The organism is Paenibacillus sp. FSL E2-0190 (assembly GCF_037992965.1).
Lineage (GTDB): Bacteria > Bacillota > Bacilli > Paenibacillales > Paenibacillaceae > Paenibacillus_AQ > Paenibacillus_AQ odorifer.
This window is the reverse complement of the sequence record NZ_CP150306.1, coordinates 3,690,478-3,748,148: the sequence shown is the minus strand read 5'-3', so window position 1 is coordinate 3,748,148 and position 57,671 is coordinate 3,690,478. Positions and strand designations below refer to the sequence as shown.

Here is a 57,671-nt window from a genome sequence, read left to right as displayed (position 1 = left end):
CAGATTTACAAAAACATCAGGTAATTAGAGAACTGCGATTTCCACGTGCTATTGCTGGCGCCTTAGTCGGTGCTTGCTTCGCAGTAGCAGGGGCTATCATGCAGGGGATGACAAGAAACCCGCTTGCGGATTCAGGGCTGTTAGGCTTGAATGCAGGAGCAGGGGTAGCGCTGGCCATAGTATTTGCTTTTGCACCCTCACTCTCATTCACTTCACTAATGTTGTATTGCTTTATCGGTGCCGCTGTGGCCTCTTTTATCGTATTCGGAATCGGTTCGCTTTCTTTTAATGGCCTGACCCCCTTGCGATTGACATTAGCAGGTTCGGCTGTTAGTGCTTTATTGGTTGCTATTAGTCAGGGAGTAGCTATTCTTTTCAACTTATCTCAGGACATAGCCTTCTGGTTAGCTGGTGGGATGGGTGGAGCTAGCTGGACTCAGATCAAGATTATATTCCCTTGGGTGGCCGTAGCCTTAATTGCAGCAATGATGTTATCACGATCCGTCACATTGCTCAGCTTAGGAAGAGAAGTAGCGGTTGGTCTGGGGCAGCGGACAAGGTTAGTTCAATTGGCATGTATGATTGTTGTGGTTATCTTAGCTGGAAGTGCGGTTTCAACGGTTGGCCCGATTGCTTTTATAGGACTAATTATTCCACATGTTACTCGTTATTTCGTTGGAGTGGACTACCGCTGGATTATCCCTTGCTCCGCAGTTCTAGGGAGCTTATTGATTATCTTTGCAGATATTGCCGCAAGAATGATAAATGCACCGTATGAGACACCGCTAGGAGCTTTAATTGCCATCATCGGCGTACCGTTCTTTATTTATTTAGCGAGTAAGCGGAAGGGGGAGCTGTAATGCCCAAATTAACCCTTACTCCAGATGAAAAAGAACGCCGCACACGCGCCCTAACGGTGTTATCACTCCTTGCTATACTGATCGTCGTTGTGTTTATAGTCAGTATGAATACAGGGTTTATGCGTCTATCCCCACTAGAGGTATTACATACACTCATGGGTGATGGAACACATCAGCAAAAGCTTATTTTATTTGATTTCAGATTACCCCGCATCGTAATTTCATTGTTAGTTGGAGCGGGCTTTGCAGTATCGGGCTGTATTCTACAAAGTCTCGCACGTAATGCACTCGCTGAACCGGCTACGCTGGGCATAAGTGCTGGTGCAGGTTTTGCGGTAATCATTTTTATCTCGTTTTTTCCGGCTACAACAGCAGCTCCGGTATTTGTCTTGCCTCTCCTAGCGCTTGGTGGGGCTGGCCTGACCGCAGCTTTAATCTATATTCTTGCCTACCGGAAGGCAGATGGTCTGTCTCCTACAAGGCTGATCCTTATCGGGATTGCGGTCGCTGCAGGAATCAATGCTTGCCAGCTTGTATTGGCACTTAGGCTTGATCCTAATAATTATCAATTTGTAGCTACTTGGATCGCCGGGAAAATATGGGGTGGGGATTGGAGATTCGTCCTTGCTTTGCTGCCTTGGATCGCGATTCTGTTACCGTTCGCCTTCTATAAAGCCCGGGTTCTAAATGTATTGAATCTAGGGGACCATACTTCATTAGGTCTAGGAATGCGTGTGGAGAAGGAACGTATTCTCCTTCTGGTAACAGCCGTAGCGCTTGCCGGCTCCTGCGTCGCGGTAAGTGGAGGTATTGGCTTCGTCGGCCTGATAGCACCACACCTGGCTCGCAGGCTGGTGGGACCCCGTCATCAGGTGTTATTACCTGCTAGTGCTTTGACAGGGGCGCTTCTTATGATTACCGCTGATACCATTGGTAGATGGGTATTGCAACCTGCCGAAGTTCCTACTGGCATTGTGGTTGCGATTATTGGCGCACCTTACTTTTTATATTTACTCGCCAAGTCGAAAGCGTAAATTAGTTCATACTTAGGAGCATAGCTCCATAAAACTTTTAAGGGAGTTGTAGATCATGTCAGAACGTTTGAATACAGAAGAATTAAGTATTGGGTATGCTGAGGCTACTATAGTTAAGGGATTGAACTTGTCTATCCCTACGGGGAAAATCACCGCACTAGTGGGCGCTAACGGCTCCGGTAAATCTACAATCCTCAAAACGATGGCCCGGATTATGAAGCCGAAGAGTGGCACCGTAATGCTGGACGGCAAATCGATCCATAACTTTTCAACTAAAGAGGTTGCTCGTCAGCTAGCGATTCTACCGCAGAACCCAACGGCTCCTGACGGTCTGACGGTATCTGAGCTGGTCAGCTATGGTCGTTTCCCTCATCAAAAAGGATTTGGCACGATGACCGCAGAGGATCGCAACATCATCTCCAACGCCATCTCTGTTACGGGCATGGAATCTTTTCATGATCGCCCTATTGACCGTCTCTCTGGTGGACAACGTCAACGCGCTTGGATCGCTATGGCGTTGGCTCAAGAAACAGATATTTTATTCCTTGACGAGCCTACAACGTTCCTAGATATGGCGCATCAGCTCGAAGTTCTTCAACTTTTGCAAAAGCTGAATGAGGAAGAAGGCCGTACCATTATCATGGTCGTGCATGATTTGAATCATGCTACTCGTTATGCGCAGCATATGGTAGCGATTAAGTCCGGTACTGTGGTTAGCGAAGGCTCACCTACTGAGGTTATGACACCAGATGTATTGCGGGAAGTGTTTGGAATTGAAGCGGATATCGTTCCGGATCCACGTACGGGTGTGCCACTGTGTCTTCCTTACGAGCTTGCTGCCTATAAAGCTGTGTAATTATCATCTAAAAACATACAACGAACAGGCTCCCGTCATTGACAAGGGAGCCTGTTCGTTGTTACAGTTGTGGTTGCCTACAATTTCATAATAACTCTTTAAAATAGATCAAGGACCATCATTTATACATGGTTAAAGGAGCATGAAAACATGAATATTGACAAAATTCAAGATGATCTAGAGCAGCTAATGACTGCAGGAATAGTGAAAAGTCATGAGAATTTAAAAGATCACGTGTACACTAAAATGGGCGGCAAAGCTGATATTTTGGCTGCACCAGCTACTTATGATGAAATTCAAAAGATCGTTACATATGCAGAACAAAATGGGATAACCCTTACGGTACTTGGGAATGGCTCCAATGTGATTATCCGTGATGGAGGTGTACGTGGAATCGTTCTGCAAACGGCAGGACTGACCGAAATGGGAATTCGCGACAATCTCTTATATGCGCAATGTGGTGCCAAAATAATTGATGTTTCCAGATATGCGCTTGATAAGGAGCTTACGGGTCTTGAGTTCGCCTGTGGCATTCCAGGAACAGTTGGTGGAGCGCTCTATATGAACGCAGGTGCTTATGGCGGTGAGATCAAAGATGTCCTGCATAGTGCACTAGCTATAAATAAGAACGGGCAATTGGTAACTCTGCAAGGAGATGAGCTGCAATGGGGATACAGAAAAAGTGTATTCGCAAGCGGTGAGTATATTGTACTTGAGGCCAAATTTGCTATGACTTCCGGTGATGTTTTAACGATCAAGGCAAAAATGGATGAACTAACTTATTTACGTGAATCGAAGCAACCGCTTGAGTATCCATCCTGTGGGAGTGTGTTTAAGCGGCCTCCAGGCCGTTTTGCAGGTCAGTTAATTCAAGAGAGCGGCTTACAGGGTACAAGAATCGGCGGTGCTGAGGTATCCAAGAAGCATGCGGGATTTATTGTGAATGCAGATAATGCAACAGCCAGTGATTACATCGGGCTAATCCACCATGTAAGAGCGACTGTGAAGGATAAATTCGGTGTAGAGCTGGAAACTGAAGTGGAGATCATTGGAGAAGAATAAATGATAAGCAAAAAGAGCCCGCAGATCGCTGTGGGCTCTTTTTGCTTATCATAATCATGTTCGTTTAATCTACTGAAAGGATGTAATTAGCTCTGTCCGTAGTTATTTCTGCCTTGCGGTCGGCTAAGTCTACGATTTGAAGACCTTCAACAGCTAAATCATAAGTGGATTGTGGCAGGGATACCAGTTCACCATCGGCGTTAAGTGTGCTGCCGAAACCTCTTAATATCAGTGCACTTCCAAGATATTCATCAATTACGTCGTCTGCACTGCGGAAATCTACGGCCTCTAAATTGAAATGAACTTTATCCAGATCACGAAGTTCTTTCTTTTCAATAGCGATTGTTTCATTTAAATGATTGTTAAGCCAATCCATAAGCTGCTGTATACTTTGTTCCATAAAATGCTCCCACCCTTAGCTCGAAGATTATTATGAATAAGTTACCCTTTTCTTAGGATTTGAATCCTTTTTTTTGCCACATCTTAATTAACTGTATGAATAGTTCATGTAATTAAAAAGAAATCCGCGATCAAATTGCCGTGGTTTTTGAGCTTCCTAATCTCTACATACGCAGGTCTATCCACGTTAATCTGGAGTTATTTGCTGATCTATATAAGGTAACAGTAAAGAGTAGAACTTGTCAGGAGCGGGCTACCCATGGTATAGTTCAAGACGCAATATGCTTTAAGAAGAAGTCTGCGCTAAAGTTGTGCAGGAGAGGTTCGCGAACTCCCTCTATAAAAAACTAAGAATATATTAAACAGTACAAGCGGTTGCTGTCCTTTATCCGGACGTTGCTTCCGTTTCTTCTTAGTGGAGCCAAGTTTTCGAAATCTCGTTCTTCTTTCCATTACCGGCCAAGGCCGAAGGAAAAGAGAGGGGTTTTTTGTCGTGTCAGAAGGAAGATTGAAAGAGGAAATGCAAGAAGTTACTTTGCTTGGTAATCAGGGAACACAGTACAAGTTTGGTTATGATCCAGACATTCTGGAGGTGTTTGATAACAAACATCCCGGGCGTGATTATTTTGTTAAATTCAACTGCCCTGAGTTCACTAGCTTGTGTCCTGTAACGGGTCAGCCGGATTTTGCCACGCTGTATATTTCGTATATTCCTGAACAAAAAATGGTGGAATCCAAATCATTAAAGCTGTATCTGTTTAGCTTCCGCAACCATGGTGATTTCCATGAGGACTGTGTCAACATTATTATGAATGATCTGATCTCACTGATGGATCCGCGTTACATTGAGGTATGGGGCAAGTTCACTCCGCGCGGAGGCATTTCAATTGATCCTTATTGCAACTATGGAAGACCGGGTACGAAGTATGAGGCGATGGCGGAACACCGCTTAATCAATCACGACCTCTATCCAGAAAAAGTGGACAACCGCTAAATTCCAACTTGTGATAAGGAGAGATTCATATGAACAAAAAAGCACTCGTCGTATTCAGCGGCGGACAAGATAGCACCACTTGCCTGGTTTGGGCATTGCAGCAGTATGAGGAAGTGCAGGTAGTTACCTTCAACTATAGTCAACGTCATGCGGCTGAAATCGAAGTTGCAACAGAGATAGCAGCTAAGTTTAATGTAAAACAGCATATTCTTGATCTGGGGCTGCTCAATCAGCTGGCACCCAATGCACTTACCCGTCAGGATATAGATATTCTGGCTGGTGAAGGAGATGAGCTTCCAAGTACTTTCGTCGATGGACGGAATTTGTTGTTTTTATCTTTTGCCGCAATATTAGCTAAACAACTGGGGTACTCCCATATCGTCACTGGGGTTTGCCAAACGGACTTTAGCGGTTATCCGGACTGCCGTGATGTTTTTGTGAAATCATTGAATGTTACGCTGAACTTATCTATGGACTATGAGTTTGCGATCCACACTCCCCTAATGTGGCTGGATAAAAAAGAAACGTGGAAAATGGCCGATGCACTGGGGTATTTTGATTATGTTCGCGAACACACACTGACCTGTTACAACGGTATTATTGGCAGTGGCTGCGGTACTTGTCCAGCCTGTCTATTGCGTCAGCGTGGTCTTGAGCAATATGAGGCGGAGAGAATGGAGGCCGGTTCTTAATGCTTAACGAGGTTTCAGTCTGCAAAATATTTACGTTCGATGCGGCACACCAGTTAGTGGGACACAAAGGGAAATGCAGCAATCTGCACGGACATACTTATAAGCTCGAAGTAGTGCTTAAGGGCAAACCTATGGCCGCGGAAGGCCACTCGGATGAAGGTTTCGTCATTGATTTCAGCGATATCAAAATGACAGTACAACAAAGCCTTGTAGATCGTTTAGATCACGCTTTTCTTGCCATGGGAAATGAACCTGTGTTAGAGACGTTAACGAATACGGGCTCCAAAGTAGCCTTGTTGTCTTTCCGCACCACAGTAGAGAATATGTCTTCATATATTGCCTACAAGCTTAAGCAAGCAGGGTTGCCTTTGTACTCGGTAAAGCTATGGGAGACTCCAACCTCTTGGGCAGAGGTGCTGGCTGAAGATGTTCCGGATGAAGGGCCATCCTACCGTTTGTATGGAGGCTGTGATTGTGAGTAAGATTCCTGTAATTGAAATGTTCGGTCCAACTATTCAAGGCGAAGGTGCGGTAATTGGAGTGAAGACGATGTTTGTCCGCACCTATGGCTGCGATTATCGCTGCGGCTGGTGTGACTCCGCTTTTACTTGGGATGGTACGGCTAAGAATAAGGTTCGCATGATGGAAGCAGAAGAAATCATAAATGAATTATTGGCGTTAGCTGGAGATAATTTCGACTGTGTTACGATTTCAGGCGGTAATCCTGCCTTGATTGGTGAAGGAATGGGTACCTTCATCAACCTGCTTCATGAGCGTGGAATAAAAGCAGCGATAGAAACTCAGGGGAGTAAATGGCAGGATTGGTTCAATGACGTGGATGTGCTGACAATCAGTCCTAAACCTCCAAGCTCAGGAATGACAACGAATTGGGAAATGCTAGATAACATCATGAGTAAGATGGAGAAACTGGGTCGTTCTACGCATAGCTTGAAGGTCGTAGTGTTTGATGATAATGATTTTGATTATGCGAAAAACGTTCACCAGCGATATCCGAATGTGCAGCTCTTTCTGCAGCCTGGTAATGATGATGTCACGGAAGAGGGCAACATTTCTGCTCGACTTCTGGGAAGGCTGGAGTGGTTGTTTAATAAAGTAATCGCGGATTCGGGTATGAACAAGGTTCGTGTACTTCCACAGCTGCATGCATTGATCTGGCATAATAAGCGTGGCAAATAAATGTTTGATGAAATCGTCCGGGTATCTGCTTACAGATACTCGGTTTTTATTTTTAACAGTTGTAACTTCTAGTAGGTAGATAGTCTGTCCCAGTTTCTGGTATGATTTTAAAAAAAGCTCTTGGAGGTTATTCATTTGGAACAATCAACAGCATTATTAATTATCGATGTTCAAGAAGCCATGTTCTCCTATGATCTAAAGCTGTACGATGAAGAGGGTGTGATGGACAGGATTGTCTCCCTTCAGCAAAAAGCTCGATTAGCAGGTACTCCTATTGTGTATATTCAACATACCGAAGATGAGGAGTACACAAAAGGTACACCCACTTGGCAGATCAGTCACCGCATCACACCGCAGGAAGGCGAAGTTATCGTTGAGAAGCCTACTTGGGATGCTTTTCACCGAACGGAACTGCAAGATGAACTCCAGAAGCTCGGGATTACGAATCTGGTGATCTGTGGGATGCAAAGTGAATTCTGTCTGGATACGACGATAAGACGCGCATACAGCATGGGATATAAAAGTGTACTGGTCTCAGACGCTCATAGCACCTTTGATAATGGGGTTCTGAGTAGTAGGGAGATCGTTAAGCATCATAATGCGATAATTGGAGGTAGATTCGCCCAGTTACGAGCTGAAAGCGAGGTTCAGTTCTAGATGAATACACCCCAGGCTGCCATGAAGCCTATTCAGCGTTCTCGCCTTAGATTGTTTGCTGGCAAACGATATTTTATTTGGAAAAGATATTTGAAATGGTGCACTGGACGAAGCAAAATAGCGAAGCAGCGTACGGATGAAACTTTAACTTATGCAGCTATGACTCATGCTACCCCGTTATTAAGAAGTCTTCGGAATGTAGATATGGTGCTTCAATACAATAAAATAACTAACTTACGGCTGGCAATTGCGAAGCTGGATGGACTTGTTGTGCAGCCGGGGGAGACTTTTTCCTACTGGAGAAGTATTGGTAAGCCCACTAAGCGAAAAGGGTATCTGGAGGGTATGGTGCTGCATTATGGTGGTTTTCATTCCGGGGTTGGAGGAGGCTTATGCCAGTTGTCTAATCTGATCTATTGGATGGCACTGCATACGCCACTTACCGTTATGGAACGGCATCGTCACAGTTATGATGTATTTCCAGATGAACAACGTACACAACCTTTTGGAAGCGGGGCGACCTGTTCTTATAACTATTTGGATCTTCAATTAAAAAATAACACCGCTCAAACGTATCAACTAAAGCTCTGGCTGGACGATAGCCATTTACACGGGGAGTGGAGATGCAATGAGCAGGCGTTTTATGATTATGAAGTATACGAAAGTGATCATAGGATTAGTCTAGAGCCTTGGGGCGGATATATACGCAGTAACAAGATCAGTCGAAAAGTATATACACGCTCTGGAGATCTAATTGGAGATGAAGCTGTAACTGATAATTACGCACTAATGATGTATTCTCCGCTTCTTCATGGATAAGAGGGTAGGGCTTAGGGATATAACATAGAAAGGCATGAAAATTATATCTCTAGACCATCTCCAAAGGAGCGGATTAACAGCATGAAAGCACTAACCTACCAAGGGAAGAAAAAAGTGAAAGTTAAAGAAGTAGCTGATCCGACGCTTGAGAAAAAAGATGACATCCTTGTTCGGATTACCACTACGGCGATTTGTGGCTCGGATCTGCACATTTATAACGGGGAAATACCAGGTATGCATGATGATTATGTTATTGGTCATGAGCCGATGGGGATTGTTGAGGAAGTGGGTCCTGACGTAACTAAAGTCAAAAAAGGTGACCGAGTCATCATCCCCTTTAATGTCGCCTGTGGGCAGTGTTTTTTCTGCCAGCATGAGATGGAGAGCCAATGCGACAATGCTAATGACGCCAAGGACACAGGCGGTTATCTTGGTTATTCCGATACTTATGGCGGTTTTGCAGGCGGACAAGCTGAATTGCTACGGGTACCTTATGGTAACTTTGGCCCTTTTGTAGTTCCGGAGGATGCAGAAATGGAAGATGAGAAAATTCTTTTCATATCTGATATTGTGCCTACTGCTTGGTGGGGAGTAGAAAGCGGCGGAGTGAAGCCAGGGGATACAGTCATTGTTCTCGGCTGCGGTCCTGTTGGACTGCTTACTCAGAAGTTTGCCTGGATCAAAGGTGCCTCAAGAGTCATTGCGGTTGATCATATTGGCTATCGTCTGCAGCATGCGAAGCTGACCAATAATGTCGAAATTTACAACTTTGAAGAGATTAAGGATATTGAAGCTCATTTGAAGGAGATAACACATGGGGGCGCAGATGTAGTTATTGACTGTGTAGGTTTAGATGCCAAAATATCTGCTTTGGAGAAAGTGGAAACCACTCTGAAGCTACAGGGAGGCTCACTCAGTGCATTTAGAATGGCCTCGGATATCGTACGTAAATTCGGAACTATTCAGCTTGTGGGAGTTTATGGGCTTAATTACAATATGTTCCCTTTGGGTCATCTATTTGAACGCAACATTACTTTAAAAATGGGACAAGCGCCGGTGATTCACTATATGCCGTTGCTGTATAAGATGATTAAAGAAAATAAATTTGATCCTACAGATATCATTACGCATCGCCTGCCAATTAGTAAAGCGGAGCATGGCTATGACGTTTTTAGTGAGAAAAAAGAGGATTGCATCAAGGTTGTTCTGAAGCCGTAGCCTTTTAAGAAGCATGAGCTTTCGTCAGAAATGACATTGCTTGTGCTTTTTTTAGTGAAATCTTATGAAAATAGATGCATTTTTTCACGGTCTGCGTTAAATTAACATAAGTGACTTAAGATATTGAAAGGACGCGTAACATGTGAAACTTAAAAAACCGCCACTTCCGATTCCACTATTAATGTTGATAGGGATTGTGGCCATCTCCTTTTCCGCCATTTTTATTAAATGGTCTGATGCACCTGCATCTATACAAGGCATGTACAGATTATTATTTACCTCACTGCTGATGCTACCTTTTGCAAGACCCTATAGTGGAGCTGCTTTTGCTCTTCGTAAAAAAGACTGGCTAATGCTCATCCTCTCAGGCGCAATGCTTGCGCTGCACTTTTTGCTATGGATGGGATCATTGAAGTATACTTCGGTAGCTAGTTCAACAATGATCATGGCGCTGGAGCCTGTATTTATTATGCTGGGTGTTTATTTTTTGTATAAGGAAAAGACAGCTCTGTCCGCTATTCTAGGGCTTGGCATTGCGATTGGCGGTGTCGTGTTTATCGGCTGGGGTGATATCGGCATCTCTGCGGATAATCTAAAAGGTGATCTATTATCGGTCGGAGGTACTGTCGCGGTAGCTGTACATATGCTGATCGGTCAAAAGCTAGTGGTGCGCATGCCCTCTTACTTATATAGCTTGATTGTCTTCTTATCAGCCGCTGGCGTGTTTGCCGTATACAATCTGTTCATGGGGATTTCCTTTTTTAATTATCCGGCCAAGGAATGGGGAATCTTTGTATTGTTAGCAGTGGTGCCAACGGTGTTTGGCCATATTTTGTTTAATTGGTTACTACAATATGTATCCGCGACTACGGTTTCAATGAACATTTTAGGAGAACCAGTGGGTGCCAGTATCTTAGCGTATTTACTCTTGGGTGAGCAGCTAACAACCTTACAATGGGCAGGTGGGCTGCTCGTTATGATTGGCCTCGCAGTATATTTGTACGCGGGAAGAAGGAAAACTATCCGGATGGCTGATGCCATTCAGAATGCTTCATAACAGATATTTTACACATAAAGGGGTAGCAATGGATGGAAGAGCAGAATCAATATTCAAATAATCAGGCAGAAAAAAACGCTGTGCCAACAAGCGAAGAGCTTTGGAACGAAGATACTTATACCGCTTGGGTAACTCGGTTTGGTACACCGTCAGAAGCAGCTGCAAAATTAATAAAGGAACCAAGTGCAAAGCTTCACCCGCTCCTTTCTTTTTTTGGAGAGGTGAAGAGTAAGAAAATGATGAATTTAATGGGCTCAAACGGGATGAAGGCCGTGGCACTCTCATTACTAGGTGCGGAAGTAACGGTTGCTGACTTCTCGGAAGCCAATGCGCGATATGCGGCTGATCTTGCCCAAGAAGCAGGGGTACCACTAACCTATATCGTCTCAGATATTCTTAAGCTGCCAGAAGACGTCCTTGATGGTTCATATGACATCGTCTTTGCAGAGTTAGGAATTGTTCATTACTTTACCAACCTTACACTATTCATGGAAACGGCTCGCCGATTGCTATCTCCTGGAGGCGTATTTGTACTCCGCGATTTTCATCCGGTAACGACCAAGCTTATTTCCTCGAAGGGATCTACTGCGAAGGTACGCAAACACAAAGTAAACGGAGATTATTTTGACTCTTCATTGGAAGAGAAGAAGGTATCCTATTCCAAGTATTTGCCTTCCACAGGTAAACCAGCAGGTGAACAAGAGCATAGTGTTGTGTATTGGCGCCGCTGGACACTCGGAGAAATTGTAACCGCAGCAGCTAATAGCGGACTAGTGATCCGCCAATTAGTAGAAGAACCTAATCTATCTTCCGACGTGTATGATAAGGGAATTCCTAAGACCTTCACATTGGTGGCTGGAAATGGCGCAAGCCTTTAGGAGGGTTCGCTGACATGTGATTTTTAGGGTATAACATTTGTGCTGAACTGAGGTGCTCTCGGTTCAGCTTTTTTTGTATGTAAAACATAAAATTTTAAACTTTTTTACGGAGATTATTCCATTACAATGGCAACTTATAGGGAATACAATGATTTTACATTCCGGATTGAAAGCGATTACTTTAAGGGTTAAGGCATTCTCAAAGAATTTGAGGTGGATATCAAAATGAACGAAGTGTTGCTTCGTATGGAGGGAATCAACAAGTTTTTCCCAGGTGTTCATGCTTTGAATGAATGTCAATTTGAGCTGAAGCGTGGGGAAGTTCATGCGTTAGTAGGAGAAAATGGCGCTGGCAAGTCTACCCTTATGAAGATTGCGACAGGTGTCTATTCTAAGGATGCTGGTCAAATGTGGTACAAGGGAAATGAAGTGGAGATTGTTAATACCCGTGAAGCACAGGAGCTTGGAATTAGTATCATCCATCAGGAATTGAATTTAATGACTCATCTTACGGTCGCCCAGAACATTTACATTGGACGAGAGCCGCGAAAAGGTCTGAAATGGTTCGTTGATGATGTGGAGATGAACCGAAAAGTTCAGGTACTGTTTGATCAAATGAATCTGAAGCTGGATCCCAGAGTTTTGGTATCAGACCTGACCGTTGCTAATCAGCAAATGGTTGAAATCGCTAAAGCCTTGTCTTTCCAAGCCGAGGTATTGATCATGGATGAACCAACCGCCGCGTTAACAGATACAGAAATTAACGAGTTATTTCGAATGATTGAGCAGCTACGAGATAAAGGTGTGGGAATTATTTATATCTCTCACCGCATGGATGAATTGAAGCGAATTACAGACCGCATTACAGTTATGCGTGATGGTTGTTATGTAGATACCGTTCGTACCGATTCAATAACGATTGATCAGATCATCAGCATGATGGTTGGACGTGAATTATATCAAACGTCGAAACCAACGATTGCAAAACAGACTCAGCAAGTTGTCTTAGAAGTTCGGAATCTTTCTAGAGGGCATGAGTTCAAGGATATTAGCTTTCATCTGTATAAAGGTGAGATTTTGGGCTTCGCTGGTTTAATGGGAGCTGGACGTACCGAGGTTTTACGTGCCGTATTTGGTGCGGATCCCATCGATGAGGGTGAAATTATGCTCCATGGAAAATCGGTTCGGATACGTCAGCCACATCAAGCGGTACAGCATGGTATTGGGTATTTGTCCGAAGACCGCAAACGTTTCGGATTGCTTGTGGATATGGATATCAGCATGAATAATGCGATTGCCTCCTTTTATAAATTCCGTAATTCATTTGGCTGGATGAAGGAGCGGGAGATGCGAAGCTCAGCGGAGCAGCATGTTGAAGCGCTAGCCACCAAAACTCCAAGTGTAGATCAAAAGGTTAAGTTTCTGTCCGGAGGTAATCAGCAGAAAGTGGTCATCGGCAAGTGGTTGACTAGAGACTGTGATGTACTCATCTTCGATGAGCCTACACGAGGTATTGATGTAGGCGCGAAAAGTGAAATTTATAAGCTGCTGGATCAGCTTGCGAGTCAAGGGAAGGCGATCATTATCATTTCTTCAGATCTTCCTGAGATTCTAAGAATGAGCCACCGGATTATCATTATGTGTGAAGGGCGTATAACAGGAGAACTCCCCGCAGAAGAAGCATCGCAGGAGGCGATTATGAAATATGCGACGAAACGTTCATAACTGTTCAAGAGTTAACCGGAGGTGTCAGGACTATGAAGATCGCGGATAAAGAGATTAGTCAGCCAGCGGGTATGAAGCAATCGGGAGGGCAATCCGGATTCAAACAAAAAATATTGGCATTTGCCAGTCTGATCATATTGGTCATCGTATTCTCTTTATCCTCCAGCAACTTTTTTCAATTCTCAAATCTTGTCGGAATTCTAGTTTCTACAGCTGTAATCGGAGTATTAGCGCTTGGAGCTACCTTTGTTATTATTACGGGCGGCATCGACCTTGCTCTGGGTACTGTAATGACATTCTCATCTGTTATGGTTGGAGTCATTATTACCTTCTGGGGTCTGCCCGTCCCGTTAGGCATTGTAGGTGGGATTCTGGCTGGAGCACTGTGCGGCTTTATCAGCGGTTTGATGGTGGCGAAGATGAACATTCCACCCTTCATCGCCACTCTGGCGATTATGATGGTCACCAAAGGCTTGTCGCTTGTCATCACCGGTGCCAAACCTATATATTTCAACGATGATCCGATCTTCGCCAAGATCGCCATGGGTAAAATGATCCCCGGTATACCCAACACCATCGTTATCTTCTTATTACTCGGTATGATCGCAAGCATAATCTTGTCTAAGACGATTATTGGGCGTTACAACTTCGCGCTTGGCAGTAATGAAGAAGCTACTCGCTTATCAGGTGTGAACACAGTCAAATGGAAGATTATTATCTATTCCATTACAGGGATTTTTAGTGGAATCGCAGGTATCCTGATGGCATCACGTCTGAATTCAGCACAGCCATCACTGGGCACCGGTTATGAACTAGAGGCTATTGCGGCAGTGGTCATTGGCGGAACTTCCTTAAGTGGAGGTGTAGGTTCTATTCTAGGCACGATTATTGGCGCACTGATTATGAGTGTGCTGACGAATGGCTTACAGATTATGTCCGTGGCTCAGGAATGGCGGACGGTCATTGTCGGTGTTGTAATCATCATTGCGGTTTACGCTGATATTCTACGCCGCCGTAAGCAATAAACTTGGTATGATCTCCATCCGGAGTGATATACAAAGCAAATGACGAGGGGGAAGATTCAAATGAAACTGCGTCGTAGAGGGTTTATTATGCTTGCCAGTCTATTGTTAGTCACTACTTTGCTGAGTGCATGTAACAACAATGATAGTAACAAAAGTGCATCCGGTTCAGACAAACCATACATTCCAGTCATATCAAAAGGGTTCCAGCATCAATTCTGGCAAGCGGTAAAGCAAGGAGCGGAGAAAGCTGCTAAGGAGTTTGATGTTGAGATTACCTTCGAAGGTCCAGAAAATGAGAGTCAGGTGGATAAACAAATTGAGATGCTGCAAACCGCTCTCGATAAGAAGCCAGCTGCAATTGCGCTTGCCGCACTGGACAGCAAAGCTGCGATTCCTTATCTAGAAAAGGCAAAGGAAAATAAGATTCCGGTCATCGGCTTTGACTCTGGTGTAGACAGTGATATCCCTGTAGCAACGGCAGCGACTAACAATAAAGCAGCAGCGGCGTTGGCCGCAGATAAAATGGCTGAACTGATTGGCAAGAAAGGTAAAGTGGGTCTTGTCATACATGACCAAACAAGCAGCACGGGGCAACAGCGTCGCGATGGCTTCTTGGAACAAATGAAAGAAAAATATCCGGATATTCAAGTGTTAGAGCCGCAATATGGGGGTGGAGATCAGTTAAAGTCCACAGACCTTGCGAAAGCGATGATGCAGGCAAATCCGGATCTGAAAGGAATCTATGGCTCTAATGAAGGCTCTGCTGTAGGTGTGGCTAATGCAGTAAATGAATTGCAAATGAATGGTAAGATCGTAGTCGTCGGCTTTGACTCTGGCAAGCAGTTGATGGATGCTATCCGCAGTGGTGTTGTGGCTGGTGCTGTTACACAAGACCCCATTGGTATTGGCTATCAAGCTGTGAAGGCAGCTGTGCAAGCGATTAAAGGGGAAGCGGTTGAAAAGAACATCGACACGGGGTTCCACTGGTATGATAAAAACAATATGGATTCCGATGAGATCAAACCTCTACTATACGAATAGAGTTTAATAATAGAGGTTGCCTCACGCAGGCGGCCTCTATTATGCTTATGCTGATAAGTTCAAAGTTGTGGAGGTGTTGGATGTATAAAATAATTCTGGTTGATGATGAAGATGAGGTTCGTGAAGGGATCAAACAGAAGATTACATGGAGTAAATATGGGTTTGAGCTGGTTGGTGATTTCGATAATGGCAGAGATGCACTGGAAGCAATCGAGCAGCATCGGCCTGACGTAATTATTACTGATATTTGTATGCCTTTTATGGATGGACTGGGATTGGCCAGAGCTGTGATGGATAGGTACCGGGATATGAAGGTCATTATCGTCACTGGATATGAAGACTTCGAATATGCGAAGCAGGCCATAACACTGAAGGTGACTGAGTACTTATTAAAACCGATTAATGCACGTGAGTTTGCTGAATTTCTAAGTAAGATGAAGCAGGAATTAGATGAAGAGCATCTACAAAAAGCGAATTTAGTTAAGCTTCGTATGCAACTTAGTCAGAGTCTTCCATTGCTGCGGGAACGATTTTTGGAGCAGCTGGTAACTACTCGAATGAAAAGCGAAGAAATCGAGAAAAAATTGAGTTATTTTCATATTCCGTTGCAGGGTCAAGTGTACCTTGCGCTCGTTATAGATATAGAACTGGAGAAACGAAGCCAGGACCTAGCTTTTGATGCAGAGCTACTGCGTTTCGGCGCCTTTAACATTGTTCAAGAGCAGCTGGAGAAAGAGCAAGATGGAGTGGTATTCCAGACGAGAGATGGAAAAATCGCTGCGATAAGATCCGGCAATTCGGAGACGTTAGAAGTAGCAACGCAGCTTCTTGCAGAGCAAGTCCAGGGTAGCTTAAATAAATATTTGAAGCTGTCATCCACCATAGGCATCGGTAGAAAATATAATACTTTGCAACAAATTCCACTATCCTTCCAAGAAGCGGTCTCCTCCATAGAATATCGTTACCTTTTAGGCATAGATAAAGTTATCTCCATACAGGATCTTGAGTTTGGCAAGGGATTGGATCAGGCGCATTTCACCTCATGGGAAAAGCAATTTATATCCGCTTTAAAGACAGGTAAAGCTTCTGCTGTATCGGAAATTCTGTTGAAGTGGTTTCAGGAGCTTAAAAGTAATACCTCCTCTATAGAAGGCTGCCGTAGCAGCATCTATCAGCTGCTGGTTTCTTTGATGAACTATGTGGTCGACATCGGCTTCCCAAATACAGTAGTTGTTTCGCATAATATGTTTGCAGAGGTTGCTGCGCTTAAGACTTTAGATGAAGCAAGGAATTATCTGGAGAGGACTTGCTATGAGCTGATACTTAAACTATCGGAACAGAGAACAACGGTTCGGACTTCTCAGATGCAAGCCGCAGAAGCTTATATTCGCGAGAATTATTGTAATGACAGCTTTTCACTCAATGAGCTGTGTAGCCATATTTTTATGAGCATCAGTTATTTCAGTGCAACTTTTAAACAGCACACCGGTGAAACATTTATAGAGTATCTGACTCGACTCCGTTTGGAAAAAGCAAAAGAACTCCTTACGGTCACACAGTTGAAGACATATGATATCGCTGCCAGAGTTGGTTATGCTGATCCACAGTATTTTAGTGTTATTTTTAAACGTAATGTAGGAAGCACACCGAAGGAATATCGACACCGGCAGAAGGAGAATCTCTCTCTATGAGATCACAGCGCTTTTTCCGCAGCCGAAGTATTCATACTAATATTGCTGTCTCCTTTTCACTTCTTATCCTCTGCACAACTATTGTCCTGAGTTATACTTCCTATCGCCTGTCCTCAGCCGCGGTCAAGGGCAATTCTGTAGCCTATACTTCACAGTTAATAGAACAAGTAAAACTGAATATCGAGAATTACATTGGCAATATGGAGAGCATAGCCGCTCTGGTGTTAACTAGCAGTGATCTAGAGAAGTATATAAAAGGCTCGAATTTAGATAAAGAAGAGGCACTTAAGAATAAACTGCTTGCCAGTCATTATCTCCGGTCAGTCGTTCAGTCCCGCTCGGATATTTCCTCTATATTATATGCAGGCTCAGATGGCATGACCGTTTCGGATCGACAGCATGCTGTTTTGAAACCGCTTCCTGAACTAATAGCTCAAGATTGGTATCAAAAAGCTATGAATCAATTAGACGTTGCAGTTTCTTCCTCTCATGTGCAGCACATCTTTCAAGATGAATACCGGTGGGTAGTCTCGATCAGCCGAAAACTCTCGAATGCGAATGCTATGACGGAAGCGGATCAACAAGGTGTACTGCTCGTAGATCTCAATTACAGTGTAATTAATAATCTATGTAAACAAATCGAACTGGGAAAACGAGGTTATGTTTTTATCGTCGATCCCGCAGGTAGCCTTGTCTATCATCCACAACAGCAGTTGATCTACTCCCAGCTCAAGTTCGAACAATTAGAGACGGTCCTTGGGATCAAGAGTGGATCTGTTACGGTTAATACGGGGAATGATCAGAAACTGTACACTGTGGACACTACCAGCTTTGGCTGGAAAATAGTTGGAGTCACTTATCCGGATGATTTGGTCGCGAACAAGCAACGTATGCAAGGAACCGCCGCCTTATGGGGAGCAATTAGTTTGATTTTTGCTATGGCTATATCGATATTTCTCTCTTACGCACTGACCAAACCGCTGAAGAATTTGGAGCTGAATATGAAAAAAGCGGAACGTGGAGAGTTCGACATACGCGTGGAGATTGAGAGCACGAATGAAATCGGCAAGCTTGCTCGTACGTTTAATCTTATGATTATGAAGATTAAAGAGTTAATGGGACAGATCGTTCTGGAGCAAGAGATGAAACGTGTGAGTGAACTGAAGGCACTGCAAGCGCAGATTAAACCTCACTTTTTGTACAATACACTTGATTCGATTATTTGGATGGCAGAGACAGGAAAGATGGAGGAAGTGGTTGAGATGACTTCATCTCTATCCAAGCTGCTTCGTTCAACAATTGGTGAGGGTGAGGAATTGATTCCGCTGGCCAAAGAATTAGAGCATATTCGGCACTATTTAACGATTCAGAACATGCGTTATCGTAATAAATTCACTTATTCCATAGAGGTACAAGAAGATATCCTAACCTGCAGCATTTTAAAAATGGTACTTCAGCCTTTGGTTGAAAATGCGATCTATCACGGCATAAAACATAATCCTGAGCAAGGGCACATTCTGATCCGAGCAAGACAAGAACAGAACGATATTATCGTACAGGTCATTGATGACGGTATTGGGATGGATGAAGAGCAAATGGGTAAGGTACTGCTGCAAAAATCAGATTTCAAGACTGGCAGCGGTGTAGGTGTCGCGAATGTGAACCATCGTATCCAGCTGTATTTCGGTGTGAAATACGGTTTGTCTTTTGCAAGCGAGATGGAGGAAGGAACGACGGCCACTTTACGAATACCTGTGATTTATGAGGAGGAGAGTCAATGAGCGCTTTACGGTCAAAAATTGGCCTGTATACTCTGCTACTGCTCTTCATTGTTACTTTGGGTTCATTAGCCTATCGTATGTTTACAAATGAGCTTGACGCAAAGGTTAGGACCATTATTTATGTGCCCAAGACTATCGATAGCAGTATTGAATTCTGGGAAGTGATGAAACAAGGTGTGGCAACAGCGGCTAGGGAGTTCGGCGCAGAGGTTCGCACGGTTGGAACGGATACAGAGCTTGATGTAGATCAACAGATAGAACTGCTGGAGCAAGCAATTAAGGAGAAGCCTGACGCCATTATTTTATCAGCTACAGATTATTATCGCCTCATTCCAATCGCGGAAAAGATCAAATCAGCTGGCATTACGCTTATTACTGTAGATTCGGGCTTAAGCGGTGGTGTATCAGAGAGCTTTATTGCTACAGACAATTATGAAGCAGGACGTAAGGCAGGGCAGGAGTTAAGAAAATATATTGATCCGGAGGATAAAGTCGCTATCGTTAACTTTGTACAAGGCTCTGCCACCGCAATTGAGAGGGAAAGAGGGGCTCGTGATGCCCTTTTAGAGAATGGAGTTCATGATGTGCAGCCTACATTATTCAGTGATGGTTCCGTGCGAAAAGCGTACCAGTTAACTGTTGATTTACTAAAGGACGAGCCAAATCTAAAAGGGATAATAGGTCTTAATGAACCTTCTACACTAGGTGCTGGGCAGGCGATTATGGATATGGGATTTCAGGACAAAGTGAAATTATTTGGGTTCGACAATTCTAGCAATGAGGTGAAGCTCCTCGAAAAAGGGATCTTGCTTGGCACGGTTATGCAGAAGCCTTTTAATATGGGGTACTTAGCTGTGAAGACAGCGATTGAAGCTGTTGAGGGTGAGAAAGTGGAACGGATAATAGATACAGGCTCCGTGATCATCACGAAGGAGAATATGTATTTAAGTGAAAATGAGAAATTAATGTTTCCTTTTATAGAATAAATGAACAAGGTAGCTTCTAAAACCGTTTGCGGCTTTAGAAGCTACCTTGCTTTTTTAAAGATCAAGAGTCGTTACTATATCAACAAAGGATTGCTGCAACGGTGTTAAAATATGATCTTTACGCCAGCCGAGCACAAACCCGCCGCTTTCAGGCAGAATCCCTGGCAGGTTGGCATAGCTAAGCTTGCCTAGCTCAATCTCAGCTTTAACAGCCGCTTTAGAACATATGCCAACACAGTCACTCCCGCTAACTAGCTGCTTAATCACTTCTGGAGAATTCAACTCGGATCGGTTCCATAAACGGATTTGATTGAATTGTGCCCATTGATCGGCATACCCTCGTAAACAAGATCCTTGCTCATGCTGAATCCACGGCTCATTGGCAATTAGTTCAGGTGTTAATTTCTCTAGGCCTTCAAATGGATGACCAGTTGCAAAAATTAGGACAGGTTCATCACGGACAATAAGCTGAAAATCAAAAGATTCGTCCTGCCAATCCGCAGTATGTAAAATGGCCATCTGAATATCCCGACTACGGAGACGCTCACGTAACAAAGCATCGCTTTGAACAGTCAAAGAGTTGTTAATCCCCGGATAGAGTTTCATGAATTGGATTAACACATTAGGTAAAATATAAGTTGCAGGAATAAAACTGGCTTCCAGCTCTAATATTCCTTTTGAGGGGGAAGAAAATTGTTTAACTGTGCGCTCAGCTTCTGCTGTGAGAGAGACGATTTTGAGGGCGTATTGATAAAGGGCTCGTCCAGCATCCGTAAGCAGCACTCTTCCGCTTCGGTAAAGAAATAGAGGGGTTCCGAGCTCAGCCTCCAGATTCTTCATATGAAAAGAAACAGTTGGCTGTTTAAGGCCTAATTCTGCGGCTACATCGGTTACTTTTTTATATTTTTCAATTAGAACTACGATGTTCAATTTCATAATATTCATGACTTTCCTCCACATAATGCTAAGTTGGATTATAAATTATATCTCCATTATAGATTATATCTATATAGATATACACTTTATATTGGTATTTTTTTCGTTCGCTTTACAAAGATAAGAAGTTTCTCTAACGAACGAGCTCTAGAATAAGAAGAGTCAGAGGGGCCAAGAAGTCCCGGACAACATATAACATATGCGTTTGATGAACTTTTACAGTAACCATGCATATGGGGGCCAAGCTCCACAACACCATGTTAAAGCTTTCGAAGCCAGTTTGGTATGAACTGATCAGGGAGCCATGCTAACAAACCATTTAGGAGGAGACAAAACAATGCAATTCAAAAAATCATGGATCATGACTTTGGCTTTAACAAGCGTACTGGCACTATCGGCTTGCGGTAACGGCGGGGCAAACAACACAGGAGGAAACGCTGCAGCAACTAACGAAGGAAGCGGCGGCGCTGAAATAAGTGGTTCGATTCTGGCTTCAGGTTCAACAGCATTACAACCCTTGGTTGAGCTGGTAGCAGAGAATTTCATGGATAAAAACACTGGCGTGGACATTCAAGTTCAAGGCGGTGGCAGTGGTACTGGTCTTACTCAAGTAGCTGAGAAACAAGTAGATATCGGAAACTCTGACGTATTCGCAGAAGAAAAATTAAAAGATGCAGATGCAGAAAAAGCAGCAGCACTCGTAGATCATCAAGTAGCAGTAGTAGCGATCGCAGCAGTATCTCATCCTGATGCTGGTGTGGATAGCTTGACTAAACAACAACTGGTGGACATTTTCACTGGTAAAATCACTAACTGGTCTGAAGTAGGCGGAGCGGATCAAAAAATCCAAATCATCAACCGTCCAGGCAGCTCCGGTACTCGTGCAACCTTTGAAAGCTTTGCACTTGGAACCAAAACAGAAGATATCCCAGGTTCGATTCAAGAAGATTCCTCCGGTACGGTTAAGAAAATGATCGGTGAAACTCCAGGGGCAATCGGATACCTTGCTCTTTCTTACCTGGATGATTCCATTAAAACACTTAGTCTTGACGGTGTAGAAGCATCTGTTGACAATGTTGTTTCTGGTAAATACCCAGTATGGGCTTACGAGCATATGTACACAAATGGTGAACCTAATGCAACAGTAAAAGCATTCCTCGACTTTTTCTTAACTGACGAAGTGCAAACAGGTGAAGTTGTTGAACTTGGATACATCCCAGCTGTTAAAATGCAAGTTGTTCGCGACGTTGCAGGAACTGTTACCGCTAAGTAATTTAATTCTAGGCAATGTTATTGATTAGAATCTCAAGTGATTAGAGGCGGATACATCTGCCTCTCTTTTCACTTTAGAAAGAGGGAGCAATTGAGGGTGAAACTAAAGAACTCACGATTCGAAAAACATCATATTGAAGATTTTGTTGGACGTACTTATATGTCCTTCTGTGTATTACTGTTGATAACAATCATTGTATCGATGGTATATTTTGTAGCGTCTAAAGGAATTTCAACCTTCACAAGTGGCAATGCTACAGTTTCTGAATTTCTCTTCGGTACAAAGTGGTCGCCTGAAGCGGATACGCCTTCCTTCGGAGCTTTTCCATTTATCTCGGGCTCCTTCCTGGTTACTTTGCTTGCCGCATTGATTGCTAGTCCACTTAGCTTATGCGCTGCGTTATTTATGACTGAGATTGTTCCAGGGTGGGGCAAAAAATTACTTCAACCTGTTATTGAGCTTTTGGCAGGGATTCCTTCGGTAGTATATGGTTTCATCGGATTAAGTGTAATTGTACCGTTTCTACGCAACAACCTGCCGGGCCAAGGCATCGGGGTAGCTGCAGGCGCGCTTGTGCTCTCGGTAATGATTCTTCCGACGATTACAAGCGTGGCTGCAGACGCGCTGGCTTCATTGCCGCAAAACTTAAAAGAATCTTCCTATGCGCTTGGTGCCACCCGGTGGCAGACGATTTCGCGGGTGATTATTCCAACAACCTTTCCTGCCATTATGACAGGGATTGTATTGGGAATGGCTCGTGCTTTCGGTGAAGCACTCGCTGTACAAATGGTTATCGGGAACGCGCCATTCGTACCAAAATCACTCTTTGAGTCAGCTTCTACCTTGACCAGTGTGATCACACTCGGTATGGGGAACACGACCATGGGCTCACCTCACAATAATGCACTGTGGAGTATGGCACTGGTTCTCATGCTGATGACTTTCGTATTTGTCTTCTTTGTGAGAATGCTTGAAAGGAGAAATAAAATTTGAAGCCGAGAACCGTAAATAAAATTGCCACCAGTCTTATTGTATTTTTCGCGATGCTCATCGTTGTCATTCTACTTGGACTTTTGGGATATATCCTCTTTAGAGGCTTAAGCCATATCAGTTGGGATTTTCTTTTCTCCGCACCGCAAAAAATTCGAGCAGGTGGAGGGATCGGACCGCAGCTATTTAACTCCTTATTCCTGTTGGTACTGACACTTATTATTACAGTTCCGCTTGGACTGGGTGCCGGTATTTATATGGCGGAATACGCTCGTCCCGGTAAGATTACCGGCTTTATTCGCTTGATTGTTGAAGTATTGTCATCTTTCCCTTCCATCGTAGTCGGCTTGTTTGGTCTATTGCTGATTGTTAACTATTTCAATCTGGGCTTCTCCTTAATCTCCGGTGCGCTGGCATTGACGGTCTTTAATCTGCCGCTGATGGTGCGGATTACAGAGCAAGCTTTCCGTAGTGTTCCAAAACAACAAAAAGAGGCTGGTTTTGCACTAGGATTGTCCAAGTGGAAAATTGTTACCTCGGTGTTGTTTCCGGTAGCATTACCAACAATTATTACAGGTACTATCTTGTCCGCTGGCCGTGTCTTTGGGGAAGCAGCTGCCTTGATGTTCACAGCAGGGATGAGTAGTCCAAGATTGGATTTCACCAACTGGAATCCACTTAGTGCGAATTCACCACTGAATCCCTTCCGTCCAGCGGAAACGCTGGCTGTCCACATTTGGAAGGTCAACAGTGAAGGTCTAGCTCCAGACGCTGCACAAATTGCTGCGGGAGCTTCGGCGGTGCTTGTAATTATGGTGTTAATCTTCAATCTGGCAGCACGTTATTTCGGAAGATTTATTTATCGTAAGCTTACAGCTTCAAAAAGAATGAACTAATCATACAAATTAAAGTAGAGATGTAGGAGGAGTAATCGATGGGAACGTCGGCAACAGCAGTGCGTGAATCTTTTCAAACCGAAGACCTGAGTATTTTTTACGGAACATATGAGGCAGTAAAGGGGATAAGCCTTCCATTTGCTGAAAATACGGTTACTGCACTGATCGGCCCCTCCGGCTGCGGTAAATCAACCTTTCTTCGTTCTTTGAACCGGATGAATGACGAAATTTCTGGCTCAAAAACAAAAGGAAGCATCTGGATTGATGGAGTGGATATTAATGCTCCGGGTACGGATGTGATTAAGCTGCGTCAGAAGATCGGGATGGTATGGCAAAAGCCAAATCCGTTCTATAAATCGATTTACGATAACATCGCTTTTGGACCTAAATATCATGGCATTAAAGGTAAAAAGGCTCTTGATGAGATTGTTGAGAGCAGTCTTCGCAAAGCAGCATTGTGGGATGAGGTAAAGGATCGTTTAAAAGATTCAGCGCTTGCACTTTCCGGTGGACAACAGCAGCGTCTTTGTATTGCTAGAGCGTTGTCGGTTAACCCGCAAATTCTGCTCTTGGACGAACCAGCATCAGCTCTAGACCCGGTCTCCACAGGTAAAGTAGAGGAGCTAATCAAGGAGTTAAAAGAAGAGCTTCGCATCGTTATTGTGACACATAATATGCAGCAGGCAGCTCGGATCTCTGATTATACTGCATACTTTTATCTTGGCTCCCTTGTCGAATATGATAAGACGGATAAAGTCTTTACCAATCCAGAGAATCAAATGACGCAAGAATATATCATGGGCCGATTCGGCTGAAGCTGTGAACATCGTTCCTTCAGGAACGGTGTTTTTTTTGTGAATTCAAAAGTTAATATGCAGAGAAACAATAACATCCGAAAGTTTCTGCGAAGTATATCGGTTGTTTTTATATGAAATTAACTGTGATTCGAATGGTTACCTGTTATTTGCAAAAGGTAGAAAGATGCTGTATCATTTGTGATAATGATTATCATTATTAATATATTAGGGAGTGGATCTTATGACGCAATCTCAACAGACTCAACAGAATAGTGTGGCCGAAATAATAAAAGAACGACGCTCGATTAAGCTTTTTAAAAAAGATCCACTTCCACAAGGCCTTTTAGAGGAATTATTAAATGTAGCGGTATGGGCACCGAATCATGGTGTGCGTGAGCCGTGGAGATTTATTGCCTTTCAAGGGGAAGGTTCGAAATTCCTAGCTGAATCTGCATTTGCTTTTGTAAAACGTGCTATAGCTGATCCAGAAGTGGCTGCTAAACGTAAAGAATATATCTCGAATATTCCATTAACAGTAATCGTAGTGATGCCTGAAGATCCTCGGCAGAGAGAGTGGGACGAGGATTTTGCAGCAGCGTCCGCACTTGTACAGAACTTCCAGCTCGCAGCTTGGGAGCAAGGTGTAGGGACAATTTGGAAGACTGATCCATACATCAACAACCCTGAATTCCGCACTAAAATTGGTGTGAAGCCCGGCGAAAAAATTGTAGCCATGATCCATGCCGGATATCCGGAGACTGTACCTGACAGCCGTCCACGCACAGACGCTTCGGAGCTGCTGAAGATCGTAGACTTCTATCCAGAGAATGGCGTAGTGGAATAAGGAAAGTCGAAGGCATTCGTATATTAAGAGCGGCGAAAGATCAAAAAGATCGAAAGATCATAAGCATCGAAAGATCAAAAGTATCCTTAGGGATGCTTTTTTTGTTGCTTTGACTAGCCGTAGTCGGGTGGGGGGGAGGGCTACTGGGTGCTGATCACGTTTCGTTGCTGGTTCCTCTGCTGATGTGGCTCAACCTTCTACTTACTTCCTAATGATCTCCTACTGACCTCCTGCGGGCTTCCTACTGATCTCCGTATCGGACTGTATTGCAGCTATTTGAGCTTTTTGAGTCATTTTGCCGATCTATCGGACCGCATAGCTCTTATTACCATGTAACTGTGCAGAATTGGTGTGGTTATGAGTAAATAGCTGCAACTGGGTCCGATAGCACGTCAATTAGCTGCAAATCTACGAAATAAGGACTCCTCAGTCCGATGCAACGGCGAATATGTGAACTAACTCCAAACTACCCAAACTAACTAAAGACCCTCAGTATGTTACGGACTGTATTGCAGCTATTTGAGCTTTTTGAGTCATTTTGCCGATCTATCGGACCGCATAGCTCTTATTACCTTGTAACTGTGCAGAATTGGTGTGGTTATCAGTAAATAGCTGCAACTGGGTCCGATAGCACGTCAATTAGCTGCAAATCTACGAAATAAGGACTCCTCAGTCCGATGCAACGGCGAATAAGTGAACTAACTCCAAACTAACCTAAACTACCCAAACTAACTAAAGACCCTCAAAATGTTACGGACTGTATAGCAGCTATTTGAGCTTTTTGAGTCATTTTGCAGATGTATCGGACCGCATAGCTCTTATTACCTTGTAGAGGCGCAGAATCTGTTTGGTTATGAGTAAATAGCTGCAATTGGGTCCGATAGCTCGCCTAAAAAGTGCGAATTGGAGAAATAAGGTCATCTGAGTCCGAACCATTGGCAAAAGTGTGCTTACATACTAGCAAAGGCGGCGAGTTAGGCATCGCAGCTGACTGGCTATGTACTCAGTTACAATCACTCTTCACCATTTGATCCAACGGTGGGGAGAAAAGTATTTCCTGACGGACAGGGAATGGAAAATGAAGTCTGGATCCTAATATGAAACGTTGATCTTAATAAGAAACGTCGATCCTAATATGACACGTCGATCCTAAAGTAAAACGTTGTCCCACCAATTAAATGCAATATATAATGTACATAATGACCGATATAGATTACAATGGTGGAAAATGGAATGCATCACAAACATTAAAGGGGGGTTATGGTGTGGGAGAGAACAAAAACATCAAGTTAAAGCTGGCTAGGATCCAAAAGAATCTTTCCCAAGAACAGTTAGCGGAAGTTGTAGGGGTTACACGGCAGACGATCGGCCTGATTGAAGCTGGTAACTATAACCCGACGATTAAGCTGTGCATAGCCATCTGCAAGGCGTTGGATACGTCATTAAACGATATTTTTTGGGAGGATTAGTTGTGAAAGGGCCAAAAATTAAAGACGAACGAATTATCACAGAAATTCAGAAGTTTAGTACGCACGGATTGTTGATTGTGTTAGTTGGATTTATGATCAGCCTTTTGGTAAAAGTATTTATCCTGGAGTGGGACATCAAATATTGGATAGATACTTTTGTGATTATGCTGTTAGGTTGTTTGTATGTTACCGTTCGTTGTGTCAAAGATGGGATATACCTGCTGCCAAGTAAGGAAGGAGAACTCAAACGGTTTAAGAAGATTCATTTAATATCGGGAGTTATCAGCACGATTATTTGGGCCACGCTAACATTTTTGCTTGATTTTAGAGAAGCGGATATTAGAAAAAATATATCGAGTACTCTCGTGGGGTCGGTTGTTTTTTTCATAGGGGTCACTTGGGCGATGTGGTACATAATTAATAAATCCAACAAAAATGCTGACAAGAACATTGAGAATTAAATATTAATATTAAAGATAACTACCTCTTGAAAAACTAATGTCATTAGTTTATATTTAAGCTAATACCATTAGTTTATCGGAGGGGTAAGGATGAGAGTAACACGTGAAGGTCATTTATTGCAGTTGACTTGGATGCCCAATTTTTTTCCAGTGAATTGTTACATTATTGAGGAAAATGATGGATTGACTTTAATAGATGCGGCTATGCCATTTAGTCTAAAAGGAATTATGGAGACTGAAGCGAAGCTAAATAAGAAGCTTACACGCATAATCTTAACGCATGCGCATGATGATCATATTGGGGCACTGGATGGACTGAAAAAGCAACGTCCAGAGGCTCAGGTGTACATCTCTGAGCGAGATTCGGCATTACTACGTGGAGATCGTTCACTTCGGGAAGGAGAACCTCAAACCCCTATTAAGGGAGGCGTGCCGAAGAAGATAGCTACCAAGCCAGATGTCCTTCTCCACGAAGGGGATACCATTGGCTCATTATCAGCGATTCACACTCCAGGACATACCCCCGGCTCTATGTCTTTCCTTGATTCACGCAGCGGTGCTGTAATCGTGGGGGATGCTCTTCAGACCTTCCGGGGAACTGCGGTGGCTGGAACCATCATCCCCCTGTTTCCTTTTCCAGCAATGGCTACATGGAATAAAGCTCAAGCTCTGAATAGTGCGATTAAGCTTCTAGAGTTATCTCCAGCTTTACTTGCTGTGGGTCACGGCAACTTACTTAAAGCGCCGAAGCAAGAGATGGAGAAAGCCATACGTAAGGCACAAATGATTCAGGATAGGAGTAATTAAATGTCACCTAGAGCAGGATTAGATCGTCACACGCTAGTGATTAGAGCAGCAGAAATTGCCGATGCTGAAGGTATAGAAGCTGTTACCTTGGCTGCACTAGCAGCTAAACTAGGTGTTCGTTCCCCGTCACTATATAACCATATAAATGGCCTGCAGGATTTGCGGACCGGGCTCGCCATTTACGGTTTAGAGTTATTATTTACATGCATGTCGAACGCAGCTGAGGGATTAAATGGAGATGCTGCTGTACACGCGATGGGCCGAGCATATGTGGATTTTGCTAGAAGTAGACCAGGTTTGTATGAGACTACACTACGAGCGCCTGAACAGGAGAACACGGAGCTTGAAGCGGCTGGTGAGCATATTTTGCAGTTTATAATTCAGGTGATGAAGAGTTATCAATTAGGTGAAGAAGGAGAACTTCATGCCGTAAGGGGATTACGGAGTATTCTACATGGATTCGCCTCATTGGATCAAAAGGGTGGATTTGGTATGGCGCTCGATACTAACGAGAGTCTAACCCGCTTGATTAGCACTTTTATAACCGGAATTGGAAATATGAAATCAGATTAAATTAGATCTAGGAGATGATGAACAAATGGGTCAGGAATACGAACAAGGTAGTGTCACCACTTATGGGGAAACAGCAGAGATTATTGCGAAATTGGGGATTTTACCGCTTGCTGCGCTGATTCCCGGGCACCCGTCTTTAAACGGCTTAACTAAGCCCGAGAATTGGCATACTGGAACAGATTTAGATCCGTGGTCATGGCGTGCGCAGTTTCCAGGTGAGGGTCTTGCAGGATACGGAAAGTTTATTAAAAAAAAGGCTATTTTGGTCTCAAGGGAGTGGTTTCCGGCATTTGTAGCAGCAGTAGGCAGTACCAAATCTATTGAAGAGCGGTATAAGGATGGGTTGGCTAGTAAAGAAGCTGTGACCTTACTGCAGATTGTTCGTGAACATGAAGGCATTGATACACGTAAACTTCGGGCAGAGGCTGATATGAAGGCAAAAGAAAAGAAAACAGCCTTCGATAACGCGGTTACTGAGCTTCAAGGATCGTTAGATATGGTGATCTCAGGCATTAAGCAACGCCTGAATGATGAAGGTGAAGTAAATGGCTGGAGCAGCACCTCGTTCGAGACGGTCAGTCACTGGATGTCAGATAACGGTCTATCCGCTTTTGAAGGGGATAGAGAAGAGGCCAGAGCTTGGATACAAACGAAGATGAACGGGGTATGGTCGCCAACAGCAATAGCTTGGACAAACAAAGCATTCTCATGGAATTAATAAAACGGTTAATCACTGCTCCATAGAGAGTGATTAACCGTAAGCGTTTTCCAATAAAATTTTATCCATCACATTAAGGTTCCAACATAGGCGCCAAGTAAGCAATCAGGAAATACAAGAATCCAAAAAGCAGCATAACATAGGCAGTGTATTTAATAGCATTAGATGCAACAATTCTTGAATCTACCGGTGGTTGAATTTCTAGCTGTTCTTCTTCGAGGCTGTCAACTTCTTTGGATACTGGGTCTCTCAACATGATAATCCCCTCCTTGGAAATTCAATCCTTAACTGTATTGTGACATATTTGTGAACGGAAATCAACAATAGTGTGAACAAATATTGAACTTTTATTCAAATTTGGGCATTTTACCACCTGAAATGTTGCTGTTAAAACAAAAACAACCCGCTTACTCTCTAATTAGAGAGCTAAGCGGGTTGTTTGAAGTTGGTTCTATCTAGGATCTAACGGGTGTTGTTTATACCTTAAGCCCAATCCCCATTACGGAAGATAGGTACTGTTGTTCCATCATCGTTAATTCCGTCAATATTCATTTCAGGTGAGCCCATCATAAAGTCAACATGGGTATGGCTTTGATTCATTCCTTTTTCCAACAGCTGTTCTTTAGTCATCGTAATTCCTTCTTGAATTGTGAAGGCATAAGCTGCACCTAAAGCCAAATGACAGGAGGCATTCTCATCATACAATGTAGTGTAATAAAGAATACCGCTCTCAGAAATCGGAGAGTGGAAAGGCACCAAAGCAACTTCACCAAGATAGGAAGAGCCTTCATCCAGTGCGATTAGTGATGCCAAAGTTTCTGCGCCTTCTTCAGCAGTAAAATCAATCACTTTACCGTTCTCAAAGGTCAGCGTGAAGTTATTGATTAGATTGCCGCCGTAGCTAAGTGGCTTAGTGCTGCTCACTTTACCATTAATACCAGACTTCAGAGGGGCAGTAAACACTTCTTCCGTAGGAATATTGGCTAAGAAAGGGACGCCCTTACCGTTCACAGCTCCAGCCTGACACCAGATGTGTCCTTCCGGCAACTCAATAGTTAAATCTGTACCAGGTGCTGTATAGTGCAGCTTGCGAAACTTACTTTCATTCAAGGAAGCGCAACGAGTTTTGAGTCCATCTAAATGGCGGCTCCATGCTTCAATAGGATCTTCCTGATCCGCACGTGTGGCTTTAAAGATGGCGTCCCATAATAGTTCAACCTGCTGCTCTGATGGAGCGTCAGGGAACACTTTTGCTGCCCAAGAGGCTGATGGGAAGGCAAGGCCGCTCCAGCTCGCATGATTCCCCATTAAGTACTCACGATAAGGTGCTAGGGTCTGCCCAGAGATACGTTGATTATCGGCAATTCTTCCAGGTTCAACGCCTTTTAAAAGATCTGGGTCAGCGGAGATAATGGTTAGAAATGCGGCTCCCTTTTTAGCAAGATCCTCTAATTCATCGGCTTGCCACTGCGGCGGCTCCAGGAAGGAATCGGATGGAGCAAGATCATAACGTGTACGTAATACAACTTCATCACTATAATTTACCTTTACAAGTCTCGCGCCGGCTTCATAGGCTTTACGAACCACAAGTCGCACAAGCTCTGCGGATACAATATCTGCATTCACAACGAGTGTCTGACCCGGTTGAATATTAACGCCAATCTTCACGGCCAGCAATGCGTAATTCTCCAGCTTTTGCTTGAAATCCAACATAGTTTCTATTCCTCCCAATATCCTGTATCTCTTGTGTGCTTAAATTAGAACGCCCAGTTTCCATTCAGGAAGACAGGTTCTTCAGTTCCATCAGCAGTTATCCCGTAAATGTTCATCTCAGCTGACCCGATCATGAAATCCACATGGGTTACACTATTGTTGAGACCATGCTCAATTAACTGCTCTGGATTCATGTCTTTACCGCCTTCTAAACAGAAGGCATAAGCCATACCTATAGCAAGGTGATTAGAAGCATTTTCGTCAAACAATGTGTTGTAATAAAGAATGTTGGATTCAGAAATAGGGGATTTATGAGGAACCAAGGCAACCTCCCCTAAGTATTTCGCTCCTTCATCCATGCTAATGAGGTGCTCTAGCGCTTCTTGACCTTGCTCAGCAGTAACACTTACAATACGGCCGTTCTCAAAGCTAATAGAGAAGCCATCGATGATGTTGCCGCCATGACTAAGTGGCTTAGTGCTTCTTACAGTGCCATTAACACCAGTCTTTAGTGGTGCAGTGAAGACTTCTTCGGTAGGCATATTGGCTACAAAAGAATGACCTTTTGCATTAATGCTGTCTCCTTGTGCCCAGATATGGCCTTCAGGAAGCTCGATGCTAAGGTCAGTGCCAGGTGCTATGTAATGCAGCTTTTTATATTTTTTTGCATTGAGTACATTCGCTTTTTGCTCCAAGGTGTCAAGATGCTCCTGCCATGCAGCTACTGGATCTTCACGGTCAAGACGCACGGTGTGGAAAATGGCTTCCCAGAGTTTATCTACACGTTCTTCGGCTGGAACCTCAGGGAATACTTTATCCGCCCAAGCTTGACAAGGAACAGCTACAATACTCCAGCTCACTTTGTCGGACATTTGCATTTCACGATATTTGGTGAGGGCAGCTCCTCGTACTTTTTGAAAATTGGAGATACGTACTGGATCAATACCTTTAAGTGCATCAGGATCTTCAGCGATCACGTTAAGGATAGCCGCACCTTTTTCGGCGAATTCAGTCATTTCACCTGCGTACCAAGTAGGAGGCTGAGTGAATACCTCTGGTGCAGCGTGTTCAAACTGTTGGCGTGTAATGCTTGCATCACTCCAGTTCACCTTAACTAAACTTGCTCCGATAGCATATGCCTTAGCGGTAATTAGACGTACGAAATCAGCGGCAAGAATCGGTGCATTCACCACTAGAATTTGCCCGGGTTGAACATTAACACCTATTTGTACAGCTAAATCTGCATATTTACTAAGCTTAGCCTGAAAATCAGTCATTGTAATTTCCTCCATTTACTAATAGTTTAGTACTTTACAAGCATTGTACTAAATTATTAACCGCCGGATGAAAAAAGTCAATTACGTGGAATTTACAGTGCAAAGAGAAGGAATTACATTCATTTCAATGATATACTGAAAGGGTAGCTGATTTGATGATAGGAAGGAAGATAAGTGGATGAATTTAGAGATCGTAAGTGCTGAAATGAGCCGTAAAGAAGATAAAAGTTATGTAGGGAGGACTGTATTCACTCTCGAAAATCATAAGGCTCCATATGAAATTACTTTCTTCAGTACAAGAGGAACGGAATGGGATTACAGTCTAAGCTTTGCGGGTGAGCCTGGGAGCGAGGAACAGTTCTTAGAAACGGATGCATTGCTGGAGAATAACGATGATGTGTACAACCAGTTGCTGGATGCTGCACTTGATCAACAAGAAATCGTGGAAGAACAATAATATTATTGATATGACGCCAGCGGCATTATGGTAGCCGCTGGCCATATCATGATTATCCAATCGTTATCTTACCTTCTGGGTAACGGTACAGTTCTTTACTACCTTTTGGTTTCAAAGCATAAGCAAGTGTAAGTGGTCCGGTCCGGCCCATAAACATCAGGATAATCACTAGAACCTTTCCTGCCGTAGTCAGTTCCGGAGTAAGGCCCATAGATAAGCCTGAGGTTCCAAAAGCAGATACAGCTTCAAAAAGTACAGTTAGAAATTCAGCGCTCTCGGTTAAGGATAATAACATCGTAGCGATGACAAGCAGCATAAGAGACATTAATGTGATAGTAAGGGCTCTATATACATTTTCTTTAGCGATCCGGTGGCGGAACATTACAATATCTTCTTTCCCCCGTAATCGCGCAGCTACTGCAGTAACCAGTACGGCGAATGTAGTGATCTTGATACCTCCACCCGTCGACCCAGGTGCAGCTCCGATAAACATCAATAGAATCATTAGAAATTGCGTGGATTGCCGTAAAAGTGGAACTTCAATGGTGGTGACACCACCAGATCGCGGAGTTACCGCTTGTAAAAAGGTCGCCCAAAACTTTCCGCTTGCACTCAAGGGCTTCAGCGAAGAATTAAACTCCAGTAAAAAAAACAGCCCCGCACCAATAACAATCAATATAAGAGAAGTCCAAAGAACAACCTTTGAATGAAGAGTGAGTCTTCTGCGTTTAGGAAAGTCCATAAGATCAGACAGAACGATAAAACCAATCCCTCCAAGAAATATGAGACTCATTGAGGTAAAGTTAACAATGGGATCATTTACAAAACGAGTAAGTCCGCTAAACGGCCCATGAATATCACCGAAGAGATCAAAGCCTGCATTATTAAAGATAGATATACTGTGGAAAATCCCATAATATGCTGCTTTCCCAAAGGGCATATCCATCATAAACCTTCCAGCAAACAACACGGCCCCCGACAGCTGAATAACAAGAGAATAGATCAGGACTCTACGGATTAAGAGTACAATTCCCTGCATCGAATTTTGGTTCATGGATTCTTGCAAAAGGATTCGCTCTTTCAAGGATATCCGTTTATTAAGGACCAAGGTAATCAAAGTAGCCATCGTTACAAAGCCTAATCCTCCGATTTGAAATAAAATGAGTAGAACAACTTGTCCGAAGGTAGTTAGCTGAGTTCCCGTATCAATGACCGCAAGGCCTGTTACACAAGTGGCTGAAGTCGCCATAAACAAGGCATCGATAAAGGATATTTGTCCGGATGTTGAGGAGACCGGGAGACTAAGCAGAAAAGTCCCGGCAGTGATAAGGATTAAGAATCCTAGTGATAAAACTTTGGGCGGGGTCATTTTAAAACCACCGAAGTTCAGGTTAGCCAATGTAATTCTCCTGACGTACGTGATATTGGAGTAATGCTCACAGAATTATAACACAACTTACCAGCCCTTCCCTAAATGGAGGGAGGTAATTGACATATTTTATCGAATTATTCTAGAATAACACCCTATCCGTCAACTTAAAAGAGGAGGCTTTCTTAATGATGATAAGTCCGATTCTGAATCAGATTGGTGCTGTTTTTATTCCGGTAAAGGATATTGAGAAATCAAAACAATGGTATTGCCAATTGCTTGGACTCCCATTAGATGGAGAGGTATTATTCGGTCATTTATATGTTGTCCCTATGCAGGGACCGGGCATCGTTTTGGACAGTAAGATTTACACCGCTGAATCTGTTCTAAACATCCCTTCGTTTCATCTTAACACCGAGGATATTGATGCTGCTTATGATTATGTAAAGGCCAACGGAGGAGAGATTCTCACGGATATTGAGCATGATCATTGGTTTAATTTTAAAGATCCCGATGGAAATGTGATCATGGTCTGTCGTTGTTAATCGTTGTATAGAAGGGAGTAGACGAATGATAAGAGAAGCTAGGACCGAAGACGCTACCTACATTGAAGAACTTTATCGGATTTTGCTGCCTGAGCATCCAGCTATTCATGTATCTCCTGAGCGGCTGAAGCAGATAGCAGATCATCCGGAGAGTTTTCTATATGTGTGCGAAGAACAAGAAACAATTGTCGGGTCGTTACATCTTCATTTTTGTATGGATGCTTTGTGTGACGATAGGCCCTTTGCTGTCATAGAAAGAGTCATTGTGGCTGAAAAAGTACGAGGAAAAGGGTATGGCGCAATGCTAATGAGACATGCCGAGAATGTAGCGATCTCCAAGGGAGCCCTTAAGATTATGTTATCAAGTGCTGCAAAGAGAGAAGAAGCGCATCGTTTCTACGAAATTCTTGGTTATGATAGCAGCTCCAGCAAGGTATTCAAGAAGTATTTATAGTTATTTACGATTGGAAGTGATGATATGATGGTTACACTTAGAGAACTGGTGCCGGAGGATGCAGGTGAACTGCTTCGACTTCAGCATCAGTTAGACCAAGAGTCCAAATTTATGTTATTGGAACCGGATGAAAGACAAGCTAGTCTTTGTCAGGTCAAAGAAATGCTCGAAAGCTTTCTGGCAGCAGAAACTTCAATTCTTATAGGGGCAGAGGTTGACGATCATTTGGCAGGTTACTTGTCTGTTAGAGGTGGAAGTGTTAGACGCAATAGACATAGCGCGTACATAGTGATTGGGATTCAGAAACAATATCAGGGGAATGGGATTGGGGCTGGCCTGTTCCGTGAGATGGACATCTGGGCTATGAACAATGGGATTGTTCGTCTTGAGTTATCCGTCATGACCCATAATCAAGCTGCTTTGGGGCTGTATACCAAGAGCGGGTTTGAAATCGAAGGGACGAAGCGGAAATCTCTTATTGTCGATGGTGAGTGGGTGGATGAGTATTATATGAGCAAAATTCTCCAAAAAGAAAAAAGGATAGAGTGTCAGATTTAATCTGATGACCCTATCCTTTTTTTTTATGAATAAAGGTTATGATTTCGTGATTTATGATGATTCAGTGTTGCTTGATTGTTCGATAACAACTTCAACCTTGCGGACACGGTATCTGTTCATCTCGCGGATGGTCAATGTTACATGGTCACGAACAATACTTTTGCCAATGGCTGGATCTGCGATATGACTGTATACCCAGCCTCCAACTGTGGTCACTTCTTCATCTTCGAAATCAAGCCCTGTAAGATCCTTGACCTCTAACAGAGATACCTTACCGTCGAACAGATAGTTGGTATCGCTTATTTTTTCGACTTCTCTGCGTTCATCACCGTCAAACTCGTCACGGATTTCACCAACGATTTCTTCCAAAATATCTTCAATCGTGATGAGACCGGATGTTCCACCATATTCATCAAGCAGCAAGGCAATATGCACACGCTCCAACTGCATACGAGTTAGAAGATTCTTGACCGGTGTCACCTCAGATACTGTCAGTACGGGTTGAATTAAGCTATGAAAATCAAAATCAGGATTGTTATCATACTGCAAATAGAGCTGTTTCGTGTTGATCATTCCGATAATATTATCCTTGCTGCCTTGTGCCACAGGGAAACGAGTATATTGCTCCTTGCGGATAATTTCGAAATTTTCTTTCAACGAATGATTGGTGAAAAGACATACCATATCGGTTCGCGGAACCATGATTTCTTTGGCGAGCATCTCATCAAAAGTAAAGATTCGGTTAACATAGCCATATTCGGCTTTATTGATTTTCCCGCTTTCGTAACTCTCGGACAGGATCAAACGAATCTCATCTTCACTATGCGCGTCTCCATGCTCACTAGCTGGTTTCATCCCAAAAAGACGAACAAGCATATTAGCGGAACCGTTCATGAACCAAATGAGAGGGTACAAAATTCTGTAGAACCAAATAATCAGCGGTGAAGTAATTTGACCGATTTTTTCCGGAATGTTTATAGCTGCCGTCTTCGGAGCAAGTTCTCCGACAACGACGTGCAAGAATGTTGCAATGATGAATGCGAGTAAAAACGCAAGAGGGTGACTCACACTAGAACTGATATTGGCCCAGTCGAAAATAGGAAGCAATAACTGTTCGAATGCAGGCTCTGCCAGTGCACCAATACCCAGCGCAGTGATAGTAATCCCGAGCTGACAAGCGGATAAATAGCCATCAAGATTAGCGGATACCTTCTGTACTGCCAAGGCATTCTTCTTTCCGTCAAGCACCATTTGACTGATCTGGCTACCTCTAAGTCTCACCAATGCAAATTCTGTTGCTACAAAAAAAGCGGTTAAAATAATCAAAATAACCACCAACGTCAAACTAAGTCCTATACCCATATAATCTTTACCATCCCTTTCGTTCCTAAAATAGGTTATACTCATTATTATGAGTTCTTATGAACTATTCTACGAACTTTTCAGTAAAATATCAAATGGTGGAGGGAAACAGATATGGAATCATTTGCATTGACTCGTGTGGAGATGTCCAGTCTACTGCTCTCATTGACCGGATTGTCAGACCGGAAACCGCTGAATATCCTCCAAGAGGCATGGGCAAAGTTTCACCGTGAAGAATTACAAAAGGGGACTTCGTTACCCGCTTTTTTATCAACCAATGTTCCACCCATATTACAAAAGATCATTAAAGGTGGCCATGTAAAAGGCTTTTCACTTGGTGAAATTGCTTCATTGGGCCATCTTATAGAGTATTCCACATTGACCGTCACAGCTATGCAAAATTGGGTCAAGCGCGACTTCAAGGAATATCTCGGTTCGCCTAAAGAAGGAAAGAAATATTCGGTTAATCAGGCGGCGCTTTTGTTTATTATCGATGATCTCAAATCCGCTCTTAACTTTGAAAGTATCCGCCAACTGTTCCAGCTAATGTTCCTAAAGCCGGATCGCGATGATGATGATCTAATTGAACCGGCCAAGCTGTATTACGCCTATGCAGGGCTTTTTGAGGAGATCAAAAGCAATCCATCGATTCAGACGCAATGTAAAGTAGATCAAGTGTTGCACAAGGAGTTCTCTTGGAAAGAAGATACCTCGTTAAAAAGCTCTATAGATCGTGTAATTAACCGGCTGACACATTTATCGAGAGCGCAGAGAGAATCCGTTCGTAATATGCTGCTTATCGCCACAATTTCTGTGCAGACCTGTTATTTTCAATCGCTGGCTAGGCAATACTTTAATGCTGCTTTATTTCTTGATTTTTGAGCACTTCAATTTTAAAATGTATAAGTGAAACAATCAAAAGTAAGTTTATTGGTTAACAGGTTGAAATAAGGGGGCTTCGATGTGAATCAAATGACACTGCTGCGGAATCCGAAACAAAGGAAATTACTCTTCAGCGCTGGCTTGAGCTGGATGTTCGATGCGATGGACGTCGGAATGATTTCTTTTGTTGTAGCAGCTTTAGCTAAGGATTGGAATCTGGGACCGGAGCAGATCGGTATATTGACTAGTATTAATTCCGTCGGTATGGCAGTAGGTGCTGCAGCGGCAGGGATATTAGCAGACCGCTTTGGCCGTAAACCGATATTGCTGTGGACACTCCTTATTTTCTCGGCGGCAAGCGGATTATCTGCATTTGCAACAGGCTTTACGATCCTCTGTGTGCTTCGTTTTATTGCTGGGTTTGGTCTTGGCGGAGAGCTGCCTGTCGCTTCTACCTTGGTCTCAGAGAGCATGCCTGCTCAGGAGAGAGGCCGTGCGGTTGTGCTTTTGGAGAGCTTTTGGGCAGTCGGTTGGATTGCTTCGGCATTAATCGCGTTCTTCATTATCCCTGATTATGGCTGGCGTATAGCTTTCGGAATTGGGGCTGTACCTGCACTCTACGCTTTATATCTAAGACGGGCGATTGATGATTCACCGAAATTTGCTGAGATTAAAAAGGCACCCGTTTCCTTAAAGAAACGAATCGCTACCGTATGGTCGCCGGAATATCGCCGTTCTACAATTATGTTGTGGATTTTATGGTTTACGGTGGTGTTCTCGTATTATGGCATGTTTCTATGGCTGCCTACAGTTATGGTACTTAAAGGCTTCAGCTTGGTCAAAAGCTTCGAGTATGTGCTTATTATGACGCTCGCTCAGCTGCCTGGATATTTTACTGCCGCTTACTTTATTGAAAAGTTCGGACGTAAATTTGTCCTAGTCATCTATATGCTGTTCACTGCAGTTAGCGCTGCATGGTTCGGAAATGCGACTACTGAAGGCATGCTGATGGCTGCAGGAATTTGTTTATCCTTCTTCAATCTTGGCGCTTGGGGTGGCATGTATGCTTATACGCCAGAGCTGTACCCAACGGCTATTCGTTCCACAGGCGCTGGTTTAGCAACTTCCTTTGGCCGGATTGGGGGCATTATCGCACCTTTGCTGGTAGGGGTTCTAGTAGGTAAATCTATGGCGATTGGCTCGATCTTTATGCTATTTTTTGTAACGATTATTATCGGTGCATTAGCGGTATTGTTCCTTGGCAAAGAAACAAAGGGAACCGAGCTTCTCTAAAGTGTGATTCTGCATTACATACTTGATGTTAATCTATCAACAATGCTAAAATATCAAGAAGAAACGATGTTGTCGTCCTGTATGGATGACCACTATTCACGTAAGAACAAAACGGTTCCTTCACAGTTGTGAACAGGACCGTTTTTTTACATTAATCCTTATTTATAAGGACGGAGCGATCGCACATGAGTAATGATAGGAAGCAACCGCATTTCACAGAATTAGTCTGGGAAAGTACGGAACAAAATGTACCGATTCCGCCGCGAAATTCCCCTGAACCTGCGCTGCCTAAGTCATCTTCTAAGAATAATGGCAAAACAAATCCAACCCCTGAACCTTCATTACAGCTGCAGCTTTGGGATACAGAGATGGAAACGCCGGAGCCTGTGACTACCACCGAAGGGCAGTTCGTAACAAGAGCGAAGGAATTAGTTGAAAAAACTGAGGACTCAGCGCTTTTTGTTCCTTTTAAGAGTTACTGGCCTACATATGGCCATATGACAGGCACGCAAAGCAGATGGTATTTTTATTGGCGGAATGAAGTTAGACAAGGCAGATATCTGAAAACAGATCTTTCTTATATTTTTCTGCATGTATATGAGCTTATTAATGGCGTGGGGTGGACTGACCCTAATGATGGCTATAGGCAGCTAAATCTGATCTGGGAAGCTTACCGGGAAAGTTATAAACGTTTGGATCAATATCTTGGCGGCTGGATCGCGGACTTCTCTTTTGTACATCATTTGGATGTCCCGCTTTCTATCATTGTGGCTCGTTCACGTGGTCTTGCTGGGGATCTGGCGGAGCTTGAATTAATGAGAGGACTGACGACTGCTCCTGAGCAGCTAACCTTCGCAGTATTAACGGCAATGTCGGACTATGATATTAGTAAATCCAAGTTCTACATCGGAGAAGGCAAAGAAGCTCTTGAACAATACATTCCGCAGGTCGTGGCGTTAATTAATGCTTATGTCACCCGGAAACACGGCTCCAATCTAGTTGAAATGTTTCCGCCTGGACCAGCGGTGATGCGGGAGCGTTATTTATTCCGAAGTGCCGTATATGATATTTCATTATATGGCTATTCTGTTCTTATACCGGTTGTACGTATTAGTAAATCTCCACCACTTCGCAGTCTGATTACAAGGCTATTTCGTCTGACTGAGAATAAACTCCGGGAACTGATGGGCTACCGCGGACGACTTAAAGGTATTAATGTAGATGCCGATATGGATGATTTGATCACTCGTTTTCTAAAACGTGAGTACCTTAAAGAGACGCAGGAAGACAGAGGGCCGACAGTCGTCATAGATCCGGAGAAGCTAGAACGCCTGCAAAGTGATTCTGAAATTGTAAGGACGATGCTTACGGTTGAGAATATGGACGAGCAAGATTACGAGGCTAGCGAGCTCGAAGCAACTATTGGTGAAATCGATCCAATACAAGATAGTAAGGAAGAATTGTTGCCTGTAGAGGTGATTGAAGAAGCTCAAGCGGTTAGCATAGGATCGGAGGCAGAACAGTTTGCCAATGCTTTAAGTCCACTACAACGGGAAGCACTGCTTGCTCTTTTGGATGAGGATGGAAGTCAAGCTTTACTGAAGCTGGCTGCTGCTAATGGCACGATGTCAGAGCTTCTAATTGATGAGATTAATGAATTCGCAATGGACATTCTTGGTGATCTGATCATTGAGGGGGAAGACATTGTTGAGGAATATATCTCTATGCTGCGCAATATTTAATGAGGTGAACTTTGGATGAGTGAATTAAAAATACCTAAACGAATGACAACTGCGCTAGTCAATTCGTTGACGGCTGGTGTTGTTCCGCGTATCGGACTAGAGCACATAGCCGTTGGCCGTCGGCCGGAGATTGAGGCCATATTAAGAGATATGGAGAACATTGCAGAGGGTGGGGCAGCTTTTAAGCTGATTACAGGCAAATTCGGCAGCGGCAAAAGCTTTCTGCTTCAGATGATCCGTAATTACGCGATGGATCGGGATTTTGTAGTAGCAGATGCTGACCTGTCCCCTGAGCGTAGGTTAGTAGGAACTAAAGGACAAGGCCTAGCGACTTACCGGGAGCTAATGAGCCATTTATCGACCCGCACACGTCCAGATGGTGGAGCGTTGGAGATCATCCTGCAGAAATGGATTATTACGCTACAGCAGTCCGTGATGCAGGAGAAGGAATATGGGCCTGATCACCCTCAGCTTGGTGAAGAAGTAGAGAAGCGAATTTACGCTGTAGCCTCTGAAATGCGTGGTTTGGTGCATGGTTTTGATTTTTCCAAAGTGCTAGCATCTTATTGGAATGCACACAAGCTGGCTGATGATGACCAGAAACAGGATTCGCTTCGCTGGTTGCGTGGAGAATTTGCAACTCGGACAGAAGCCCGCAAAGCGCTTGGAGTTGGCGTGATTATTGATGATGATAATTGGTATGACTATATGAAGCTTTGGGCGGAATTTACTGCGGCTATTGGCTATAAAGGTCTGCTGCTGTTTATTGATGAAGGTGTCAATCTTTATAAAATTACGAACAGTATTTCCCGTCAGAGCAACTATGAAAAGCTGCTTACCATGTTCAATGATACGATGCAGGGGAAGGCAGAGAACTTAGGGATTTTTATAGGGGGAACTCCGCAATTTGTGGAAGATGGACGGCGTGGTTTATTTAGTTATGAGGCACTGCGATCGAGATTGGTTGCTGGCCGGTACGGGGCGGCGGGTCTGAACAATTATACTGGACCTATCATTGCTCTGGACATGTTATCACACGAGGAAATTCTGGTACTGCTGCAAAAGCTTAAAGAGATTCACGCCCTACATTATGGTTATGAAGCGCGTTTATCACAGGAACAATTGGTTCATTTTATGGAGGAAGCGGTTGGAAGATTAGGGGCTGAGGAACTCTTGACGCCACGGGAGGTAGTTCGTGATTTCATGGATCTGCTGCATACGCTCCACCAGCATCCGGAGATTACTTTTGAACAGCTAGTGGGCGAAAAAACGGCTAAGCCAGCTGAGACTGAGCAAAATGAACTGGATGGATTCCTGGCGGAGTTTGAATTATGAGTGATAATCCGTTCTATAGGCTGGCTCCCTTCATTAAAGAGTTTATTTATAAGAACCGCTGGGAGACTTTGCGTGAGGCACAGGTGGATGCCTGCCGGGTGCTTTTTGATACCCCGCATCATCTGCTGATTGCCTCAGGTACCGCTTCAGGTAAGACAGAGGCAGCTTTTTTCCCTGCGCTTACTGAGCTGTATGAACGTCCTTCCGGTTCGGTTGGCATTTTGTATATCGCCCCTCTGAAAGCTTTGATCAACGATCAATTTACACGTTTGAATGATTTACTTCGTGAAGGCAACATTCCGGTGTGGCACTGGCATGGAGATGTACCACAAGCCGATAAAACAAAACTGGTGCAGAATCCTTCAGGCGTGCTGCAAATCACCCCTGAATCGCTTGAAGGATTGTTGATGAACCGCCCGAATGCTATTCCAGCGTTGTTCCATGATCTACGTTTTATTGTCATTGACGAGGTGCATGCCTTTATGGGAGCTGACCGGGGGATTCAGGTGTTAAGCCAGCTGGCGAGAATCTCACGTATGGCGGGATGCCATCCTCGCAGAATCGGACTATCAGCTACGCTGAGTGACTACGCTTCTGTCACAGAGTGGCTGGCGGCGGGCACGCTGGAGAGCGTTGAAGTGTCCGCTCCACAAGGCGGGCGTAAGCTCCGTTTAAGTGTGGAGCATTTCTCTTTCCCGGATGCACGGGATGAGGTGCAGGCGGAGCATTTAGAACGTGCGAAGCAGTCTTATTACGATTTTATTTATGATCATACGCATCTGAAGAAGGCGTTGATCTTCACCAACAGCCGCTCAGATGCGGAGACGGCGACCCTAGAGATGCGGAGGACGGCCGCGAAGCGTGGTGAACGGGATGTATTTCACGTTCACCATGGCAGCATCTCCGCGATGCTGCGTGAAGAGACGGAAGCCGCGCTGCGGCAAGGCACCGGACCGGCTGTTGCCGCAGCGACGTTGACGCTGGAGCTGGGTATTGATCTGGGCGAGCTGGAGCGAGTGCTACAGGTCGGCGCTCCCTATAGCTGCGCAAGCTTTGTGCAGCGGTTAGGCCGCTCGGGCAGGCGTGGAGACGCTGCATCCGAGATGATCTTTGTCACGCCCGAGGAAGAGGACGAGGAAGCTCAGCTTCCGGCGCGGATGCCGTGGACACTGCTTCGAGCGATAGCGGTTATTGAGCTATATGTGCGCGAGAAATGGGTGGAGCCCCTGGTCGTGCGTCAGCTGCCAGTTGGACTGCTGTACCATCAGACGATGAGCATTTTGAAAAGTATGGGTGAGGCCGAACCGGATGATTTAAAAGAAGCGGTTCTGAGTTTGCCTTCGTTTAAAACCATTGATCCTACTGATTATGATATTTTCATGACCTATTTGTTAGGCATGGGACAAATTGAGAAGATGGACGAAGGCAGCTTGATCATCGGGATGGCGGGAGAGAAGATCGTGAATAACTTCCGCTTCTACGCGGTCTTCAAAGATGATGAAGAGCATGTGGTCTATAACGGAACTGAGGAAATTGGATCGATCACAACGGTTCCACCACCAGGCTACTGTTTTACTCTGGCAGGTAAGCTTTGGAAGGTAGAAGAGGTGGATAATCGCCATAAAGCCGTTTATGTGAAAACTTCACGCGGCAAAGTAGATACGTTGTGGCTTGGTGCGGGTGGGGATGTACATACACGCATCATGAACAAGATCCGTGAAATCTTAGGAGCCACTTCATTGTATCCGTATTTAGCTCCGAGTGCGGCTGCGCGGCTCGAACGAGCCCGTCGTTTAGCGAAGGAAAGCGGAATGCTTGTGCGGTCCGTTATGCCGGCAGGTGGAGATTCCATGTTCATTCTGCCCTGGGCGGGCAGTCGGCAATTCCGCACGCTGGAGCGCCTTCTGAAGAACAATCTGAAGAGCCCTCTGGGACTGCGTTCTATCGTTCCCATGGAACCTTATTATATGGTCGTTGCGGGTAAAACAGATGCAGAAACGCTGGAAGCAGAGATCATTGCCGAAAGTATGGCTGCCACAGATCCATTATCATTGTTATCCCCAGATGAAGCACCCTATCTCGGAAAATACGATGAGTTCATCCCGCATGAGCTGCTGCGCAAAGCTTTTTCCTTGGATGGATTAGATGTTCCGGGTCTGATTGAAGTTTTAAAGCAGTGGCAGCAACCTAATTAACCTTAAGCAGTACCCATTGAAAATACTCTAAATTGCAGACGTCCGCTTATGCGGGCGTTTTGTTATGTCCGGACCAATGCTGATATATGAACTTTCCTTAAGTTTCAAATGTTGCATAAGAATAGGGTGGAAGGAGAATAGTACTAACAGATTCCTATAGAGGATGATTGCGATGTGGCCTAAAATAGTCTCTTATATTCCGGACTGGACAATTTTTATGCAGGCGGCGATTACGCTGCTCTTTCCCGTAGGGATTTTTTATCTTTACAGGCATTTGTATTTTTATGTTGGAAGCGGACGCTCCAAGGAAACAGAGGCCAAATCACAGGATGCGGAACTGAAGAAGAATGACAATCGGGAAGTAAATCCGCAGCCTCCTGTGTCTACTGCTTTTACCCAGGACTATGATGCCGATCTGACAGCGATAAAAACGGCATTGGGGGAGAACAGTGATGTACATTTTCGTGAATTCTCAGTTAAAGGTATACAGGCACGTGCCGCATTGGTCTATTTAGAGGGGATGCAGCACGAGGAGCTAATCAATCAGCAGGTGCTGCAGAATCTGATGTATGCCGGCGAAACGCAGGCTTCAGAAGGAATATACAACTACTTGAAACAGAATATGCTCCCCTTAGCTCAGCTTAGTGAAGCCAAGGATTTAGACCAACTGCAGGAGTTTGTCCTATTCGGATACACTGCGCTGATTGTCGAAGGCATGCGTGAGATGTTGCTGGTGGGTTCTCCGCATGGATCCGTGCGCGCGATTACTGAGCCGACCTCGGAGGCTTTACTGCGTGGGCCTCGGATTGGCTTTACAGAGGTGCTTAGTGAGAATACCTCTATGCTGCGGCGCCAAGGGCTTAATAAGAATCTGGAAATGAAAATGGTTGAAGTAGGCAGCGAAATCAAGAAGAACCTGGTTATCGCTTATATGAAAAACATTGTGAATCCTGATCTGCTCCAGGAAGTGAAGGAACGTATCTCCAAAATTGATATGGACTTTATTCTGGAATCCGGCTATGTGGAACAGTTGATCGAGGATGATTATTTAAGCCCGTTTCAGCAGACACAGAATACGGAAAGACCCGATCGGGTAATTGCTTCCTTGTTAGAGGGAAGAGTCGCTATATTGCTGGATGGCACACCGTTTGCACTCGTTGTTCCAGTGACATTCAGTATGCTTTTGCAGTCTCCTGAGGATTATTATGAGCGCTGGATTCCGGGTACACTTTTGCGGATACTCCGGTTTTGCGCATCATTTCTGGCTCTGTTGGCTCCGGCGCTGTATATTTCCTTTATCTCTTTTCATCCGGGACTGATTCCTACACAACTGGCGATCTCCATTATCGAAACACGCCAAGGTGTACCCTTTCCTGCATTAATTGAAGTGTTGATTCTGGAAATTTCCATTGAAATTTTGCGTGAAGCTGGAATTCGGCTGCCGAAGCCCATAGGTCCGGCAATGGGGATTGTCGGAGGTCTAATCATTGGAGATGCCGCGGTACAGGCTGGTATTGTAAGTCCTTTTTTGGTAATTGTTGTAGCTGTGACAGCGATCTCTTCGTTTTCCATACCGATGTACAGTGCGGGGATTACTCTCCGGATCTTACGATTCGCAGGCATGTTATTTGCGGCGGTCCTGGGCATGTTCGGAACCATCCTTTTCTTCCTGCTTATTTGCAGCCATCTGACTCGGCTTTCAAGCTTTGGAGTTCCTTACGTCACCCCTATTTCCCCTTTCCGCTTAAGTGACTGGAAGGATTTGTTCGTTCGTGCACCGTTATCGATCATGAAGCGAAGACCGGAGATGCTGAAGACCCAGAAGAAAAAGCGCAGGTCCTAGAGAATGTATTCTTAGCAGGAGCAGAGGGGAGACCACAGTGTTTAAACGAACTGATGATAAGATCACAACCTCGCAGGCTTCCATAATCTTGACCAATTCAATGCTAGGTGCGGGAATTTTGACTTTGCCCAGAAATGTTGTTAAGGCTGTGCAGACTCCCGATGCCTGGATTTCAGTAGTGCTGGGAGGTATCGTCGTATCTTTGGTCATATTGGTTATGGTGAAGCTTAGCCAGCAATTTCCAGGGAAGACTGTCTTTCAGTATTCTAAAAGAATTGTTGGGAATTTTCCAGGCAGTGTAATGAGTACAATATTGATTCTTTACTTTATTGTGATTGCGGGTTTCGAAATCCGCGTTCTGGCGGAAGTAACATTGTTCTTTCTTCTGGAAGGGACACCGATCTGGGCGATTGTGATGCCGTTCATCTGGGTGGGCACTTATTTGGTGTATGGCGGGATTAATTCCATGGCCCGCGTGTTTCAGATTGTATTTCCGATTAGTATTTTTATTCTGATTATTTGTTATATCTTAAGTACCAGAATATTTGATATCCAGCATTTGCGTCCTTTTCTGAGTGAAGGCATGATGCCGGTGATCCGAGGCATGAAGTCGAGCATCCTGATTTTTACCGGTTGTGAGGTTGTGATGACAATGACGGCCTTTATGGAGCATCCGCAGCAAGCGGTCAAAGGAATGATGGTCGGTTTAAGTATCCCGCTGGTATTGTATCTGGTTACTGTTGTGATGGTTATCGGCGGCCTATCCATCAATTCTGTAATCACCAGCACCTGGCCTACGATAGATTTGGTACGGAGCTTTGAAATATCAGGGTTCTTTTTTGAACGATTTGAATTTCCGTTGCTCGTCATTTGGCTGATGCAGATGTTCTGTAATTTTTGCAGCTTTTTCTTTAATGCGTCACTTGGCATCTCTCAGGTATTCCACCTAAAGATCCATCCGGTTATGTTCGCTTTAATGCCCATCATCTTCATCTGTACGATGATCCCTCAGCGCATCAATGATGTCTTTAGTCTTGGTGATGCGATTGGCTATATGGGTGTGCTGATCTTTATAATGCTGCCACTGTTATTGTCGATTGTATTAATCATTAGGAAGAAAGGACTCAAGCAGAATGTTTAGACAGCGGGTTATTCGCCTACTATTGGTATTCGTGATTCTGCTTACGCAGTCTGGCTGCTGGAGCAGTAAGGAGATTGAAGACTTGAGTGTTTATACGGGATTGGCGCTTGACAAGGGGGAGCCGAAAGGAGTCGAACGGGAGTTTGAGGAACTCGGAGGAAGCTATTTTAAGAAAAATAAAATGACGGCTACGGTACAAATTGTGCCTGAAAAAATACTCGGAAACTCTGGCAAAGATGGCGCAACACCACAAACTCATTATCACAATATTTCTGAGACAGGGGATTCTCTGCTTGAGATATTCCGCCAAATCTCAATACGTAAGAACCGTCCGATTATAGGTCATCACCTCAAGGTTGTTGTCATATCTGAGAAACTGGTGCAACAGGAGAAGATCAGACGGCTAATGGACTTTTTACTGCGAGATAATGATATCCGCCCTAGCTGTCTTATATTTCTTAGCCAAGGGCCTGCATCAGACACACTTAAAACAACCTCGGAGGAGATTCCTTCTTTTCGTCTGGCAGACATGATTCATAACCACTTCAGAACCAGTAAAGTTATGAAGGGCATAACGTTGTCTAATCTAGATGCACTTATGTACTCCAGGCAAAGCTTTGTTTTACAGAACGTTGTGGAGGCACAGGGTGAGGTGGAATTTTCCGGAGCAGGTATTATCAAGGGAGACACAGGACAGTGGATTGGCAATATTGATCAACAGGATGTGGAGAGTATTGCCTGGATCAAAGGGGACATAAAAGGTGGGAGCATTAAAGCCTATAATCAGTTGAATGAAGCGATTACTTATGAAATTAAGTCAGTTAAGAGCAAGATTACGCTGAAGGAGACTGCTGATGAGAAGTTCTCTATTCATGTAGCCATTGAGTCTGATGGACGTCTTATTGAGAATTGGGATGATAATGAGCATTCCGCGGAAGTTGCCTATTTCAAAGAATTGGAGAAGATATTCGAGGAGAGATTAACCGAAAAAATCAATGCTCTTATTCACAAAATGCATTCCACCTATAAAGTAGATGTGGCAGGGTTCGGAAATTGGTTTAGCATAGAAAAACCGCAGGTTTGGAAAAAGATCAAGGATCATTGGGACGAGGAATTTATTCGGATGCCATTGACCTTTGATGTTAAGCTTAAAATCACCGATTTTGGTTCCACGACTGAATGAAGGGTTCACTTGATAGCGTGTTAACTCGAAAAGGATCTCAGCAGCCGATGATGGCTATTGAGATCCTTTTCGTGGTTAGTAAGTAGAAGCTGCAAAAACAAACACAACGACGAATAATATAATAATTGCGTACATCAGCGTGCCCACAATTCCACATACCAGGCCTGCAATCGCTAGGCCTTTGCCTTGTTCATAACGATTACGGATTTCCTTCAGCGATAAGGCGGATAGAATAATCGCAATAATTCCTAACAGAAAACCAATATAAGGCACAACAATAGAGAGGATTCCCAAGACAAAACCAGCGATTGATTTACCATTCGTCGGTGCCGGAGGGGGTGGAGGCTGATAATAGTTCAAATTGTCGTTTGTTGGATAGCTCATTAAAATCACCTCCAATAGAAATTGTTATTGAATGTAGTTAATCCAGTGCTCTAGCTGCACACAAGGGACAAGCCCAATAGATTCAGCTAGACGAATGGACGCTTGATTTCTTTCAAGGACGTGATAGCGTGGAATAAAGCCTCGTTCTAACGTTTCTTGTATGGCTGTGCGAACTACCATTTTCGCGTATCCGTATCTTTGAAATGCTTCTAAAGTATGAACAGCGCCGATTTCCCAAATCTGCTCTTCATTTCGGAACGCTAGGCAGGTACTAACCGGATTGTCGCCCTGAAAGATTGAAACGGAAAACGCTCCTTTTTGGAAATATTCCTCAATTTCTTCCTTATTGTAATGGTTAGCAGCCCAAAGTGGAAGTAGTCTGTCGTCAAATGAATGATTGATTGACACCTCTTTGTCCTTACTATACCTTAACCCCTCAGTTGTGCTGTAAGAGAAAAACCCCCGAGTTTTTTCTAAAGAAAAATGCGCAGACAGTGCCTCTTGGTACTTCACATCCTGTAGTTTAAAAACAAGCTTCGCCTGTGCTGGGAGCAGTGGTAGTAAAGCTGGAAATATATCGGGGCAGCTGTAATCCAAAAATACGATGTAATCCGCTTGAGGATATACCCTATGATCATATGCGTATGCTGTGGCTGGAAGAAGTAATACAATACCCCACTGATCACCATGCTCAACTAGATGTGTTTCCATGACTTCGTGGAAGGAGTTTAACATTTTTAACAAGCTTACATTCTTTAAGGGATTCGTTTGTAATTTGTTTATGATTCGTTCGTTCTGGTGCACGTCCATCCACTCCTTGCTCAGATTTATATATTTTACTATAAATTGTACTTATGCAGATATTTATATTTTTTCCTTTACTAATCATTAATTTATTGAAGAAGGAAGGTTGACATTGGCTGTTATAATATATTAGGGAAAATAAAGCTCGCTGTTTGAAGCAGCATACGTGAACGGAGGCACATAATTTCATGACACAATCTATCACAGGCGCTGCTGTTCGTGTAGGAGAAGGTCTATCTAAGCAATTCATCCTAATTCTAGCCATTGCATCAGGACTAAGCGTGGCAAATATGTATTATAATCAGCCGCTCCTAGCTGAGATAGGACGCACATTTAATGCTTCCTCTAACGCAGTGGGATATGTATCGATGCTTACTCAAATCGGCTACGCGCTGGGAATGTTATTTTTTGTTCCACTAGGTGACATTCGTGAACGCAGAACACTGATATCAGGACTTCTTATTGCTGTATCACTGTCACTAATTGGTTTCGCTACCGCACAAAACCTCACTTGGATGTATATCGCCAGCTTTGCTATCGGCATAACTACGGTGGTGCCGCAGGTCATCATTCCTCTCTCGGCTGAGTTAGCTTTACCGGAGGAGCGGGGGAAGGTTATAGGCACTGTAATGAGCGGATTGTTTTTTGGTATTTTGCTAGCAAGAACAATATCCGGAATTATAGGGGATATGTTCGGCTGGAGAGCGATGTACTGGATTGCCGCAGTAGTCATGTTATTGTTATCCCTTATTCTTTATCGGCTAATCCCGTCAACGAAACCAGACAATAATTCCTCGTACTCAGATCTGCTGAAATCAATGGGACAACTGATTCGCAGATATTCGACGCTTCGTGAGTCATCTTTAATTGGGGCTTGCATGTTTGGCGGATTTAGTGTGTTCTGGACTTCTCTAGCTTTCTTTCTGGAAGGAGAACCTTATCACTACAGTAGCTCTATTACAGGATTGTTTGGTCTTATTGGTGTAGCAGGTGCTGCTGGTGCTCCATTTATCGGGAGGTTAGCAGACAGAATTGCTCCTAAAAAGATTGTAGGAATCCTACTATTAATTACATTAATTGCTTACGGATTTTTTGGTTTAGCCGGATTTACGATCTGGAGTTTGATTGCTGGAGTTATTATTCTGGATCTTGGGGTACAGGGGTCACAGGTCAGTAACCAAACACGGATATATGCACTTGAACCAGCGGCTCGCAGTCGTATTAATACTGTTTTTATGGTCAGCACTTTTACAGGTGGAGCGATTGGATCCACGCTGGGAAGTTTTGCATGGCAGCATTGGGGCTGGAGTGGTGTCTGCTTAATGGGGGGAACGCTAGTTGTAGCCGCTTTATGCATATGGATCGTCTATAGAGTGATCGAGAAAGAGGATATACCAGAGATTAGCTAGAAACGGATTATAGTACCTTTTATTATACCCGGGAGGTGTTTGATCATCGCTGAGAAGACGAAAGTTATAGAGGTTGTCCCGTATAACCCAGAGTGGAAGGCAGAATTCAATAGATTAAAAGAACAGCTCTTATCTTATGTCGGAGATCTTATTATTTCTATCGAGCATGTGGGCAGTACTTCGATTGAAGGGCTAGCTGCTAAACCTATCATCGACCTTGATCTTGTGATGGACAGCTACGATGTACTCCCACAAATCATAGAACGTTTACAACAGCATGGATATGAACACCAAGGGAACTTGGGAATAGAGGGAAGAGAAGCGTTTCAAAGACTTCAGGATGATGGATTTATGAAATATCATCTGTATGTATGTCCTAAGGATGGAAAAGGCTACTTGGAGCATATCGCTTTCAGAGACTATCTGCGATCGAATACAGCAGCGCGTCAAGCGTATGCAGAGGTCAAACAACGCTTGGCAGAACAACATCGTTATGACATTGATGCTTATTGTGAAGGAAAGACAACGTTTGTTAGCTCAATTTTATCTAAAGCCATGAAAGAAACGTAAGAAACATCAATCACTTGCCCGTTCGAAGATGATTTCGAAATTCACTGGGAGACATGCCGCTCCACTTACGGAACTGCTTGGAGAAGTATAACGCGTCATTGAAACCGACCGAGGAAGAGATCTGGTCGATGGTCAGCGTGCCTCCTAGCAGTTTTTTTGCTTTATCCATACGAACCTTTAATAAATATTGTTTGGGAGACATGCCGATCTTTTGTTTAAAGACTTTAGAGAGGTGCGCCCTATGATAGCCTAGAGACGATGCCATATGGTCGATACTGATCTGTTGATGAAACTGTAGAGAAATCCAACGGATCGCTTGATCGATCTGACGGTCGATAACATCCGGTAATTCTATCGATTGAGAGGGAAGCGAACTTATGTTCGCAACACCGAATTTGTGCACTAGCAGCCGCAGCCAACCCGAAGCTTCTAAGCTCTCCAGTCGAGGATAAGCAGATTGCTGAAAGGATAAACGAATATGTTCATATATTTTATGTATCTCTATTAGTTTATCTAAGTGGATTATTGGCTTGTCCCTTGTAATTCCCACTTCGTGTAGTAGCTGTTCAACCGCTTCCCCTTGTAAGGCCACCCATACATATGTCCACGGACGATCCATGTCTGCCTGATAGCTAAATAACGCCCCCGGAAAAATAACAAAGGTATCCCCCTTACTACATCCCTGCGAATTACTGCCACTTTGAAAAACTCCTTCCCCATCAATTACTGTATGAATGAGATAGTAATCATGAACAGAGGGGCCCATTTTATGGCCAGGAACGGGTTTGCCTTCTCCGCTGAATAATACAGATAGGTCATGATCATCGGGAGCCAGATTAAACCCTGCTGTAAAATGATAATGCTCTGAAGCCATTTACTTAGAACCTCCCCAAGATTGCTTTTATAATACATTTAGATTATAGGATTGAATATACAAATGCAACAAACGTCCATATATCTCTTGTATTTCTCCATACTCATTGGGACCGCTCTCATTTATAGTGATTAGTGAAGAGAGCAGACGGTTATGATCTGACATCCTAGTGTTTATAAGGGAATTATAGTTTACTCTACTCCATAAAACTGCGATGTTAATACCGTTCACCTCACCTATAAGGAGGAAAATTTCACATGTCTAAAATTACATTTATCGGAGCGGGTAGCACCGTATTTGCCAAAAACGTGTTGGGAGATTGTATGAGAACGCCAGCCCTGCAAGGGTTTGAACTTGCCCTGTATGATATTGATCTACAACGCCTGAAAGATTCCGAGAATATGCTAAATAATATAAAAGAGAGCAGCGGCAGCACTTGTGTTGTGAAATCCTATACGGATCGTAAAGAAGCTTTGCGTGGAGCTAAATATGTCATTAATGCAATCCAAGTGGGAGGTTACGATCCTTGCACCATCACAGATTTTGAAATTCCGAAGAAATATGGCTTGCGGCAAACGATTGCGGACACAGTTGGCATAGGTGGGATTTTCCGTAACCTGCGTACTATTCCAGTGATGCTGGACTTTGCTGCGGATGTACGGGAGGTTTGTCCGGACGCACTCTTTATGAACTATACAAATCCTATGGCAGTTCTGACCAATGTGATGAATACCTATGGCGGTGTAAAGACGGTGGGATTATGTCATAGTGTGCAGCATTGTATTCCGGGCTTGTTCGAGCATCTGGGTATGGATCAGACAGGTGTTCAGGCTAAGATCGCTGGGATTAACCATATGGCTTGGTTATTGGAGGTTACTAAAGACGGCGAGGATTTGTATCCGGAAATTAAACGCCGTGCCGCTGAGAAGCAACAAGAACATCACGGAGACATGGTCCGTTATGAAATGATGCTTAAATTCGGTTACTACATTACGGAATCTTCGGAACATAACGCAGAGTATCATCCTTATTTTATCAAACGTAATTACCCAGAGCTTATCGAACGGTTTCAAATTCCACTCGACGAGTATCCACGCCGCTGTGTAGATCAAATTGAACGTTGGCAACAAATGCGTGAAGAATTGGTTAATAACAAAGAACTTAAACATGAACGTTCGCATGAATATGCGTCTTATATTATGGAAGCTATCGAAACTAATGTGCCTTTCAAAATAGGTGGCAATGTTATGAATACAGGTCTTATCACTAATTTGCCAAAAGAAGCATGTGTAGAGGTCCCTTGTTTAGTAGATAGAAGCGGAGTAACTCCGACCTACGTGGGAGATCTGCCTCCACAGTGCGCCGCACTGAATCGTACAAACATTAATACACAGTTGTTAACGATCGAAGCAGCGATTACCCATAAGAAAGAGCATATCTATCACGCCGCAATGCTCGATCCACATACAGCAGCTGAATTGTCGATGGATGACATTACAAATATGTGCGACGAGCTGATCACAGCCCATGGAGACTGGCTCCCGGCGTATAAATAAATTAACTAGTTAGGACTAAGGAAGCCTGAGAAATCAGGCTTTTTTTGATTGTATTTCTACGAAAACCGAATGCTATCTTTAAAAAAGACCACGTCGTTTCTTCTTGCTTATCTGTCTAGGACAACTGGGGGACATCGGAATACACATATATGGATTATCTAAATGTGGAGGTGATCCTTTATGATCGTTGAAAGCTATACCTTAGCATCGTCCACAGCTTATGCTACTCCTTATTATGTGATTAGAGGTGAGCTTCCTGGTCCTGTCTTTATGGTGGTGTCGGGGATACATGGGAATGAGACAGGAAGTATTCGTGCCGCACAGATCATTGTAGAACATTTTAACCAGAGAAGGTTGTATATACACCGGGGCACGATCATTGTAGTACCTCTAATGAATCAAAAAGCTTACCGCAAACGGATCAGAGGTGTACCCGATTTAAATCGCACCTTTCCACGTTCTAGCAAAACAGCGGCAAAACATCCATTAGCTTCAGCTTTGCTACAGCTAGTACTAAGATATCGTCCCACCTGGTTTCTGGATCTTCATGAAGCAAATGGGTTGTCACAAAAAAATCCGAAGCGACTTGGCCAGTCGATCATCGTCACTCCGGGAAGCCGAGGAACAGGTACAGCAAAACGTGTCATCAAAGGCATTAATCGAACGATTCCCAAAACCGCTTATCATTTTAATATCCGTTTACGGGAGCGCCCCGGCTCCTCAAGGGCAGCCGTTACCCGTATATTAGGGGCTAAAGCATTTACTGTGGAAACCTGCTGGAGCCTTGATCGTGAGCTACGGATTCGCTATCAGATAGATATTGTTAGCCGTTTTTTAAAAAGTGCGGGATTATTGTGATAGAGAAAATATCTGATAACTGTGTAAGCTGGTTCTTAGATCCTAGGAATCAGCTTTTTTGCCGATACAAGAAAGGTAATTGACAACAATGGGTATAGTGTATATATTACATATATACATTGATAACACATAAACTAGGAGTGAGGGCACGATTACATGAACATATTGATATCCAACACTTCCGGTGAACCCATCTATGCACAGATTGTCAGCCAGATCCGCCAGATGATTCTGCAAGGAGAGTTAGTGTCTGGCACCCCATTACCTTCTATCCGGCTATTAGCCAAAGAGCTGCAGATTAGCGTAATTACAACGAAACGAGCCTATGAAGAACTGGAGAGAGAAGGGCTTATCAATTCAATTGTGGGGAAAGGTTCCTTTGTTTCTGGTGCAGATCAGGAGTTTATTCGGGAACAACGGCTACGGATTATGGAGAACAAAATGAAGGAGATTATCGACGAGAGTAAAATGCTGGGGATTAATTTTGCTGAGTTTAGTGAGATGTTGAAATTGCTTTATGAGGAGGAGACAGAATGAAAGAAGTCATTCAATTGGACCAAATATCTAAAAAATATGGCCATTTTAGCCTATGCGAACTTACGTTCGGTATTAAAGAAGGGTATATCACGGGGCTAATTGGACCGAATGGGGCAGGGAAAACAACATTAATAAAAATGATGATGGGGATGGTGTTTCCTGATCATGGCAGCGTAAAGATTTTTGACCAAGAGATGTCTATCCATGAAGCAGAGAATAAGGATCGGATTGGCTATGTCTCCGATGAAAATTACTTTTACGATCAATTAACCATCGATCAGATGAGTAAGATTATTGCTCCTTTTTATAGTCGTTGGGATCAAGAAACGTATAGGAAATACATAGAGATGTTCAAGCTTTCCCCGCGGAAAAAGATTAAGGAGCTCTCCAAAGGAATGAAAATGAAGTATTCGCTCGCCATTGCTTTATCACATGGTGCAGATCTGCTCATTATGGATGAACCTACTGCAGGACTTGATCCTATATTCCGAAGAGAGTTGCTTGATTTACTTAGTGAGCATATCCAGGATGAGAAGAAGTCTATTCTTTTTTCAACGCATAATACGACTGATTTGGACCGGATCGCGGACTATATTGTTTTTGTGAACGAAGGGCACCTAGTATTTAATGAAATGAAAGAATCTCTAGCCAACAAATATATGCTGGTAAAAGGCAATAAAGAGTTGCTTGATCGGGATGTACGAAAATGGTTCATCGGGCTTAGAGAGACGGAAGTTGGTTTCGAGGGTCTTCTGAACAATCGCTCTGAGGGGGAACACTTCTTTAGAGGTCATGCCATATGCGAAACGCCTACTCTGGAAGAAATCATGTATTTTACGGTAAAGGGAAACGCTTTGTATGTTTAATCTCTTGTTGCTGATTCGAAAAGATTTTATTCTCCTGCGGAATTTTATCCCTATATTTCTCTTGAGTATCTTGTTCATCGCATATGTTCAACTGGATAACTCCAGCATGTTTGCTACTTTTCAATCTTTACTGTTGCTCGTATACTCCTGTTCTATGGATGCACAGAATAACAACACAAAGTTTGTGATAGGGTTACCAGTAAGACGGCAAGAGATTATCTTGGCTAAATACTTATCACTTATTCCTTATTGTTTCATCGGTTTGGTTTGCTCTTTAGCTTTGTTACTAATTTCCTTTTCATTTGGATATTCCATTAGCCCGGTTTATTGGATAGGGGTATCTTTAACGTTACTTATGATTCCTTTGGCTGCGTCTATTTATCTGCCGATTCATTATTGGCTTGGTTCCAAAAACTATTACTTCAATATCCTTTTTAATGTAGTAATAACGATTACCACCCTGAACACTGGATCTTCACTTTCAAATTCATCCTTTTTCTTAACAATTACCGACATAAAGCTGCAGGATCATCTGTTGCCGATTGGTTTGATAGGGATTGTTTATCTCTCCATATTGTACTGCTCTTATAGGATTTCACTACGATTGTTTAGCAAGGAAGAGTTATAAGCTAAGGAGGACGTAAAGTGTATAAATCATTTTTTTTAATTCAAAAAGACTTCATTCTTCTGCGTAAATTTCTGATGCTGCTAATCCCCTTTTTTATTTT

At 43.6% G+C, this 57,671-nt stretch carries 59 protein-coding genes and 1 riboswitch (2 of these 60 only partly in view); of the genes, 49 read left to right on the top strand and 10 right to left on the bottom strand.

The window, feature by feature from the left end; translation table 11 throughout:
* From NST25_RS16300 to murB, 4 genes are all read left to right on the top strand, one after another.
* Window positions 1-860: the 3' portion of an iron ABC transporter permease gene (locus tag NST25_RS16300; protein WP_076217749.1), read on the top strand. 196 nt of this gene lie to the left of the window's left edge; only the last 860 of its 1,056 coding nucleotides appear in the window; its start codon lies beyond the left edge, outside the window; it ends in the stop codon at window positions 858-860.
* Window positions 860-1,894 (top strand): iron ABC transporter permease, encoded by a 1,035-nt coding sequence (locus tag NST25_RS16295; RefSeq protein ID WP_076126695.1) that lies wholly within the window; start codon window positions 860-862, stop codon window positions 1,892-1,894. Before NST25_RS16300 ends, NST25_RS16295 begins: the two co-directional genes overlap by 1 nt.
* A 55-nt stretch (window positions 1,895-1,949) precedes the next feature.
* Entirely contained in the window at window positions 1,950-2,750 is an 801-nt protein-coding gene (locus NST25_RS16290; RefSeq protein ID WP_036687549.1) for an ABC transporter ATP-binding protein, read from the top strand.
* Between the two features lie 150 nt (window positions 2,751-2,900).
* Window positions 2,901-3,812 carry a UDP-N-acetylmuramate dehydrogenase gene (gene murB / locus NST25_RS16285; RefSeq protein ID WP_076106777.1) on the top strand — a complete coding sequence of 304 codons (912 nt, stop codon included), beginning with the start codon at window positions 2,901-2,903 and terminating at the stop codon, window positions 3,810-3,812.
* A 64-nt stretch (window positions 3,813-3,876) separates the two neighbouring features.
* Here the strand turns inward: murB and NST25_RS16280 are convergent, their stop codons facing one another.
* Window positions 3,877-4,212, bottom strand: coding sequence for a hypothetical protein (locus tag NST25_RS16280; RefSeq protein WP_339187206.1), 336 nt, complete (start codon window positions 4,210-4,212; stop codon window positions 3,877-3,879).
* Between the two features lie 312 nt (window positions 4,213-4,524).
* Window positions 4,525-4,568, top strand: a riboswitch (PreQ1 riboswitch).
* A gap of 163 nt (window positions 4,569-4,731) precedes the next feature.
* On the opposite strand from NST25_RS16280, the gene queF reads away from it, so the two are divergent.
* The 15 genes from queF (at window position 4,732) to NST25_RS16205 (ending at window position 19,972) form a co-directional block, all read left to right on the top strand.
* Window positions 4,732-5,205, top strand: a complete 474-nt coding sequence (queF, locus tag NST25_RS16275) for a preQ(1) synthase (protein WP_036687775.1) — start codon at window positions 4,732-4,734, stop codon at window positions 5,203-5,205.
* 29 nt (window positions 5,206-5,234) lie between these two features.
* Window positions 5,235-5,897 (top strand): 7-cyano-7-deazaguanine synthase QueC, encoded by a 663-nt coding sequence (queC, locus tag NST25_RS16270; protein WP_339187204.1) that lies wholly within the window; start codon window positions 5,235-5,237, stop codon window positions 5,895-5,897.
* Window positions 5,897-6,379 carry a 6-carboxytetrahydropterin synthase gene (locus NST25_RS16265; RefSeq protein WP_036687544.1) on the top strand — a complete coding sequence of 161 codons (483 nt, stop codon included), beginning with the start codon at window positions 5,897-5,899 and terminating at the stop codon, window positions 6,377-6,379. The genes queC and NST25_RS16265 overlap by 1 nt, the downstream gene beginning before the upstream one ends.
* Window positions 6,372-7,094 (top strand): 7-carboxy-7-deazaguanine synthase QueE, encoded by a 723-nt coding sequence (gene queE / locus NST25_RS16260; protein WP_339187202.1) that lies wholly within the window; start codon window positions 6,372-6,374, stop codon window positions 7,092-7,094. Before NST25_RS16265 ends, queE begins: the two co-directional genes overlap by 8 nt.
* A gap of 135 nt (window positions 7,095-7,229) precedes the next feature.
* The gene (locus tag NST25_RS16255) at window positions 7,230-7,751 is read left to right on the top strand and encodes a cysteine hydrolase family protein (RefSeq protein WP_076190233.1); all 522 of its coding nucleotides are present in this window, start codon (window positions 7,230-7,232) and stop codon (window positions 7,749-7,751) included.
* Entirely contained in the window at window positions 7,752-8,570 is an 819-nt protein-coding gene (locus NST25_RS16250) for a VanW family protein (RefSeq protein WP_076184375.1), read from the top strand.
* Between the two features lie 81 nt (window positions 8,571-8,651).
* Complete coding sequence (locus NST25_RS16245) at window positions 8,652-9,788, top strand: zinc-dependent alcohol dehydrogenase (protein ID WP_076274581.1); 1,137 nt, start codon at window positions 8,652-8,654, stop codon at window positions 9,786-9,788.
* 142 nt (window positions 9,789-9,930) lie between these two features.
* Window positions 9,931-10,845, top strand: coding sequence for a DMT family transporter (locus tag NST25_RS16240; RefSeq protein WP_175618917.1), 915 nt, complete (start codon window positions 9,931-9,933; stop codon window positions 10,843-10,845).
* 32 nt (window positions 10,846-10,877) lie between these two features.
* Window positions 10,878-11,723, top strand: a complete 846-nt coding sequence (locus tag NST25_RS16235; RefSeq protein WP_076217755.1) for a class I SAM-dependent methyltransferase — start codon at window positions 10,878-10,880, stop codon at window positions 11,721-11,723.
* 225 nt (window positions 11,724-11,948) lie between these two features.
* Window positions 11,949-13,448 carry a sugar ABC transporter ATP-binding protein gene (locus NST25_RS16230; RefSeq protein WP_340391822.1) on the top strand — a complete coding sequence of 500 codons (1,500 nt, stop codon included), beginning with the start codon at window positions 11,949-11,951 and terminating at the stop codon, window positions 13,446-13,448.
* A gap of 71 nt (window positions 13,449-13,519) precedes the next feature.
* Window positions 13,520-14,473 carry an ABC transporter permease gene (locus NST25_RS16225; protein ID WP_143762388.1) on the top strand — a complete coding sequence of 318 codons (954 nt, stop codon included), beginning with the start codon at window positions 13,520-13,522 and terminating at the stop codon, window positions 14,471-14,473.
* 60 nt (window positions 14,474-14,533) lie between these two features.
* The gene (locus NST25_RS16220; protein ID WP_076184371.1) at window positions 14,534-15,514 is read left to right on the top strand and encodes an ABC transporter substrate-binding protein; all 981 of its coding nucleotides are present in this window, start codon (window positions 14,534-14,536) and stop codon (window positions 15,512-15,514) included.
* 80 nt (window positions 15,515-15,594) lie between these two features.
* Window positions 15,595-17,205, top strand: coding sequence for a response regulator (locus NST25_RS16215; RefSeq protein WP_340391819.1), 1,611 nt, complete (start codon window positions 15,595-15,597; stop codon window positions 17,203-17,205).
* A complete protein-coding gene (locus NST25_RS16210) occupies window positions 17,202-18,986 on the top strand; it encodes a sensor histidine kinase (RefSeq protein WP_340391817.1) in 1,785 nt (594 codons plus the stop codon). The genes NST25_RS16215 and NST25_RS16210 overlap by 4 nt, the downstream gene beginning before the upstream one ends.
* The gene (locus NST25_RS16205) at window positions 18,983-19,972 is read left to right on the top strand and encodes a substrate-binding domain-containing protein (protein ID WP_340391815.1); all 990 of its coding nucleotides are present in this window, start codon (window positions 18,983-18,985) and stop codon (window positions 19,970-19,972) included. The genes NST25_RS16210 and NST25_RS16205 overlap by 4 nt, the downstream gene beginning before the upstream one ends.
* 54 nt (window positions 19,973-20,026) lie before the next feature.
* On the opposite strand, the gene NST25_RS16200 is transcribed toward NST25_RS16205, so the two are convergent.
* Window positions 20,027-20,917, bottom strand: a complete 891-nt coding sequence (locus tag NST25_RS16200; protein ID WP_076306014.1) for a LysR family transcriptional regulator — start codon at window positions 20,915-20,917, stop codon at window positions 20,027-20,029.
* A gap of 328 nt (window positions 20,918-21,245) precedes the next feature.
* On the opposite strand from NST25_RS16200, the gene NST25_RS16195 reads away from it, so the two are divergent.
* From NST25_RS16195 to NST25_RS16150, 10 genes are all read left to right on the top strand, one after another.
* Window positions 21,246-22,181: a phosphate ABC transporter substrate-binding protein PstS family protein gene (locus NST25_RS16195; RefSeq protein ID WP_076126671.1), complete on the top strand. Its 936-nt coding sequence runs from the start codon at window positions 21,246-21,248 to the stop codon at window positions 22,179-22,181.
* Between the two features lie 90 nt (window positions 22,182-22,271).
* Window positions 22,272-23,174 carry a phosphate ABC transporter permease subunit PstC gene (gene pstC, locus NST25_RS16190; protein ID WP_036687519.1) on the top strand — a complete coding sequence of 301 codons (903 nt, stop codon included), beginning with the start codon at window positions 22,272-22,274 and terminating at the stop codon, window positions 23,172-23,174.
* Complete coding sequence (gene pstA / locus NST25_RS16185) at window positions 23,171-24,067, top strand: phosphate ABC transporter permease PstA (protein ID WP_076184366.1); 897 nt, start codon at window positions 23,171-23,173, stop codon at window positions 24,065-24,067. Before pstC ends, pstA begins: the two co-directional genes overlap by 4 nt.
* Window positions 24,068-24,105: 38 nt before the next feature.
* Complete coding sequence (pstB, locus tag NST25_RS16180) at window positions 24,106-24,882, top strand: phosphate ABC transporter ATP-binding protein PstB (protein ID WP_036687516.1); 777 nt, start codon at window positions 24,106-24,108, stop codon at window positions 24,880-24,882.
* A gap of 223 nt (window positions 24,883-25,105) precedes the next feature.
* Window positions 25,106-25,708 carry a nitroreductase gene (locus NST25_RS16175; RefSeq protein WP_076099095.1) on the top strand — a complete coding sequence of 201 codons (603 nt, stop codon included), beginning with the start codon at window positions 25,106-25,108 and terminating at the stop codon, window positions 25,706-25,708.
* A 1,265-nt stretch (window positions 25,709-26,973) separates the two neighbouring features.
* Window positions 26,974-27,177: a helix-turn-helix transcriptional regulator gene (locus NST25_RS16170; RefSeq protein WP_036676881.1), complete on the top strand. Its 204-nt coding sequence runs from the start codon at window positions 26,974-26,976 to the stop codon at window positions 27,175-27,177.
* Between the two features lie 2 nt (window positions 27,178-27,179).
* Window positions 27,180-27,638 (top strand): DUF6773 family protein, encoded by a 459-nt coding sequence (locus tag NST25_RS16165; RefSeq protein WP_076280399.1) that lies wholly within the window; start codon window positions 27,180-27,182, stop codon window positions 27,636-27,638.
* A gap of 90 nt (window positions 27,639-27,728) precedes the next feature.
* Entirely contained in the window at window positions 27,729-28,445 is a 717-nt protein-coding gene (locus NST25_RS16160) for an MBL fold metallo-hydrolase (protein ID WP_076277593.1), read from the top strand.
* Window positions 28,446-29,018 (top strand): TetR/AcrR family transcriptional regulator, encoded by a 573-nt coding sequence (locus tag NST25_RS16155; protein WP_076218060.1) that lies wholly within the window; start codon window positions 28,446-28,448, stop codon window positions 29,016-29,018.
* A gap of 25 nt (window positions 29,019-29,043) precedes the next feature.
* Window positions 29,044-29,736, top strand: a complete 693-nt coding sequence (locus NST25_RS16150) for a hypothetical protein (protein WP_076190238.1) — start codon at window positions 29,044-29,046, stop codon at window positions 29,734-29,736.
* A 73-nt stretch (window positions 29,737-29,809) separates the two neighbouring features.
* On the opposite strand, the gene NST25_RS16145 is transcribed toward NST25_RS16150, so the two are convergent.
* The 3 genes from NST25_RS16145 to NST25_RS16135 form a co-directional block, all read right to left on the bottom strand.
* Window positions 29,810-29,992 carry a hypothetical protein gene (locus tag NST25_RS16145; protein ID WP_076126661.1) on the bottom strand — a complete coding sequence of 61 codons (183 nt, stop codon included), beginning with the start codon at window positions 29,990-29,992 and terminating at the stop codon, window positions 29,810-29,812.
* A gap of 227 nt (window positions 29,993-30,219) precedes the next feature.
* Entirely contained in the window at window positions 30,220-31,449 is a 1,230-nt protein-coding gene (locus tag NST25_RS16140) for an aminopeptidase (RefSeq protein WP_076126659.1), read from the bottom strand.
* Window positions 31,450-31,493: 44 nt separating this feature from the next.
* Window positions 31,494-32,726, bottom strand: coding sequence for an aminopeptidase (locus tag NST25_RS16135; protein WP_038571402.1), 1,233 nt, complete (start codon window positions 32,724-32,726; stop codon window positions 31,494-31,496).
* 178 nt (window positions 32,727-32,904) lie between these two features.
* Between NST25_RS16135 and NST25_RS16130 the strand changes: the two genes are divergently transcribed.
* Window positions 32,905-33,183: a hypothetical protein gene (locus NST25_RS16130; RefSeq protein ID WP_076126655.1), complete on the top strand. Its 279-nt coding sequence runs from the start codon at window positions 32,905-32,907 to the stop codon at window positions 33,181-33,183.
* Between the two features lie 52 nt (window positions 33,184-33,235).
* Here NST25_RS16130 and NST25_RS16125 read toward each other — a convergent pair whose 3' ends face one another.
* Window positions 33,236-34,552 carry a TrkH family potassium uptake protein gene (locus tag NST25_RS16125; protein WP_076126802.1) on the bottom strand — a complete coding sequence of 439 codons (1,317 nt, stop codon included), beginning with the start codon at window positions 34,550-34,552 and terminating at the stop codon, window positions 33,236-33,238.
* Window positions 34,553-34,743: 191 nt separating this feature from the next.
* Between NST25_RS16125 and NST25_RS16120 the strand changes: the two genes are divergently transcribed.
* From NST25_RS16120 to NST25_RS16110, 3 genes are read left to right on the top strand one after another with little or no spacing between them, the layout of a single operon-like run.
* Window positions 34,744-35,097 (top strand): VOC family protein, encoded by a 354-nt coding sequence (locus NST25_RS16120; protein ID WP_036677380.1) that lies wholly within the window; start codon window positions 34,744-34,746, stop codon window positions 35,095-35,097.
* 25 nt (window positions 35,098-35,122) lie between these two features.
* Window positions 35,123-35,551, top strand: a complete 429-nt coding sequence (locus tag NST25_RS16115; RefSeq protein WP_076126653.1) for a GNAT family N-acetyltransferase — start codon at window positions 35,123-35,125, stop codon at window positions 35,549-35,551.
* A gap of 24 nt (window positions 35,552-35,575) precedes the next feature.
* Window positions 35,576-36,109 carry a GNAT family N-acetyltransferase gene (locus tag NST25_RS16110; RefSeq protein ID WP_076126651.1) on the top strand — a complete coding sequence of 178 codons (534 nt, stop codon included), beginning with the start codon at window positions 35,576-35,578 and terminating at the stop codon, window positions 36,107-36,109.
* Window positions 36,110-36,160: 51 nt separating this feature from the next.
* Here the strand turns inward: NST25_RS16110 and NST25_RS16105 are convergent, their stop codons facing one another.
* Complete coding sequence (locus NST25_RS16105; protein WP_076126650.1) at window positions 36,161-37,471, bottom strand: hemolysin family protein; 1,311 nt, start codon at window positions 37,469-37,471, stop codon at window positions 36,161-36,163.
* Between the two features lie 114 nt (window positions 37,472-37,585).
* Between NST25_RS16105 and NST25_RS16100 the strand changes: the two genes are divergently transcribed.
* The 8 genes from NST25_RS16100 to NST25_RS16065 all read left to right on the top strand — a co-directional run bounded on the left by NST25_RS16100 (window position 37,586) and on the right by NST25_RS16065 (window position 49,085).
* On the top strand, window positions 37,586-38,353 hold the full coding sequence (locus NST25_RS16100; protein ID WP_036676915.1) for a DUF1836 domain-containing protein: 768 nt from the start codon (window positions 37,586-37,588) through the stop codon (window positions 38,351-38,353).
* A gap of 81 nt (window positions 38,354-38,434) precedes the next feature.
* Window positions 38,435-39,646 carry an MFS transporter gene (locus NST25_RS16095; RefSeq protein WP_340391811.1) on the top strand — a complete coding sequence of 404 codons (1,212 nt, stop codon included), beginning with the start codon at window positions 38,435-38,437 and terminating at the stop codon, window positions 39,644-39,646.
* 185 nt (window positions 39,647-39,831) lie between these two features.
* Window positions 39,832-41,388: a TerB N-terminal domain-containing protein gene (locus NST25_RS16090; protein ID WP_340391810.1), complete on the top strand. Its 1,557-nt coding sequence runs from the start codon at window positions 39,832-39,834 to the stop codon at window positions 41,386-41,388.
* Between the two features lie 15 nt (window positions 41,389-41,403).
* On the top strand, window positions 41,404-42,723 hold the full coding sequence (locus NST25_RS16085) for an ATP-binding protein (RefSeq protein WP_076303005.1): 1,320 nt from the start codon (window positions 41,404-41,406) through the stop codon (window positions 42,721-42,723).
* Window positions 42,720-44,918 carry a DEAD/DEAH box helicase gene (locus NST25_RS16080; RefSeq protein WP_340391806.1) on the top strand — a complete coding sequence of 733 codons (2,199 nt, stop codon included), beginning with the start codon at window positions 42,720-42,722 and terminating at the stop codon, window positions 44,916-44,918. Before NST25_RS16085 ends, NST25_RS16080 begins: the two co-directional genes overlap by 4 nt.
* 172 nt (window positions 44,919-45,090) lie before the next feature.
* On the top strand, window positions 45,091-46,761 hold the full coding sequence (locus tag NST25_RS16075) for a spore germination protein (RefSeq protein WP_340391804.1): 1,671 nt from the start codon (window positions 45,091-45,093) through the stop codon (window positions 46,759-46,761).
* 37 nt (window positions 46,762-46,798) lie between these two features.
* Window positions 46,799-47,902, top strand: a complete 1,104-nt coding sequence (locus NST25_RS16070) for a GerAB/ArcD/ProY family transporter (RefSeq protein ID WP_076184847.1) — start codon at window positions 46,799-46,801, stop codon at window positions 47,900-47,902.
* Window positions 47,895-49,085, top strand: a complete 1,191-nt coding sequence (locus NST25_RS16065; RefSeq protein ID WP_340391803.1) for a Ger(x)C family spore germination protein — start codon at window positions 47,895-47,897, stop codon at window positions 49,083-49,085. Before NST25_RS16070 ends, NST25_RS16065 begins: the two co-directional genes overlap by 8 nt.
* Window positions 49,086-49,160: 75 nt before the next feature.
* Here NST25_RS16065 and NST25_RS16060 read toward each other — a convergent pair whose 3' ends face one another.
* Both NST25_RS16060 and NST25_RS16055 read right to left on the bottom strand, forming a co-directional pair.
* Window positions 49,161-49,469 (bottom strand): DUF4190 domain-containing protein, encoded by a 309-nt coding sequence (locus NST25_RS16060; RefSeq protein WP_076218054.1) that lies wholly within the window; start codon window positions 49,467-49,469, stop codon window positions 49,161-49,163.
* Window positions 49,470-49,493: 24 nt separating this feature from the next.
* The gene (locus tag NST25_RS16055; RefSeq protein ID WP_076126639.1) at window positions 49,494-50,273 is read right to left on the bottom strand and encodes a GNAT family N-acetyltransferase; all 780 of its coding nucleotides are present in this window, start codon (window positions 50,271-50,273) and stop codon (window positions 49,494-49,496) included.
* 188 nt (window positions 50,274-50,461) lie between these two features.
* On the opposite strand from NST25_RS16055, the gene NST25_RS16050 reads away from it, so the two are divergent.
* Entirely contained in the window at window positions 50,462-51,682 is a 1,221-nt protein-coding gene (locus tag NST25_RS16050) for an MFS transporter (RefSeq protein ID WP_340391800.1), read from the top strand.
* A 45-nt stretch (window positions 51,683-51,727) separates the two neighbouring features.
* Window positions 51,728-52,252, top strand: coding sequence for a GrpB family protein (locus NST25_RS16045; RefSeq protein WP_076184982.1), 525 nt, complete (start codon window positions 51,728-51,730; stop codon window positions 52,250-52,252).
* 10 nt (window positions 52,253-52,262) lie between these two features.
* Here NST25_RS16045 and NST25_RS16040 read toward each other — a convergent pair whose 3' ends face one another.
* Window positions 52,263-53,126, bottom strand: coding sequence for an AraC family transcriptional regulator (locus NST25_RS16040; protein ID WP_076190243.1), 864 nt, complete (start codon window positions 53,124-53,126; stop codon window positions 52,263-52,265).
* A 257-nt stretch (window positions 53,127-53,383) separates the two neighbouring features.
* Here NST25_RS16040 and NST25_RS16035 point away from each other — a divergent pair, with 257 nt between their 5' ends.
* The 6 genes from NST25_RS16035 to NST25_RS16010 all read left to right on the top strand — a co-directional run.
* Window positions 53,384-54,682 carry an alpha-glucosidase/alpha-galactosidase gene (locus NST25_RS16035; protein ID WP_076132990.1) on the top strand — a complete coding sequence of 433 codons (1,299 nt, stop codon included), beginning with the start codon at window positions 53,384-53,386 and terminating at the stop codon, window positions 54,680-54,682.
* A gap of 180 nt (window positions 54,683-54,862) precedes the next feature.
* Window positions 54,863-55,540 carry a succinylglutamate desuccinylase/aspartoacylase family protein gene (locus NST25_RS16030; protein ID WP_076126632.1) on the top strand — a complete coding sequence of 226 codons (678 nt, stop codon included), beginning with the start codon at window positions 54,863-54,865 and terminating at the stop codon, window positions 55,538-55,540.
* A 156-nt stretch (window positions 55,541-55,696) separates the two neighbouring features.
* The gene (locus NST25_RS16025) at window positions 55,697-56,077 is read left to right on the top strand and encodes a GntR family transcriptional regulator (RefSeq protein WP_076126630.1); all 381 of its coding nucleotides are present in this window, start codon (window positions 55,697-55,699) and stop codon (window positions 56,075-56,077) included.
* Window positions 56,074-56,943 carry an ABC transporter ATP-binding protein gene (locus NST25_RS16020; protein ID WP_076126629.1) on the top strand — a complete coding sequence of 290 codons (870 nt, stop codon included), beginning with the start codon at window positions 56,074-56,076 and terminating at the stop codon, window positions 56,941-56,943. Before NST25_RS16025 ends, NST25_RS16020 begins: the two co-directional genes overlap by 4 nt.
* The gene (locus tag NST25_RS16015) at window positions 56,936-57,571 is read left to right on the top strand and encodes an ABC-2 transporter permease (RefSeq protein WP_340391796.1); all 636 of its coding nucleotides are present in this window, start codon (window positions 56,936-56,938) and stop codon (window positions 57,569-57,571) included. The genes NST25_RS16020 and NST25_RS16015 overlap by 8 nt, the downstream gene beginning before the upstream one ends.
* A 17-nt stretch (window positions 57,572-57,588) precedes the next feature.
* On the top strand, window positions 57,589-57,671 hold the beginning of the coding sequence (locus NST25_RS16010; RefSeq protein ID WP_076184854.1) for an ABC-2 transporter permease. 556 nt of this gene lie beyond the right edge of the window; the window shows 83 of its 639 coding nt (coding positions 1-83); its start codon is at window positions 57,589-57,591; its stop codon lies beyond the right edge, outside the window.

Excerpts from the sequence above, each read along its gene's own strand:
- NST25_RS16295 (WP_076126695.1), top strand. The coding sequence starts at position 860 with ATGCCCAAATTAACCCTTACTCCAGATGAAAAAGAACGCCGCACACGC.
- NST25_RS16290 (WP_036687549.1), top strand. The coding sequence starts at position 1,950 with ATGTCAGAACGTTTGAATACAGAAGAATTAAGTATTGGGTATGCTGAG.
- murB (WP_076106777.1), top strand. The coding sequence starts at position 2,901 with ATGAATATTGACAAAATTCAAGATGATCTAGAGCAGCTAATGACTGCA.
- NST25_RS16280 (WP_339187206.1), bottom strand. The coding sequence starts at position 4,212 with ATGGAACAAAGTATACAGCAGCTTATGGATTGGCTTAACAATCATTTA.
- queF (WP_036687775.1), top strand. The coding sequence starts at position 4,732 with ATGCAAGAAGTTACTTTGCTTGGTAATCAGGGAACACAGTACAAGTTT.
- queC (WP_339187204.1), top strand. The coding sequence starts at position 5,235 with ATGAACAAAAAAGCACTCGTCGTATTCAGCGGCGGACAAGATAGCACC.
- NST25_RS16265 (WP_036687544.1), top strand. The coding sequence starts at position 5,897 with ATGCTTAACGAGGTTTCAGTCTGCAAAATATTTACGTTCGATGCGGCA.
- NST25_RS16250 (WP_076184375.1), top strand. The coding sequence starts at position 7,752 with ATGAATACACCCCAGGCTGCCATGAAGCCTATTCAGCGTTCTCGCCTT.
- NST25_RS16245 (WP_076274581.1), top strand. The coding sequence starts at position 8,652 with ATGAAAGCACTAACCTACCAAGGGAAGAAAAAAGTGAAAGTTAAAGAA.
- NST25_RS16235 (WP_076217755.1), top strand. The coding sequence starts at position 10,878 with ATGGAAGAGCAGAATCAATATTCAAATAATCAGGCAGAAAAAAACGCT.
- NST25_RS16230 (WP_340391822.1), top strand. The coding sequence starts at position 11,949 with ATGAACGAAGTGTTGCTTCGTATGGAGGGAATCAACAAGTTTTTCCCA.
- NST25_RS16225 (WP_143762388.1), top strand. The coding sequence starts at position 13,520 with ATGAAGCAATCGGGAGGGCAATCCGGATTCAAACAAAAAATATTGGCA.
- NST25_RS16220 (WP_076184371.1), top strand. The coding sequence starts at position 14,534 with ATGAAACTGCGTCGTAGAGGGTTTATTATGCTTGCCAGTCTATTGTTA.
- NST25_RS16215 (WP_340391819.1), top strand. The coding sequence starts at position 15,595 with ATGTATAAAATAATTCTGGTTGATGATGAAGATGAGGTTCGTGAAGGG.
- NST25_RS16210 (WP_340391817.1), top strand. The coding sequence starts at position 17,202 with ATGAGATCACAGCGCTTTTTCCGCAGCCGAAGTATTCATACTAATATT.
- NST25_RS16205 (WP_340391815.1), top strand. The coding sequence starts at position 18,983 with ATGAGCGCTTTACGGTCAAAAATTGGCCTGTATACTCTGCTACTGCTC.
- NST25_RS16200 (WP_076306014.1), bottom strand. The coding sequence starts at position 20,917 with ATGAATATTATGAAATTGAACATCGTAGTTCTAATTGAAAAATATAAA.
- NST25_RS16195 (WP_076126671.1), top strand. The coding sequence starts at position 21,246 with ATGCAATTCAAAAAATCATGGATCATGACTTTGGCTTTAACAAGCGTA.
- pstB (WP_036687516.1), top strand. The coding sequence starts at position 24,106 with ATGGGAACGTCGGCAACAGCAGTGCGTGAATCTTTTCAAACCGAAGAC.
- NST25_RS16175 (WP_076099095.1), top strand. The coding sequence starts at position 25,106 with ATGACGCAATCTCAACAGACTCAACAGAATAGTGTGGCCGAAATAATA.
- NST25_RS16160 (WP_076277593.1), top strand. The coding sequence starts at position 27,729 with ATGAGAGTAACACGTGAAGGTCATTTATTGCAGTTGACTTGGATGCCC.
- NST25_RS16155 (WP_076218060.1), top strand. The coding sequence starts at position 28,446 with ATGTCACCTAGAGCAGGATTAGATCGTCACACGCTAGTGATTAGAGCA.
- NST25_RS16150 (WP_076190238.1), top strand. The coding sequence starts at position 29,044 with ATGGGTCAGGAATACGAACAAGGTAGTGTCACCACTTATGGGGAAACA.
- NST25_RS16145 (WP_076126661.1), bottom strand. The coding sequence starts at position 29,992 with ATGTTGAGAGACCCAGTATCCAAAGAAGTTGACAGCCTCGAAGAAGAA.
- NST25_RS16140 (WP_076126659.1), bottom strand. The coding sequence starts at position 31,449 with ATGTTGGATTTCAAGCAAAAGCTGGAGAATTACGCATTGCTGGCCGTG.
- NST25_RS16135 (WP_038571402.1), bottom strand. The coding sequence starts at position 32,726 with ATGACTGATTTTCAGGCTAAGCTTAGTAAATATGCAGATTTAGCTGTA.
- NST25_RS16130 (WP_076126655.1), top strand. The coding sequence starts at position 32,905 with ATGAATTTAGAGATCGTAAGTGCTGAAATGAGCCGTAAAGAAGATAAA.
- NST25_RS16125 (WP_076126802.1), bottom strand. The coding sequence starts at position 34,552 with ATGACCCCGCCCAAAGTTTTATCACTAGGATTCTTAATCCTTATCACT.
- NST25_RS16120 (WP_036677380.1), top strand. The coding sequence starts at position 34,744 with ATGATAAGTCCGATTCTGAATCAGATTGGTGCTGTTTTTATTCCGGTA.
- NST25_RS16115 (WP_076126653.1), top strand. The coding sequence starts at position 35,123 with ATGATAAGAGAAGCTAGGACCGAAGACGCTACCTACATTGAAGAACTT.
- NST25_RS16110 (WP_076126651.1), top strand. The coding sequence starts at position 35,576 with ATGATGGTTACACTTAGAGAACTGGTGCCGGAGGATGCAGGTGAACTG.
- NST25_RS16105 (WP_076126650.1), bottom strand. The coding sequence starts at position 37,471 with ATGGGTATAGGACTTAGTTTGACGTTGGTGGTTATTTTGATTATTTTA.
- NST25_RS16100 (WP_036676915.1), top strand. The coding sequence starts at position 37,586 with ATGGAATCATTTGCATTGACTCGTGTGGAGATGTCCAGTCTACTGCTC.
- NST25_RS16090 (WP_340391810.1), top strand. The coding sequence starts at position 39,832 with ATGAGTAATGATAGGAAGCAACCGCATTTCACAGAATTAGTCTGGGAA.
- NST25_RS16085 (WP_076303005.1), top strand. The coding sequence starts at position 41,404 with ATGAGTGAATTAAAAATACCTAAACGAATGACAACTGCGCTAGTCAAT.
- NST25_RS16080 (WP_340391806.1), top strand. The coding sequence starts at position 42,720 with ATGAGTGATAATCCGTTCTATAGGCTGGCTCCCTTCATTAAAGAGTTT.
- NST25_RS16075 (WP_340391804.1), top strand. The coding sequence starts at position 45,091 with ATGTGGCCTAAAATAGTCTCTTATATTCCGGACTGGACAATTTTTATG.
- NST25_RS16065 (WP_340391803.1), top strand. The coding sequence starts at position 47,895 with ATGTTTAGACAGCGGGTTATTCGCCTACTATTGGTATTCGTGATTCTG.
- NST25_RS16060 (WP_076218054.1), bottom strand. The coding sequence starts at position 49,469 with ATGAGCTATCCAACAAACGACAATTTGAACTATTATCAGCCTCCACCC.
- NST25_RS16050 (WP_340391800.1), top strand. The coding sequence starts at position 50,462 with ATGACACAATCTATCACAGGCGCTGCTGTTCGTGTAGGAGAAGGTCTA.
- NST25_RS16040 (WP_076190243.1), bottom strand. The coding sequence starts at position 53,126 with ATGGCTTCAGAGCATTATCATTTTACAGCAGGGTTTAATCTGGCTCCC.
- NST25_RS16035 (WP_076132990.1), top strand. The coding sequence starts at position 53,384 with ATGTCTAAAATTACATTTATCGGAGCGGGTAGCACCGTATTTGCCAAA.
- NST25_RS16030 (WP_076126632.1), top strand. The coding sequence starts at position 54,863 with ATGATCGTTGAAAGCTATACCTTAGCATCGTCCACAGCTTATGCTACT.
- NST25_RS16025 (WP_076126630.1), top strand. The coding sequence starts at position 55,697 with ATGAACATATTGATATCCAACACTTCCGGTGAACCCATCTATGCACAG.
- NST25_RS16020 (WP_076126629.1), top strand. The coding sequence starts at position 56,074 with ATGAAAGAAGTCATTCAATTGGACCAAATATCTAAAAAATATGGCCAT.
- NST25_RS16015 (WP_340391796.1), top strand. The coding sequence starts at position 56,936 with ATGTTTAATCTCTTGTTGCTGATTCGAAAAGATTTTATTCTCCTGCGG.